The sequence below is a fragment of the Mycobacterium timonense genome (assembly GCF_025821985.1).
Classification (GTDB): Bacteria; Actinomycetota; Actinomycetes; order Mycobacteriales; family Mycobacteriaceae; genus Mycobacterium; species Mycobacterium avium.
Genome location: NZ_JACKSY010000013.1, coordinates 1 through 57,671, shown reverse-complemented (window position 1 = coordinate 57,671; position 57,671 = coordinate 1). Strand labels below are relative to the sequence as shown.

Here is a 57,671-nt window from a genome sequence, read left to right as displayed (position 1 = left end):
TCGACCGCCTGGTGGCGGGTGTGCGCCGCGCCCTGGACTTCTTCGGCGGAGCGTGAGCCGTGCGTCTGGAACAGATGTATCAGGACGTGATCCTCGATCACTACAAGCACCCGCAGCATCGCGGGTTGCGGGAACCGTTCGGCGCCGAGGTGTTTCACGTCAACCCGGTCTGCGGTGACGAGGTCACCCTGCGGGTGACGCTGTCCGACGACGGCGAGACCGTCGCCGACGTCTCCTATGACGGCCAGGGCTGCTCGATCAGCCAGGCGGCCACCTCGGTGCTCACCGAGCAGGTGATCGGCCGCAGCGTCGAGGAGGCGCTCGACACCATCGGTGCGTTCGCCGAGATGGTGTCCTCGCGCGGCGCTGTCGAGGGCGACGAGGACGTGCTCGGCGACGGGATCGCGTTCGCCGGAGTGGCCAAATACCCGGCCCGGGTGAAATGCGCGCTGCTGGGCTGGATGGCGTGCAAAGACGCGCTGGCCCAAGCCTATTCGAGAAGAGAGGTGACCGATGAGCGAAACCACCGCGCCGGATGACGAACTGCTCGCCGACGTCGAGGAGGCGATGCGCGACGTCGTCGACCCCGAACTAGGCATCAACGTCGTCGACCTGGGGCTCGTCTACGGGCTCAACGTCGAGGAGGGCGACGAGGGAACGGTCGCCCTGATCGACATGACGCTGACGTCGGCGGCCTGCCCGCTGACCGACGTCATCGAGGACCAGTCGCGCAGCGCGCTGGTGGGCGCCGGCCTGGTCGACGACCTGCGGATCAACTGGGTGTGGAACCCGCCGTGGGGCCCGGACAAGATCACCGACGAGGGCCGCGAGCAGCTGCGCGCGCTCGGCTTCACCGTCTAGAACCGTCTAAAGCAGCCCGCCTGAACAGCCGCTAAAGGTGCAGCGGCAGGTGTGGCAGGTGCAGGTGGTGGTGCGGATGCCCCATCGGCGGGCAGGTCTCGAGGCTGATCATCGTCGCGTGCAGCACCCCGCCGTCTTGAGTTCCATTGGCCCCCAAGCACTTTCCATTCGTGATCGCCTGGGCGTCCGACGGCGTCTGCTTCTGGTATGACGTCGAGTCGGCGACGGTCACGTTGGTGGGGCCGCCGGGGCGCAGGCCGGTGACGGCGATGGTGTTGCCGTCCACCGAGGCGACCGTGCCGAAGAACCCGGTCGGCGGCGGGCATTTGCCGTCCGCGGCCGGGGTCACCGTCACCGACTGCGCGGTGATCGCGCCGGGCGGCGGCGCGCTCTGCGGGGTGGCGCGCACGTTCACGCAGCTGCCGGGCGTCACGTCGGCCAGCTTCGCCGGGCCGACCTGAACCACCCGCGTCTGCGGGGTGTAGTCCACGGTGGCCGAGCCGGTGCGGGTCCGCAGCGCGATGGTGCCGTCCGAATTCGACTGGACCATGCCCTCGACGTAGTCCCTGCCCGCCGGCGGCGGCGCCGGTGACGCGGGGGGCGCCGCGCTGGGTGCCGGCGGCGGGACGGCGGTGACGGCCGGCGGGGCGCTGCTGCTCGACGAGTCGTGCGAGGGCCCGCACATGGCCACCCCGAACACGATGAGGGCGATCACCGCGCCGATCGCGATCTGCGTCCGCCGCGGCTTCAACGAAAGGGCAGGCACAGACTCTTCTCCGATCGCGCGGTTCGCCGTCGTCAGCAAGTACCCCCGCCGGCCGCGGTTCTCACGCCGCGGCCGGCAGAAGTGACGGCAGTCTCAGGCGGGGCCGGCCGGGCTCATCCGCCGTGGCCGGGCTGCTTGGGCTTGCCGCACTTGCCGTCGACGGCCTGACGTAGCTGAATGCTGGTCGCCTGCAGTGCGCCGCCGCTGTCGTTGGTTCCGCGCGCGGACAGGCATTTGCCGGGCGTGATCGCGTCGGTGTTGGCCGACGACTGCTTGGTGTATTTGGTCTTGTCGTCGACCGTCACGGTGGTCTGGGTGGTGTTGCCGCTGGGGTCGGTGCCGGTGACGTTGATGGTGTTACCGGAGACCGAGGCCACCGAGCCGCGGACCAGGGCCGGCTTGGCGGGCGCCTGCGACGGCGGCAGCGACGGGGCCGGGCTGCTGGATCCGCCCGGGGTGGGCTGGTGCGGCTTCGGGCAGGCGCCGTTGACGGACTGGCTGATCTTGACCGATGCGGCGGTGACCGGCTGGCCGGGCGCCGAGCCCTCGGTCGGCTTGACGCTGACGCAGCTGCCCGGGGTGACGTCGGGCAGCCCGGCCGGGACCGCCTCGGTGATCTTGGTGGTGGAGGTGAAGTTCACCGCGGCGGTGCCGTTGTCTTCCTTGGTGACCTGGATGGAGTTGCCCGCCACCGACGCGATCAGGCCGCTGACCTTCGCTTCGGCGTTCGGGGCGGCGGAGGTGCTGGTCGAGGTGACCGTGGAGGTCGAGGTGGACGTCGAGGTGGGGCTGGACTTGTTCGACGTGCCGCAGGCGGACAGGGACACCGCGGTGGCTCCCGCCACGGCGAACACCGCGACGCGGGCGAGCCCGTGACAGCTGGCAGACATCAAGGTTTCTCCAATCGCCGGTTTAACACCAACGTCATGGTTTACCCGCTGAAACTGTGCCTAACCTGTGGGTTCGCCGCCGGAGCTGCTCAGAACGCCGCTTCGGGCAGCTTCATGATCTCGTCGTCGATGGCTTCGATGATGCCGCGCAGCCCGCTCAGCCGCGGCAGCATGTTCTTGGCGAAGAACGCCGCGGTCGCGATCTTGCCCCGGTAGAACGCCTCGTCGTCGCCGCCGGCGCCGGCCGCCAGCGCGCGCTGTGCGACGTCGGCGTGCACCAGCAACCGCCACCCGATCAGCAGATCGCCGACCGCGAGCAGATAGCGCACAGAGGCCAGCCCCACCTTGTAGATGTCGGTCGGCTGCTCGGCCGCCGACATCAGGTAGCCGGTCAGCGCACCCGTCATCGCCGTGACGTCGTCGAAGGCGGTCTGCAGCAGCTCGGCGATCGGCCGCAGCGCCTCGTCGCAGTCGTCGACGGTCGCGGTGATCTGAGCCGTCACGAACTGCAGGGCCTGGCCGCGGTCGCGCACGATCTTGCGGAAGAAGAAGTCGAGCGCCTGGATGGCGGTGGTGCCCTCGTACAGCGAGTCGATCTTGGAGTCGCGGATGTACTGCTCGAGCGGGTAGTCCTGCAAGAAGCCCGAACCGCCCAGCGTCTGCAGCGACTCGGTCAGCACCTCGTAGGCCCGCTCCGAGCTCACCCCTTTCACGATCGGCAGCAGCAGATCGTCGACCCGGTGCGCCATGTCGTGATCGGCACCCGAAACACGTTGCGCCACTTGATCATCCTGATGTGCGGCGGCGTACATGTAGAGCGCGCGCAGGCCCTCGGCATACGCCTTCTGGGTCATCAGGCTGCGACGCACGTCGGGGTGGTGGATGATGGTGACCCGCGGCGCGGTCTTGTCGGCCATCTGCGTCAAGTCCGCGCCCTGCACCCGCTCCTTGGCGAACGCCAGCGCGTTGAGGTAGCCGGTGGACAGCGTGCCGGCGGCCTTGACCCCGATCGTCATCCGCGCCTGCTCGATCACGGTGAACATCTGCGCGATACCGCGGTGCACGTCGCCGACCAGGTAGCCGACGGCGGGCACATCCGTTGCGCCGAAAGTCAATTCGCAGGTGGGGGAGGACTTGATGCCCATCTTGTGTTCCACGCCGGTGACGAAAACCCCGTTGCGCGGCCCCAATTCGAACGTCTCCGGGTCGAACAGGTACTTGGGCACGTAGAACAGGCTCAGCCCCTTGGTGCCCGGGCCGGCGCCCTCGGGGCGCGCCAGCACCAGGTGGAAGATGTTCTCGGCGGTGTCGCCCACATCCCCGCCGGAGATGAAACGCTTGACGCCCTCGATGTGCCAGGTGCCGTCGGGTTGTTCGATGGCCTTGGCCCGGCCGGCGCCGACGTCGGAGCCGGCGTCGGGTTCGGTGAGCACCATGGTGGCCGCCCAGCCGCGCTCCACACCCTCGGCGGCCCAGCGCCGCTGCTGCTCGTTGCCCTCTAAGTACAACGCCTGGGACATGAACGGGCCCAGGCAGAAGAAGTTCGCCGACGGGTTGGCGCAGATCAGCATCTCGTTGACCGCCCACGCCAGCGGCGGCGGGGCGGGCATCCCGCCGATCTCCTCGGCCATGCCCAGCCGCCACCAGCCGGCCTCCTTGAGCGCGGCCACCGTCTTGGCCAGCTCCTCGGGCACGGTGATGGCGTGCTCGGCCGGGTCGAACACCGGCGGGTTGCGGTCGGCGAAGGCGAAGGTCTCGGCCACCGGGCCTTCGGCCAGGCGCGCGGCCTCGGCCAGAATGGTGCGTGCCGTCTCCTCGTCGAGGTCGCCGTAGCCTCCGCTGCCCAGCACGGCGCCGACATCGAGGACCTCGAACAGGTTGAACTCGAGATCACGAACGTTAGCGATGTAGTGGCCCAACGTGATTCCCTCACTGCTCGTTGCGGGCGGCGGAGCGTCAGGCTCAGTCTGTCGGACGCGAGAAAACGTACGCAACCGTAACCAGGCCGGCGCCGCTCAGGTCCGGGAACATCGGGTGGCCGCCGCGCGTTGGGAGCAAATGTGACAACAGTCGATCTCACCGCCGAGAAATTCAACGAAACCATCGAGGGCAACGACATCGTGCTCGTCGACTTCTGGGCGTCCTGGTGCGGCCCCTGCCGCCAGTTCGGGCCCACTTTCCAGGCGTCGTCAGAGAAACACCCCGACATCGTGCACGCCAAGGTCGACACCGAGGCCGAACAGCAGCTGGCCGCGGCCGCCCAGATCCGGTCCATTCCCACGCTGATGGCCTTCAAGAAGGGCAAACTGCTGTTCAACCAGCCCGGCGCGCTGCCGCCCGCCGCTCTGGAAGACCTGGTGCAGCAGGTCCGCGCATTCGACGTGGACGCGGCCATCGCCGAGCAAGGCGAATAACCCGACGCGCTACCGTGCACGGGTGAGTTTGGTACTGGTAGACCACCCGCGGCCCGGCGTCGCGCTGATCACCCTCAATCGCCCCGAGCGGATGAACTCCATGGCGTTCGACGTCATGGTCCCGCTCAAGGAGGCCCTGCAGAAGGTCACCTACGACAACGCGGTGCGGGTGGTCGTGCTGACCGGGGCCGGCCGCGGCTTCTCCTCGGGCGCCGACCACAAGTCCGCGGGCACGGTGCCCCACGTCGAGGGGCTGACCCGGCCCACTTATGCGCTGCGGTCCATGGAGATCCTCGACGAGGTCATCCTGGCGCTGCGCCGGCTGCATCAACCGGTGATCGCCGCGGTCAACGGCCCGGCCATCGGCGGCGGCCTGTGCCTGGCGCTGGCCGCCGACATCCGGGTGGCCTCCACCAGCGCCTACTTCCGCGCCGCGGGCATCAACAACGGGCTCACCGCCAGCGAGCTGGGCCTGTCCTACCTGCTGCCGCGGGCGATCGGGTCGTCGCGGGCCTTCGAGATCATGCTGACCGGCCGCGACGTCACCGCCGAAGAGGCCGAGCGGATCGGCCTGGTGTCCTGCCAGGTGCCCGAGGAGCAACTGCTGGACACCTGCTACGCCATCGCCGCGCGGATCGCGGCGTTCTCCCGGCCGGGAATCGAGTTGACCAAGCGCACGCTGTGGAGTGGACTGGACGCCGGTAGCCTGGAAGGGCACATGCAAGCCGAGGGCTTGGGACAGCTTTTCGTCCGCCTGCTCACCGCCAACTTCGAGGAAGCGGTTGCCGCGCGCGCGGAACGACGGCCGCCGGTGTTCACCGACGACAAATAGTTTTTCAGTTCAGGAGAGCGATCGTGATCACGGCCACGGACCTCGAGGTCCGCGCGGGCGCGCGCATCCTGCTCTCACCCGACGGGCCCGACCTACGCGTGCAGCCCGGCGACCGGATCGGGTTGGTCGGCCGCAACGGCGCCGGCAAGACCACCACCCTGCGCATCCTGGCGGGGGAGACCGAGCCGTACGCCGGGACGATCGCCCGCAGCGGCGAAATCGGTTATCTGCCACAGGATCCCAAAGAGGGCGACCTGGACGTGCTGGCCCGCGACCGGGTGCTGTCGGCGCGCGGGCTGGACGTGTTGCTCACCGACCTGGAAAAGCAGCAGGCGTTGATGGCCGAGGTCGCCGACGACGACGCCCGCGACCGCGCGATCCGCCGGTACGGCCAGCTCGAGGAGCGTTTCGTGGCCCTGGGCGGCTACGGCGCCGAGAGCGAGGCCAGCCGCATCTGCGCCAGCCTCGGCCTGCCGGAACGGGTGCTGACGCAGCAGCTGCGCACCCTGTCCGGCGGGCAGCGCCGCCGGGTGGAGCTGGCCCGCATCCTGTTCGCCGCCGCTGAGGGTGGGGCCACCGGTTCTGGTTCGGCGACCACGCTGCTGCTCGACGAGCCGACCAACCACCTGGACGCCGATTCGATCGGCTGGCTGCGCGACTTCCTGCGGGCCCACACCGGCGGGCTGGTGATCATCAGCCACAACGTCGAGCTGCTCGCCGACGTCGTCAACCGGGTCTGGTTTTTGGACGCGGTGCGCGGCGAGGTCGACGTCTACAACATGAGCTGGCAGAAGTACCTCGACGCGCGGGCCACCGACGAACAGCGCCGCCGCCGGGAACGCGCCAACGCCGAACGCAAGGCCGCCGCGCTGCGCACCCAGGCCGCCAAGCTGGGCGCCAAGGCCACCAAAGCCGTTGCGGCACAGAACATGTTGCGTCGCGCCGACCGGATGATGGCCGCGCTCGACGAGGAGCGCGTCGCCGACAAGGTGGCCCGCATCAAGTTCCCCACGCCGGCGGCCTGCGGGCGCACCCCGCTGACCGCCACCGGGCTGAGCAAGTCCTACGGGTCGCTGGAGGTGTTCAGCGGGGTGGACCTGGCCATCGACCGCGGCTCCCGGGTGGTGGTGCTGGGCCTCAACGGCGCCGGCAAGACCACCCTGCTGCGCCTGCTGGCCGGCGCCGAGACGCCCGACACCGGACGGATCGAGCCCGGACACGGTTTGCGGATCGGCTATTTCGCGCAGGAACACGACACGCTGGACAACGATGCGACCGTCTGGCAGAACATCCGCCACGCCGCACCGGATTCCGGCGAGCAGGACCTGCGCGGCCTGCTGGGGGCGTTCATGTTCAGCGGGCCCCAACTCGACCAACCGGCCGGCACGCTGTCCGGCGGCGAGAAGACCCGGCTGGCGCTGGCCGGTCTGGTCGCGTCGACCGCCAACGTGTTGCTGCTCGACGAGCCGACCAACAACCTCGATCCCGCCTCGCGCGAGCAGGTGCTCGACGCGCTGCGCAGCTACACCGGCGCTGTGGTGCTGGTGACGCACGACCCGGGCGCCGCCGAGGCCCTCGACCCGCAGCGGGTGGTGCTGTTGCCCGACGGCACCGAGGACTACTGGTCCGACGAATACCGCGATCTCATCGAGCTCGCCTGATCTGACGGCACGCCGCCGCAGGCGATTCGGCGAAATCCGCCCGCACCCGGCGACGGCTTTCTACTCTAGGGGCTTGCGATGTGTCCGGGCGTCGGAGGAGCCATGAGAAGAACAGTGCAGCGGTCGGCCAACTCGCGCGACCAGTTGTTGGACGAGCTACGTCACGCCTACGAAAGCGGCGCCAGCATCCGCAGTCTGGTCGCGCGGACCGGCCGGTCCTACGGGTCGATTCACAGCATGCTGCGCGAGTCGGGGACCACGATGCGCAGCCGCGGCGGGCCCAACCGCACGGCCAAGGCGGCGCGCGCCTAGCCCGGCCGGGAGTCGTTGCGCCGCACCGAGTTTTCCACCAGGTCCAGCACCGCGGACAGCCGCTGCGGATCCTCGCCGGACGCCAACCGGGCCACCAGCCCGTCGAGCACCAACTCCAGGTAGCACTGCAGCACATCGCCGGGCACGTCGTCGCGCACCCGGTGCGCCTCGGTCTGCCGACGCAGCCGGTCGGTGGTCGCGGCCGCCAGTTCGGCGGAGCGTTCCGCCCAGCCGCGGCTGAACGCCGGATCGTTGCGCAGCTTGCGGGCGATCTCCAATCTGGTGGCCAGCCAGTCGAACTGGTCGGGCGCGGCCAGCATGTCGCGCATCACCTGGATCAGCCCGGCCCGCGACGCCACCTCGGCCATCCGCTCGGCGTCCTCGTGGGCGAGGGCGAAAAACAGCGCGTCCTTGTCCCGGAAGTGGTGGAAGATCGCGCCGCGCGACATCCCGATGGCCTGCTCCAGCCGGCGCACCGTGGCCTTGTCGTAGCCGAATTCGGCGAAGCAGCGGCGGGCGCCGTCGAGGATCTGGCGGCGCCGGGCCGCCAGATGGTCCTCGCTGACTTTTGGCATCTAGCTGGGCATCCGGCAGGGAGTCGTCGGCCGGGTCAGCCGGACTTGAGCATGTTGCGCAGCACGTACTGCAGGATGCCGCCGTTGCGGTAGTAGTCCGCCTCACCGGGGGTGTCGATGCGCACCACCGCATCGAATTCGACTGCGTCCGAACCGTTTTTGCTCGCCTTGACGTGCACCGTCTTCGGTGTCTTGCCCTTGTTGAGCTCTTCGATGCCGGTGATGTCGAACACCTCGGTGCCGTCCAGCCCCAGGTCCTTGGCCGATTTGCCGTCCGGGAACTGCAGCGGGATCACACCCATCCCGATCAGATTGGAGCGGTGGATCCGTTCGAACGACTCGGCGATCACCGCGCGTACGCCCAGCAGCCGGGTGCCCTTGGCCGCCCAGTCTCGCGACGAGCCGGACCCGTATTCCTTGCCGCCCAGCACCACCAGCGGAATGTTCTGTGCCGCATAGTTTTGCGCCGCGTCGTAGATGAACGCCTGCGGACCGCCGTCCTGGGTGAAGTCGCGGGTGTAGCCGCCGGCCACGTCGTCGAGCAGCAGGTTGCGCAGCCGGATGTTGGCGAACGTGCCGCGGATCATCACCTCATGGTTGCCGCGCCGCGAGCCGAAGGAGTTGTAATCCTTGCGGTCCACGCCGTGCTCGTCGAGGTACTGCGCCGCCGGGGTGCCCGGCTTGATGCTGCCGGCGGGGGAGATGTGGTCGGTGGTCACCGAGTCGCCCAGCAGCGCCAGCACCCGCGCGCCGGAGATGTCGGCGACCGGCTCGGGCTCGGCCGGCATGCCCTCGAAGTACGGCGGCTTGCGCACGTACGTCGAATCCGGGCTCCACTCAAAGGTATTGCCGCTCGGGGTGGGCAGGTTGCGCCAGCGCTCGTCACCCTTGAAGACGTCGGCGTAGTTCTTGGTGAACATCTCGGAGTTGATCGCCGATGCGATGGTGTCCGAGACGTCCTTCTGCGACGGCCAGATGTCCTTCAGGTAGACGTCGTTGCCGTCCTTGTCCTTGCCCAGCGGCTGCTTTTCGAAGTCGAAGTCCATGGTGCCGGCCAGCGCGTAGGCCACCACCAGCGGCGGCGATGCCAGGTAGTTCATCTTCACGTCCGGGTTGATGCGGCCCTCGAAGTTGCGGTTACCCGAGAGCACCGCGGTCACCGACAGGTCGTTGTCGTTGATGGCCTTCGAGATCTCCTCGGGCAGCGGACCGGAGTTGCCGATGCAGGTGGTGCAGCCGTAGCCGACCAGATAGAAGCCGAGCTTCTCCAAATACGGCCACAGGCCGGCCTTGTCGTAGTAGTCGTGGACCACCTGCGAGCCCGGCGCCATCGTGGTCTTCACCCACGGCTTGGAGGCCAGCCCCTTCTCAACGGCGTTGCGCGCCAATAGCGCCGCGCCCAGCATCACCTCGGGGTTGGAGGTGTTGGTGCACGACGTGACCGCGGCGATCACCACCGCGCCGTGGTCGAGCACGAACTCGCCCAGCTCGTCGGAGCGGACCGTCACCGGGTTGCTCGGGCGGCCGTTGGCGTGCGCGGCGGCCGACTGCACCGCGGGCAGGTCGTCGGCGTGGCCGTTGGACGGCGCCCCCGGGTCGCTGGCCGGGAACGTCTCGTCGACCACCTCGTCCAGCTTCGAGTAGCCCTGCTGCCCGTCGCCGTCGCCGACGTAGCTGGGGATCTGCTCGCGGAAGACGGACTTGGCCTGCGACAACGCAATTCGGTCCTGGGGGCGCTTGGGCCCGGCGATCGAGGGCACCACCTGGGACAGGTCGAGCTCCAGGTACTCCGAGAAGGCCGGCTCGTGGGCGGGGTCGTGCCACAGGCCCTGCTCTTTGGCGTAGGTCTCGACCAGCGCCACCTGCTCGGCGTTGCGGCCGGTGAACTTCAGGTAGTCGATGGTTTCCTGGTCGATCGGGAAAATCGCTGCGGTGGAACCGAATTCGGGGCTCATGTTGCCCAGGGTGGCGCGGTTGGCCAGCGGCACCTCGGCCACCCCCTCGCCGTAGAACTCGACGAACTTGCCGACCACGCCGTGCTTGCGCAGCATCTCGGTGACGGTCAGCACCACGTCGGTGGCCGTCACGCCGGGCTGGATCTCACCGGTCAGCTTGAAGCCGACCACCCGCGGGATCAGCATCGACACCGGCTGGCCGAGCATCGCGGCCTCGGCCTCGATGCCGCCGACGCCCCAGCCCAGCACGCCCAGGCCGTTGACCATCGTGGTGTGCGAGTCGGTGCCCACGCAGGTGTCCGGATAGGCCACCCCGTCGCGCTCCATCACCACCCGGGCCAGGTACTCGATGTTCACCTGGTGCACGATCCCGGTGCCCGGCGGCACCACCTTGAAGTCGGAGAAGGCGCCCTGCCCCCAGCGCAGGAACTGGTAGCGCTCGCCGTTGCGCTGGTATTCGATCTCGACGTTGCGCTCGAACGCGTCGGCCGTGCCGAACAGGTCGGCGATCACCGAGTGGTCGATCACCAGGTCGGCCGGCGCGAGCGGGTTGACCTTCTCCGGGTTGCCGCCCAGGTCGGCGATCGCCTCCCGCATGGTGGCCAGGTCGACGATGCACGGCACCCCGGTGAAGTCCTGCATCACCACCCGGGCGGGCGTGTACTGGATTTCAATGCTGGGCTCCGCCTTGGGATCCCAGTTCGCGATGGCCTCGATGTGGTCTTTGGTGATGTTGCTGCCGTCCTCGTTGCGCAGCAGGTTCTCGGCCAGCACCTTGAGGCTGTAGGGAAGCTTCTCGGTATTGGGGACGGCGTCGAGGCGATAGATCTGGTAACTCTTGTCGCCGACCTTGAGGGTGTTGCGGGCTCCGAACGAGTTCACAGAATCAGTCACTTCAACTCCCAAGGATTTAGTTCTTCCGCCGACGGGCCGTGTCGGCGACGGTGCCAACTTTAACAGTACGCTTGTCCTGCATTACGTCGGCGGTCCTGATCTCAGTCTTATCGCCGTTCCCGCCGGTTTAAACCCCCGTTCGGCCCCGAATGCCCGCCGAGCGTCACACTAGAGTGACCGCCGGGGCCGAGCGTCACGCCAGCGTGACCGCCGCAGCAGGAGGGACGACGATGACCGGGCACGATTCTGCGCCACCGCTCTACATTCCGGTGGACGTCGACATGACGATGGTCAAGGCTGCGGTCGCGGCCACCGGGGTCAGCGCGCCGCCGGCCGCCATGCCCGGCCTGCTCGAGGTGGTCAACCAGGCCCGCGCCGAGGGCATTAACCTCAAAATCGTGCTGCTGGACCACAATCCGCCCAACGACACCCCGCTGCGCGACATCTCGACGGTGGTCGGCGCGGACTACCACGACGCCACGGTGCTGACCCTCAGCCCCAATTACGTCGGCAGCTACAGCACCCAGTTCCCGCGCGTCACCCTCGAGGCGGGCGAGGACATCGCCAAGACCGGCAACCCGGTGGTCTCGGCGCAGCACTTTCTGCACGAGCTCGACACGCCCGAGTTCCCCTGGACCGGGCTGACCATCTTCCTGTTGATCGCGGTCTTCGCGGCGGCCGTCGGCACCCGCGTGCTGCAGGTCCGCAGCAGGCGCGCAGCAACGCCGCCCGATGCGGCCGGCGCCGACACCGTGACGCCGACAAACACCGCGTAGCACGCCCGTCCGGCTTCGGGCCGCAACCGGCCCGCCGCGCCGCGGCAAACCCGGCAGATAACCGTTCGGTCACATTAAACGCACGTAGAGAGTGCGATTTCGGTGGAGCGTTTGCGCGCCCAATTGTGTGACGTACGGTGCAAATGATGCTGGTGTTGTCTTTGGTGCCTAACGATTATTCCGTGGTCGGCGCCACCCGTTGCGTTGAGCCGTAGGAGACCTGAGTCGAATGAGACGCACACGCTGGGGGTCTTCCGCGCGGCCGGCCGCGAGGCTGGTTCGGCCCGTCGTGCCGTCGGTGTTGAGCGTGGCCCTGCTGATCTGCACCCCGGGCCTGGCGCAGGCTGATCCCGCCGCCGACAACCTGGCCGCCCTGATCGCCAACGTCGCCAAGGCCAACCAGCGCCTGCAGAACCTCAGCGCCGAAATCCAGACCGAGCAGGAAAGCGTCAACAAGGCGCTGGTCGACGTGGAGACCGCCCGGGACAACGCGGCCGCCGCCCAGCACGACCTGGAGGCCAGCCAGCAAGCGGTCAAGGACGCCAACGCCGCCATCGCCGGCGCGCAGCGCCGCTTCGACACGTTTGCCGCGGCGGCCTACATGAACGGCCCGTCGAACAGCTACCTGACCGCACGCAACCCCGACGACATCATCGCCACCGAGGCCGCCGCCAAGACCCTGACCGCCAGCTCGCAGACGGTGATGGCCAAGCTGCAGCAGGCCCGCACCGAGCAGGTCAACAGGGAGTCGGCGGCGCGGCTGGCCAAGCAGAACGCCGACAAGGCCGCCGCCGACGCCAAGGCCAGCCAGGACGCCGCGGTGGCCGCACTGACCAACTCCCGGCAGAAGTTCGACGAGCAGCGCGAACAGATGATCCGGCTGGCCACCGAGCGGGACCAGGCCCAGGCCAAGCTGGAGGCGGCCAAACGTCAGCTGTCCACCCCGGGCTCGGGCGACCGCTGGGAGACGGGATCGGCGGGCGCGCCGGCGCCGTCCGCGGGCCGGCAATGGGACGGCGCCTGGGACCCCACCCTGCCGATGATCCCGAGCGCCAACGTTCCCGGCGACCCGATCGCAGTGATCAACCAGGTGCTGGGCATCTCGGCCACCTCGACCCAGGTCACCGCCGGTCTCGGCCGTAACTTCCTGCAGCAGCTCGGCATCCTCAAGCCCGACGACACCGGCATCACCAACGCGGCGCCCGGCGGGGTCGGGGCGCGCATCCCGCGGGTGTATGGGCGCCAGGCGACGGAGTACGTGATCCGTCGCGGCATGTCGCAGATCGGGGTGCCCTACTCCTGGGGCGGCGGCAACGCGGCCGGCCCCAGCAAGGGCATCGACTCCGGCGCCAACATCGTCGGCTTCGACTGTTCGGGGCTGGTGCTGTATTCGTTCGCCGGGGTGGGCATCAAGCTGCCGCACTACTCGGGCTCGCAGTACAACCTGGGCCGCAAGATCCCGTCCTCGCAGATGCGCCGCGGCGACGTCATCTTCTACGGCCCGGGCGGCTCCCAGCACGTGACCATCTACCTCGGCGACGGCCAGATGCTCGAGGCGCCCGACATCGGGTTGAAGGTCCGCGTCGCCCCCGTCCGCACCAGCGGCATGACGCCCTACGTGGTCCGTTACATCGAGTGGTGAGCAAGTGAGCAGTGAACGAGGAGCCATGCGCCGCAACCGGTTTCGTCTCATCGTCTTCGCCTGGATCACCGCGATGGTGACCGGGCTGATGTTTTCTGTAGCACCGACGCCGGCCGCGCTGGCCGACCCCGGCGAGTGGGATCCCACCCTGCCGGCCCAGATCAGTGCCGGCGCCCCGGGCGATCCGCTCGCCGTCGCCAACGCCTCGCTGCAGGCCACCGCGCAGGCCACCCAGACCACGCTGAACCTGGGCAAGCAATTCCTCGGCGGGCTCGGCATCAACCTGGGCGGCAACGACGCGCCCGCGGCCGCGGCCACCCCGTCCAACCCGGGCGGCAAGATCCCGCGGGTCTACGGCCGGCAGGCCATCGAGTACGTGATCAAGCGGATGGGATCACAGATGGGGGTGCCGTACTCGTGGGGCGGCGGCTCGCTGGACGGTCCCAGCAAGGGCGTCGGCGACGGCGCCAACATCACCGGGTTCGACTGCTCGGGGCTGATGCGCTACGGCTTCGCCGGGGTCGGCGTGCTGATCCCGCGGTTCTCCGGCGACCAGTACAACGCCGGGCGTCACATCCCGCAGGACCAGGCCCGCCGCGGCGACCTCATCTTCTACGGCCCGGGCGGTTCCCAGCACGTCACCATGTACCTGGGCAACGGGCAGATGCTCGAGGCGTCCGGCAGCGCCGGCAAGGTCACCGTCAGCCCGGTGCGCAAGCCCGGCATGACGCCGTTCCTGACTAGGATCATCGAGTACTGATCGCGGGCCGGCCCGGCCATCGGCTGGGCGAGCGTCGACGGAATTCGGCGGGCCTGGAATAGTTGGACGAGGGCACGTCGCTGCCCGGCAGTCGTGTCCGATTGAGCTCTGGAGGGTTATCGATGACAGCAGCAGGTGGGCCGCCGCCAGGCGCCGGCGGTTACTCGGGCCCGGGCGGGCAGTCCGGCCCGGGCGCGCACGAAGCGCCGACCGGCGGAGCCGGCGCCGGCAATGGCCTGGCCGCCGAGGTGCAGACCCTGGAACGGGCCATCTTCGAGGTCAAACGCATCATCGTGGGCCAGGATCAGCTCGTCGAGCGGATGCTGGTCGGCCTGCTGTCCAAGGGGCACGTGCTGCTCGAGGGTGTGCCCGGCGTCGCCAAGACGCTGGCTGTCGAGACCTTCGCGAAGGTGGTGGGCGGGACGTTCGCGCGCATCCAGTTCACCCCCGACCTGGTGCCCACCGACATCATCGGTACCCGCATCTACCGGCAGGGCAAGGAGGAGTTCGACACCGAGCTGGGCCCCGTGGTGGTCAACTTCCTGCTCGCCGACGAGATCAACCGCGCGCCCGCCAAGGTGCAGTCGGCGCTGCTGGAGGTCATGCAGGAACGCCACGTGTCGATCGGCGGTAAGACGTTCCCGCTGCCCAATCCGTTCCTGGTGATGGCGACGCAGAACCCGATCGAGCACGAGGGCGTCTACCCGCTGCCCGAGGCCCAGCGCGACCGCTTCCTGTTCAAGATCAATGTCGGCTACCCGTCGCCGGAGGAGGAGCGCGAGATCATCTACCGGATGGGCGTGCGCCCGCCGGAGCCCAAGCAGATCCTCAACACCGGCGACCTGGTCCGGCTGCAGGACATCGCGGCCAACGTCTTCGTCCACCACGCGCTGGTCGACTACGTGGTGCGGGTGGTCACCGCCACCCGGCACCCCGAACAGCTGGGCATGAACGACGTCAAGACGTGGATCTCGTTCGGCGCCTCGCCGCGCGCCTCGCTGGGCATCATCGCCGGGGCGCGGTCGCTGGCGCTGGTGCGCGGCCGCGACTACGTGATTCCGCAGGACGTCGTGGACGTCATTCCGGACGTGCTGCGGCACCGGCTGGTGCTCACCTACGACGCGTTGGCCGACGAGATCTCGCCGGAGATCGTCATCAACCGGGTGCTGCAGACGGTCGCCCTGCCTCAAGTGAATGCCGTTCCGCAGCAAGGGCATTCGGTGCCCCCGGTGATGCAGCCTGCCGGTGCGGCCAGCGGTCGGTGACCGACCCCAAGAGGCCGGTGCTGCATCCGCCCTCGATGCAGCGCGGGCAGATCGATGACCCGAAGCTGTCGGCGGCGCTGCGCACGCTCGAGCTCACCGTCAAACGCAAGCTCGACGGGGTGCTGCACGGCGACCACCTGGGCCTGATCCCGGGGCCGGGATCCGAGCCGGGGGAGTCGCGCGAGTACCAGCCCGGCGATGACGTGCGGCGGATGGACTGGGCCGTCACCGCGCGCACCACGCATCCGCACGTGCGGCAGATGATCGCCGACCGCGAGCTGGAGACCTGGCTGGTGGTCGACATGTCGGCCAGCCTGGACTTCGGCACCACGGTGTGCGAGAAACGCGACCTGGCGGTGGCGGCCGCGGCCGCGATCACCTTCCTCAACAACGGCGGCGGCAACCGGCTCGGCGCGCTGATTGCCAACGGCGCCACCATGACTCGGGTGCCGGCCCGATCCGGGCGCCAGCACGAGCAGACGCTGCTGCGCACCATCGCGACCACGCCGCGGGCGCCGGTCGGGGTGCGCGGCGATCTGGCGACGGCCATCGACGCGCTGCGCCGTCCGGAACGCCGGCGCGGCATGGCGGTGATCATCAGCGACTTCCTCGGTCCGATCAACTGGCAGCGGCCGCTGCGGGCGATCGCGGCCCGGCACGAGGTGCTGGCCATCGAGGTGCTCGACCCGCGGGACGTCGAACTGCCCGACATCGGCGACGTGGTGCTGCAGGACGCCGAGACGGGCGTGACCCGCGAGTTCACCATCGACGCCCAGCTGCGCGACGACTTCGCCAAGGCCGCCGCGGCGCACCGGGCCGACGTGGCGCGCACCATCCGGAGCTGCGGGGCGCCGATCCTGACGCTGCGCACCGACCGCGACTGGATCGCCGACATCGTGCGGTTCGTGGAATCCCGCCGGCGCGGGGCATTGGCGGGGCGGCAGTGACTCGAATATGAGCCTGCCGTTCCTCGGCCCAATGTCGTTGTCGGGCTTCGAACATTCGTGGTTCTTCCTGTTCCTGCTGGTGGTCGCCGGGCTGGCGGCGCTGTACATCCTGATGCAGTTGGCCCGGCAGCGGCGGATGCTGCGGTTCGCCAACATGGAGCTGCTGGAAAGCGTCGCGCCCAAGCGGCCGTCCACGTGGCGGCATCTGCCGGCGATCCTGCTGGTGGCCTCGCTGGTGCTGTTCACCATCGCGATGGCGGGCCCGACGAACGACGTCCGGATTCCGCGCAACCGCGCGGTCGTAATGCTGGTGATCGACGTGTCGCAGTCGATGCGGGCCACCGACGTCGCGCCCAACCGGATGGCTGCCGCCCAGGAGGCGGCCAAGCAGTTCGCCGACGAGCTGACCCCCGGTATCAACCTGGGGCTGATCGCCTATGCCGGAACCGCGACGGTGCTGGTGTCGCCGACGACCAACCGGGAGGCCACCAAGAACGCGTTGGACAAGCTGCAGTTCGCCGACCGCACCGCCACCGGCGAGGGCATCTTCACCGCCCTGCAGGCGATCGCGACGGTGGGCGCGGTGATCGGCGGCGGCGACAAGCCGCCGCCGGCGCGCATCGTGTTGTTCTCCGACGGCAAGGAGACGATGCCGACCAATCCGGACAACCCGAAGGGCGCCTTCACCGCCGCGCGCACCGCCAAGGATCAGGGCGTGCCGATCTCGACCATCTCGTTCGGCACCCCGTACGGGTTCGTGGAGATCAACGACCAGCGCCAGCCGGTGCCGGTCGATGACGAGACGTTGAAGAAGGTGGCCCAGCTCTCCGGCGGAAACGCTTACAACGCAGCGTCATTGCAGGAGCTGAAGTCGGTGTACGCGACGCTGCAGCAGCAGATCGGCTACGAGACCATCAAGGGCGACGCGAGCGTGGGCTGGGTGCGGCTGGGTGCGCTGGTGCTGGCGCTGGCCGCGCTGACCGCGCTGCTCATCAACCGCCGCCTGCCCACCTAGGTGGGGCGCGCCCGCCGGGCGCGCCCTCTTCGCCGCGCTCGCCGGGCGCGCCCTCTTCGCCGCGCTCGTAACGCCACGGCGGAATCTCGGCCGGATTTCCGCCGTGGCGTTACGAGCGGCGTCGCCGGGCGTCGCGCACCCGGCGGATGATCTCGTCGGGACGGTCCTCGGCGATGACCCGTACGACGATCCACCCGTACCGCTCGAGCATCTCGAGCCGGCGGATGTCTTTGACGTACTGATAGCGGCTCGCCCGATGCTGGTCGCCGTCATACTCCGCGGCGACCTTGATCTCTTCCCATCCCATGTCCAAATACGCCTCGGCCCAACCCCATTCGTTGCGCACCGCGATCTGCGTCTGCGGCCGCGGGAACCCGGCGTCGATCAGCAACACCCGCAGCCAGCTCTCTTTGGGCGACTGGGCGCCGCCGTCGACCAGTGCCAATGCCGCTCTGGCCGCCTTGATGTCATGCCGACCGCGGTAGCGGTCCACGAGCAGCTCGACGTCCGCCATCTTCAGCTCCGTCGCCTGCACCAGGGCGTCGATGGCGGCGACCGCCACGCCCCTGGGATGGCGGCGCGCCAGGTCAAGCGCGGTGCGCGCCGGCGTGGTGACCGCCATGCCGTCGACGACGGTGATCTCGTCGCACTCGATGCGCTCCTCCCAAACCCGCACCCCGCGGGCGTGACGGCGATTGGTGTCGATGATCTCGGCCGGCCGCGCCGTGTCGATCCACTTCGAACCGTGCAGCGCGGCGGCCGAGAAACCCGCCAGCACGCCGCGCCGGCGCGACCGCAGCCATGCCGCCTTCGCCCGCACCACCGCCGTCAACTCGGCGTCGCGAGCGACATACACGTCCCGGTGCAGCGCGACGTACCGGGTGCGCAACTCGTGGCGAGACAGCAACCGCGCGGCCAGGGCTTCGCTGCCCAGGAAGGGGTCCGTCATGGCGAAAGTGTGCTGCGCCACACCGACACCGTGGCGCGCTCGTAACGCCACGGCGCAAACTCGCCCGGATTTCCGCCCTGGCGTTACGAGCGGGGCCAGCCGGTTTCCGGGCCGATCAGCCGAGGCGATAGGTTGACGGGGTGACTGACACGGCCACCGAGAACACCACCGAAAGTGCCGCCGACTTCGGCAGACCGGCATTCGTTTCCCGCTCCGTCCTGGTGACCGGAGGAAACCGGGGCATCGGTCTGGCGATCGCCCAGCGGCTGGCCGCCGACGGCCACAAGGTGGCCGTCACGCACCGCGGATCCGGGGCGCCCGACGGGCTGTTCGGTGTCGAGTGCGACGTCACCGACAACGACGCCGTCGACCGCGCCTTCACAGAGGTGGAGGAGCACCAGGGGCCGGTCGAGGTGCTGGTGTCCAACGCCGGTATCTCCAAGGACGCATTCCTGATCCGGATGACGGAGGAGCGGTTCACCGAGGTCATCAACGCCAACCTGACCGGGGCGTTCCGGGTGACCCAGCGCGCGGCGCGCAGCATGCAGAAAAAGCGGTTCGGCCGCATCATCTACATCGGCTCGGTGTCCGGCATGTGGGGCATCGGCAACCAGTCCAACTACGCGGCCGCCAAGGCGGGCCTGATCGGGATGGCCCGCTCGATCTCCCGCGAACTGTCCAAGGCGGGTGTGACCGCCAACGTCGTCGCGCCCGGTTACATTGACACCGAGATGACCCGCGCGCTGGACGAGCGGATCCAGGCGGGCGCACTGGAGTTCATCCCGGCCAAGCGGGTCGGCACCGCCGCGGAGGTCGCCGGGGCCGTCAGCTTCCTGGCCTCCGAGGACGCCAGTTACATCGCCGGCGCGGTGATCCCCGTCGACGGCGGTATGGGCATGGGCCACTGATTCCAACCAGCACACAAGGACATTAAGGACGGACATGGCAGGACTGCTCGACGGCAAACGGATCTTGGTCACCGGGATCATCACCGACTCGTCGATCGCGTTTCACATCGCCAAGGTGGCCCAGGAGGCCGGGGCGCAGTTGGTGCTGACCGGCTTCGACCGGCTGCGGCTGATCCAGCGCATCGTCGACCGGCTGCCGGAGAAGGCCCCGTTGATCGAGCTCGACGTGCAGAACGAGGAGCACCTGAACACCCTGGCCCAGCGGGTGACCGCCGAGATCGGCGAGGGCAACAAGCTCGACGGGGTGGTGCACTCGATCGGCTTCATGCCGCAGACCGGCATGGGCATCAACCCGTTCTTCGACGCGCCGTACGAGGATGTCGCCAAAGGCATTCACATCTCGGCGTATTCGTACGCCTCGCTGGCCAAGGCGCTGCTGCCGATCATGAACCCCGGCGGGTCGATCGTGGGCATGGACTTCGACCCCAGCCGGGCGATGCCGGCCTACAACTGGATGACGGTCGCGAAGAGCGCGCTGGAGTCGGTCAACCGGTTCGTGGCGCGCGAGGCCGGGCCGCACGGCGTGCGATCGAATCTCGTTGCGGCGGGCCCGATCCGCACGCTGGCGATGGCCGGGATCGTCGGCGGCGTGCTCGGCGACCAGGCGGCCGAGCAGATCCGGCTGCTGGAGGAGGGCTGGGATCAGCGGGCCCCGATCGGCTGGAACATGAAGGACCCCACCCCGGTGGCCAAGACGGTGTGCGCGCTGCTGTCCGACTGGCTGCCGGCCACCACCGGCACCATCATCTACGCCGACGGCGGCGCCAGCACCCAATTGCTGTAGACGGCAATGGATTTCGACGCCGTCCTGCTGCTGTCCTTCGGCGGGCCGGAAGGGCCCGAGCAGGTTCGGCCGTTCTTGGAGAACGTCACCCGGGGCCGCGGCGTGCCGCCGGAACGTCTCGACCGCGTCGCCGAACACTACCTGCATTTCGGCGGGGTGTCACCGATCAACGGCATCAACCGCGCGCTGATCGAGCAGCTGCGGGCCGCCCAGGACCTGCCCGTCTACTTCGGCAACCGCAACTGGGAGCCCTACGTCGAAGACACGGTGAAGGTCATGCGCGACAACGGGATTCGGCGCGCCGCGGTGTTCACCACCTCCGCCTGGAGCGGCTACTCCAGCTGCACGCAGTACGTCGAGGACATCGCCCGGGCGCGCACCGCGGCCGGGCCGGGCGCGCCCGAACTGGTCAAGCTGCGGCCGTATTTCGACCATCCGCTGTTCGTGGAGATGTTCGCCGGCGCGATCGCCGACGCGGCGGCGAAGGTACCCGCGGGGGCGCGTCTGGTGTTCACCGCGCATTCGGTCCCGGTGGCCGCGGACGAGCGCCTGGGGCCGCGACTGTACAGCCGCCAAGTCGCTTATGCCGCAAGGCTTGTGGCGGCCGCCGCCGGGTACGCCGAGCACGACCTGGTGTGGCAGTCGCGTTCCGGGCCACCCCAGGTCCGCTGGCTCGAACCCGACGTCGCCGACCATCTGCGCGCCCTGGCCGAATCCGGCACCCGGGCCGTCATCGTCTGCCCGATCGGGTTCGTGGCCGACCACATCGAGGTGGTGTGGGACCTCGACGAGGAGCTGCGCGCGCAGGCCGAGTCGGCGGGGATGCTGATGGCGCGCGCGTCGACGCCCAACGCCCAGCCGCGTTTCGCGCGGTTGGCGGCCGACCTGATCGACGAATTGCGTTGCGGCCGAACGCCCGCCCGGGTGACCGGCCCCGACCCGGTGCCCGGTTGTCTGGCCAGCGTCAACGGTGCACCGTGCCGGCCGCCGCACTGCGCGGCCCAAGCTACCGGCTAGAACCTAATCGCCCCAGGCGGAATGCAGGATCGCGGTGACCGCCGCCATCCGCGCCGAACGCACCACCGCGGTGAGCGGCCGCAGCGCATCGCCGGCGATGCGCGCCTCCGACGACGATTGTGTGCCAAGCGGTTCCAGGCCGGCGGCGATCGGCGCGGCGAATCGGTCCGGCGAATCCGACCGGCTCAGCCCGGCGCTCACCGCGATGATGGCGTCGACGTGCGCGGCGTTCTCCAGCACCCGCAACGCGCGCGACGGCGCGTGATCCGGAATGCGGTGCTGCCGTGCCGATTCCAGCAACTGCTCGACCAGCCCCCGTGGGTCGTCGACGTCGGACGCGGCCGAGCCGAGGCCGATGGCGCCCAGCGTCTCGGCGGCCGAGCGCACCGCGGAGCGCAACGTGTACTCGGCGTCGCCGAGCTCGTGATGGTCCAGCACCGGCGCCCCGGGCAGCGAATACACCGTCCAGCTCAGCGCGCACAATTCGGTCAGCGCGTAGTCCTGGGACCCATCGTCGTCGTCGGCGTAACAGAATTCGGGGACCAGCCCGACGGCGGCGCCGGGCTGGTGCGGATTGCTGACGATCACCGCCTCGCCGGCGGCCAGCGCGTCCTGCTCGAACTGGGTGCCGGGGGCCAGCCCGCGCACATCGCCCGGTACCGGCAAAACCACGTTGATCGTCCCGCGCATCAGTCCGGAGCCCACCGGCACGCCGATCGCGGCGCGCAGCGTCTGCAGCAGCGTGACCGTCCCGGCGTCGTGCACGTCGGGCCACGGCAGCCCGGTGTGGCCCGCGGCGACGGCATCATACGCGGTCACCGATTGCTTTGGCGCCCAAACGGATAACGCGTCGAGGACGTCGTCGGGCGCGGCCTTGCCGGCGAGCCAGGCATTGGCCCACAGGGACAGCGAAACACTGGGACACCACACGAGAAGGCAGTGTAGTTGTTTTGCCCCGGGAAGGCCGATCACGCGTATTCTTGCCGCATGCACGCCGCGGTGCTTTGGCTAATATTCGCGCTGGTGCTGGCCGGTGCGGAGGCCCTTACCGGCCATCTGTTCCTGGTGATGCTCGGCGGGGGCGCGCTGGCCGCGGCGCTGACCAGTTGGCTGACCGATTTCCCGGTGTGGCTGAACGGGACGGTGTTCCTGGTCGTCTCGGTGCTGCTGCTGGTGGTGGTGCGCCCGCCGCTGCGGCGCCGGCTGACCCCGGCCGCGGTGCCGCAGCTGGGCATCGAGGCGCTGGAGGGCAAAACCGCGCTGGTGCTCGAGCGGGTCGCCCGCGACCGCGGCCAGGTGAAGCTGGACGGCCAGGTGTGGACGGCGCGTCCGCTCGACGAGAACGACGTCTATGAACCCGGTGAGCCGGTCACCGTCATGCAGATCGACGGCGCCACCGCAGTGGTCTTCAAGAGCAGTCTTTAGCGAAAAGGGCTGCAAGAGAAAGGAATTCCAATGCAAGGTGCGGTTGCTGGTTTGGTGCTGCTGGCCGTTCTGGTGATCTTCGCCATCGTGGTGGTGGCCAAGTCGGTCGCGCTGATACCCCAGGCGGAGGCCGCGGTGATCGAGCGCCTGGGTCGGTACAGCCGTACGGTCAGCGGGCAGCTGACGCTGCTGGTGCCGTTCATCGACCGGATCCGGGCCCGGGTGGATCTGCGGGAGCGGGTGGTGTCGTTCCCGCCCCAGCCGGTGATCACCGAGGACAACCTGACGCTGAACATCGACACCGTCGTCTACTTCCAGGTCACCGTTCCCCAGGCGGCCGTCTACGAGATCAGCAACTACATCGTCGGCGTCGAACAGCTCACCACCACAACGCTGCGCAACGTGGTCGGCGGCATGACGCTGGAGCAGACGCTGACCTCCCGCGACCAGATCAACGGGCAGCTGCGCGGCGTGCTGGACGAGGCCACCGGCCGGTGGGGCCTGCGGGTGGCGCGGGTGGAGCTGCGCAGCATCGACCCGCCGCCGTCGATCCAGGCGTCGATGGAAAAGCAGATGAAGGCCGACCGCGAGAAGCGGGCGATGATCCTGACCGCCGAGGGCATGCGCGAGTCGGCGATCAAGGAGGCCGAGGGCCAGAAGCAGGCGCAGATCCTGGCCGCCGAGGGCGCCAAGCAGGCCGCGATCCTGGCGGCCGAGGCCGACCGGCAGTCCCGGATGCTGCGCGCCCAGGGTGAGCGGGCCGCGGCCTACCTGCAGGCGCAGGGCCAGGCCAAGGCCATCGAGAAGACGTTCGCCGCGATCAAGGCCGGCCGCCCGACCCCGGAGATGCTGGCCTACCAGTACCTGCAGACGCTGCCGGAGATGGCGCGCGGCGACGCCAACAAGGTGTGGGTGGTGCCCAGCGACTTCAGCGCGGCGCTGCAGGGATTCACCAAGCTGCTGGGCACGCCGGGCCAGGACGGGGTGTTCCGGTTCCAGCCGTCGCCGGTCGAGGACGTGCCCAAGCACAGCGCCGACGACGACGCCGACGTCGCGGACTGGTTCTCCACCGAGACCGATCCGGCGATCGCGCAGGCGGTGGCCAAGGCCGAGGCGATCGCCCGCCAGCCGGCGGACGGCCCGACGGGGGAGCTGACCCAATAGCCTCCCTAGGATTGCCGCATGAGTGCGTTGACTTCACCGAAGACCTACGCGGCGCTGGGCGTGTTCCACGCCGTCGACGCGGTCGCGTGCGGCGTCCAGGTCGCCCCGATCCGCAAAACTCTTGACAACCTGGGTGTTCCGGACAACATCCGGCCGGTGCTGCCGGTCGTGAAGGCGGCCGCGGCGGTCGGTTTGCTGTCGGTCACCCGCTTTCCCGGGCTGGCCCGGCTGACGACGGCGATGCTGACGCTGTACTTCGTGCTCGCGGTCGGCGCGCACGTGCGGGTGCGCGACAAGGTCGTCAACGGTCTTCCGGCCGCGCTGTTTGTGGGGTTGTTCGCCGCGATGACGGTGCGGGGGCCCGACGAGAGCTAATCGAGGCGCAACTCGACCATCGGCAGCGGGGTGCCGGTGTCAGTGATCGGCACGCCGAGCGTCTCTTCCAGCACGGGCCGCATCCGCTGCCACGCCCGCGGGTGACGGGTGCGGTAGGCCGCCAGGGCGCGGTCGGCCTCGGCTTGGTCGAGGACGCGCGCGGTGGCGGCCCGGGGCGGATGGCTGCCGGCGTACACCCGGACCCGTGGATTGGCCCGAATGTTGCGGAACCACTGGGCTTTTGGGCCGAAGCCCGAGGCGACGACGTAGGCGTCGGGCGACGGGTGGTCGACGACCTCCAACGCAGCGTAGCGCGGCGCCCCGGACTTTCGGCCGACGTGTTCGAGCAGCAGGATGCGTGATCCGAACACCGCGCCCCCGCGAGCGCGGTAGATCCAGATCGGTGCCCGCATCAGCCGGCGCGACCGCAGCAGCCGCGCGGCGATGCTGGCGGAAAGCGACGAGGATCGGGCGGCCGACACGCCTCCCATCTTGCCCTCAGGGGCGCGGCGAGGGCGGCGGCGGCGTCGGGAACGCCTCGCCCGGTGGTGGCGGCGGGAAGCCGTGCGGGGGTCCCGGCGGCCCGTGCAGCGGCGGGGGCGGCATCGGGGGTGCGGCCCACATCGGCGGCGGCCCGGGCGGCGGCGGCGGGCCGGGCGGTCCGACGCTGATGATCCAGGCGAAGGCGATGGCCGCCACGGTGCCGATCGCGCCGAGCAGCGCGCCCGCCACGCCGGCGCCGATCACCACGCCGGTGGAGTGGCGTCGCTCGGGCGGTTGGTGCGCGGCCGGCGGCGGCGCGGGTGTTGTGGTGTTGATGTCGTCGTTCGTGGTCATGGTCGCGACGGTAGTAGCCGCAGCTGAAGTGGATCTGAAGGAACGGCTGTCCGCTGAGCCTCAGGCGCCACTTGCGTTTCCCGAGGAGAGAAGCGGTGTTGTGCCCGCCTCACAGCGACAACGCGTTTCCGCAGGTCAGACGTCCTAACGAGGTTGTCGCTGTGAGGCGGGCACTTGACACACCCCCACTTCTTGGTGCCAACGGGGCGGATGTTGGTGCCGACGGGGCAGGATTGGTGCCAACGGGGCGGGATGCGACGCCGGCGCACCGGCGCCTTCAGGTTGGTTTCAGCACCGGCGCCGACAATGGTGGCCATGACGGATTGTCTCCGCGGGGCGGGCGGCCAATTCACCGTCGGCACCCCGCGGGTGCTGGTCGTCGAGGACTCCGAGACCATCCGCGAGATGGTCAGCGAGGCGCTCACCGAGGTCGGCTACCACACCGAGGCCCGCCGCGACGGCGAGCGACTCGAAGAGCTGCTCGACGGCATCCGGCCCGACCTGGTGGTGCTCGACGTGATGCTGCCCGGACGCGACGGGTTCGCGCTGATCGACGTGATCCGCGACTGGGGCGACATCGGCATCGTGCTGATCACCGCCCGCGACGGCCTGCCGGACCGGCTGCGGGGCCTGGACGGCGGCGCCGACGACTACGTCATCAAGCCCTTCGAGCTGGCCGAGCTGGTGTCGCGGGTGGGCGCGGTGCTGCGCCGGCGGGGACGGCTGCCGCAGGTGATCCAGGTCGGCGACGTCACGCTGGACCCCGGCGCCGGAGTCGCCGCGCGCGGCGGTCACCGGCTGGACCTGACCGCCACCGAGCTGCGCGTGCTGACATTTCTGGTGGAGCAGCGCGGCCGGATCGTCAGCGCCGGCCAGATCCTCAACGGGGTGTGGGGTTACGACGCCTACGACCCCAACCTGGTGCAGGTTCACGTCAGCGGGCTGCGGCGCAAGCTCGAGGCGCACGGCCCGCGGATCCTGCACACCGTCCGCGGCATCGGCTACCGCCTGCAACCCGAACGGTCATGACGCCGACGCCGTCGCTGCAACGCCGGGTGACGCTGGTGGTGCTGGCGCTGTTGACCGTGCTGCTGGTGGTGCTCGGCGTCACCATCGACGTCACGATGGGCGTGCTCGCCCGCCGCAACCTGCACGACCGGCTGCTCGCCGCGACGTCGCGGGCCGACGCGCTAAGCGCCGCGCACACCGCCCCCGACCTGCTCGCCGCCGAGCTCAACGGCGGCGGGATCCGCGCGCTCGTCGTCACCGCGGACGGCCAGGCCTACGGGGACCGCGCGATCAGCCCCGACCTGGCCGAGGGGCCGGTCGAACCGCCCCCGCCGTACCCGCCGCCGTTACCGCCGCCTTATCCGCCGCCGGCCTACCCGCCGCCGTACCCACCGCCCTATCCGCCCCCGCCCGGCCCGCCGCCGGATACGACTGCGACGGCCGTCGTGCACCCGTTGCCCGACGGCGCGCGGCTGATCCTGGTCGCCGACACCACGCAAACCACCCAGGTCACCCGGCAACTGCGCGGTCTGATGATCGCCGCCGGCATCGTGACCCTGCTCATCGCGGCGCTGCTGTTGATCGCGGTCAGCCGGGCGGCCCTGCGCCCGCTGGACCGGCTCACCGCGCTGGCCAACGCCATCACCACCGGGGACCGCGGCCGCCGGTTGCGCCCGCACCGCGCCGACACCGAACTAGGCCGCGCCGCAAGCGCTTTCGACACGATGCTGGACGCTCTGGAGATGTCGGAACGCCGGGCCCAACAGGCCGCCGAGGCCGCCCAGCGCGCCGAGACGGCGACCCGGCGCTTCCTCGTCGACGCCGCCCACGAGCTGCGCACCCCGATCGCCGGCATGCAGGTCGCCGCGGAGCAACTCGCGCACGGCGCCTCCGAACACCCCGACGACGGGCAATACCGTCGGGCGGGCCTGCTGCTCTCCGACGCGCGCCGCGCCGGGCGACTCGTCAACGACATGCTGGACCTGAGCCGCATCGACGCCGGGCTTCCGCTGGAACTGCACGACGTCGACGTTGCCGCCGTGCTGCGCGACGAAGCCGACCGGGCGGCCCTGCTGGCACCCCAAATCGGCGTGCGCCGCACGGGACTCACCGCGCTGAACGTCCGGGCCGACGCCACCCGGCTGTCGCAGATCGTGTCCAACCTGCTCGACAACGCCCGCCGCTACACCCCGGCCGGCGGCGCTATCAAGATCGACCTGCGCGCCGGCGACGGCGCCGCCGAGATCACCGTCACCGACACCGGCCCGGGCATCCCGGACGACGAGCGGGAGCACATTTTCGACCGGCTGGTGCGCCTGGATGCCGGCCGCGCCCGCGATCACGGCGGCGCCGGGCTGGGCCTGGCCATCGCTCGGGCGCTGGCCCGCGCGCACGGCGGCGACCTGGTGTGCCTGCCGCATCAGGGCGGCGCCCGGTTCCGGCTCACGTTGCCGCGGGCGACCACACAGTGAACGGTGGCCGCCTCGAATACTCGAGGCGGCCACCCGTCGACGCATCACCAGCCCGGCGGTGGCAGAGGCCCGCCCGGCCCGCCCGGCGGCGGGCCCAGCGGTCCACCCGGCGGCGGGGGCGGTCCACCCGGCGGCGGGGGCGGTCCACCCGGGCCGCCCGGCCCCGGCCCCCACGGCTGCCCCGGGCCCGGCGGCGGTGGCGGGGGATCCGCGCTCGCCACCGCGGCGCCGAAGCCCGCCGCGGCCACCCCGAGCGCTCCCGCGATCAACGAACCAGCGATCGCTTGTCTCAGTCTCACTATGTCCCTCCATCCTCGATCGGTGCAGCGCGAAAACGGCGGTCCCGCACCGTATTACCAGTCACCAGCAGACGGTAGGACGCCAGCCTGAAGCCAAGCTGAAGACGAACGAATCAGCGCGGAGCCGACGGTGCCGTCACCATGGTCAGCTGCCATGTGTCCAGCCACGGTCGCACCAGCTCGGCGACCGAGAATTTGGCCCGGGCCGCGCACCCGGCCTTGCGGGTGTAGGGGTCACCGCCGCGGATGAGGATGCCGACGGCGCTGACGGTGCCGTCGTTCTCGTACCGGTACACCGGCCCGCCCGAATCGCCGCACTGGCCGCCGGCCAGGAATTTCACCTTGCTGCCGGTAATCTCGACGATCTGCCCGCAGGCGTCCGCGCCCGAGCCCATGCCGAACTTGCACAGCTGTTGTCCCACTTGCAGATTGGCGGCGATACCGGACACCGGCACCGACGCCGCAATCGCCGGCGACTGCGGCACGTTGTCGCCGTCCAGGATGATCAAACCGATGTCGTGCTGTTCGTCGTGCACACCCTCGCTGATCGTCTGGCTGAACGTGCCCAGCGTCGCGTAGGGCAGCACGCCGCCCAGGTTCATCGTCACCTTGCTCGGCTCGCCGGGACGGTTGCAGTGGCCGGCGGTGAGAATGCCGGCCTGGCCGCTGCTGGTGCGCACCAAAAACCCTGCGGTGCAACCCATTCCACCGGAACCGTCGGTGTAGTCGACATAGATCCCTGCGCCCGGGCCGATGGCGCTGGCCGCGGGCAGGTCGATCGGCGCCAGCACGGGCGGCGGGGTGGGCTGCTGCGCCGGCGTGGCCGCCCTCGGCAGCAGGCACACCGCGGCCACCAGCGCGGTGATGCTGCACACCGCCGCCAGGGTGAGCAAGGTGGTGTGGGTGCGCGGACGCGGCGGCAGCACATCGGTGGCAGGGAAAGCGCCCGTCGCCGGCTTGCGCCGCCGTTCGGCGCGGCCGGGCAGAAAACCCAACACGGCCAGCACCGCGAGCACCAGCGCGCCGAGCGGCAGCGCAACGGTACGAGCGGGTGAGTATGGCGTCCCCCAGCTGGCGAGCTCCAGCGCGTCCACGCTCACCATTAGATCGATCTTTGCCGCATCGCGCGGCGCTCTCAGCGAAGTCGCTCAGCGAAATTCGGTGTCAGCCGATGGTGGCCGGCTCGGGGGAGGGCTCGTCGTCGCGGTGCCGGTGTGCGCGGCGGTGGTGCCGGCGGAAGTGGCGGATCTCGATGACCAGCCCGGTCAGCCCGAGCGCGCTGGTGAGCGCCGACACCAGGTACAGCAGCGACGAGGGGTGACCGGCCAGCGCGTCGCCGAGGATCACCACCGCGGCGGTGCCGGGCAGCAACCCGGCCAGGGTGGCCAGCCCATAGGGCAGCACCCGCACACTCGACGCACCCGCGGCGTAGTTCAGCGCCGAGAACGGGACCGCCGGGATCAGCCGCAGCGACACGATCGCCAGCCAGCCCCGCTGCCGCAGCCGCTCTTCCACGGTGTCCATCGACCGGTGCCGCACCAGCCGGGTCAACCGCCAGCCGGCCGCGCGCACCAACAGCATCGCGATCATCGCGCTCGCGGTGCTGGCGGCCACCGCGATGGCCACCCCCAGCAGCGGGCCGAACAGCAGCCCGGCCGCCAGGGTGAACGCGGTGCGCGGCACGGGCACCACCGTCACCACGATGTGCGCGAGCAGAAACGCCAGCGGGAACCACGGCCCGACGGACTGCGCCCAGTCGCGCATCTGCACCGGCGAGGGCAGCGGGATCAGCGACGCCAGCACCACCAGTGCTGTGATGCCCGCCACTGTCCAGGCGATCCGCGACCGGGACACACCGCGCGCGGCCGCGCCGATCGCGCAGCCGAGATCGCGCAGTGTTTCGGTGATTTTGCTGGTGGCGGAACCCGTCACGCCTTCCAAGATTACGGGGCGCAGGTGAATCCAGCGTTTCCCGCGGCTGGCGTTTCCCTCCGAATCCGGACCGCGCGGGCCGGCCGGCGGTTTTCAGCGCGGAGCCCCGATCAATTAGCCTCGGTAGTCAAGTGGTATCCCCAAAGCTGTTGCCCAAATGCTGGGAAAAGGGAGCAATCGGTGTCCATTGATGTACCCGAACTCGCCGACCTGGAACAGGTTCGCGGGCGTTGGCGCAGTGCGGTTGCCGGAGTGCTGGCCAAAAGCACCCGGAAGGACCCCGAGCAGTTGGGGGACGCGCCGGAGCGGCTGCTGGAAACCCCGACGTACGACGGGATCGCGATCCGCGCGCTCTACACCGCGCTCGACGAGCTGCCCGAACCGCCGCTGCCAGGCGAGTGGCCGTTCGTGCGCGGCGGCGACGCGCTGCGCGACGTCAGGTCCGGCTGGAAGGTCGCCGAGGCGTTCCCGGCCACCCCGGTGCCCGGCGTCGCGGCCAAGGACATCAACTCCGCGGTGCTCGACGCGCTGGGCAACGGCGCCGGCGCCGTGCTGCTGCGGATCGGCGAGTCGGGCGTGGCGCCCGACCAGGTGGCCGACAGCCTGCAGGGCGTCTACCTGAGCATGGCGCCGCTGATCCTGGAGGCCGGCGCCGACTACCCGGGGGCCAGCGACGCGGTGCTGGGCCTGGCCGACGAGATCGAACCCGACCAGCGCGCCACGGTGTCGATCGACCTGGCCGGCGACCCGCTGACCGCGGGGCTGAGCGGGCGCCCCGCCCCGGAGCTCAAGGACGTGGTCGCCGTCGCCAAGCGGGCCGCCGGTCACACCGGGGTCCGCGCGATCACCGTCGACGGGCCCGCCTTCCACAACCTGGGCGCCAACGCGTCATGGGAGCTGGGCGCCTCGATCGCGGCCGGGGTCAATTACCTGCGGGTGCTCACCGAATCGGGGTTGACGATCGCTGCGGCGTTGCGCCAGATCAGCTTCCGGTTCGCCGCCGATGACGACCAGTTCATGACCATCGCCAAGTTCCGCGCGGCGCGTACGGTGTGGGCGCGGGTGGCCGAGGTGGTCGGCGAGCCGGACGCCGGTGCGGCCGTGGTGCACGCCGAGACGTCGCTGCCGATGATGACTCAGCGGGATCCCTGGGTGAACATGCTGCGCTGCACGCTGGCCGCGTTCGGGGCGGGCGTCGGCGGCGCCGACTCGCTGCTGGTGTTCCCGTTCGATGTGGCCATCGACGGTGGATTCCCGGGCACCGCAACGAGTTTCGCCCGCCGCATCGCCCGCAACACCCAGCTGCTGCTGCTCGAGGAGTCGCACGTGGGCCGGGTCCTGGACCCGGCCGCGGGATCCTGGTTCGTGGAGGACCTCACCCAGCGGCTGGCCGAGCGGGCCTGGCAGCACTTCCAGGCCATCGAGGCGCGCGGGGGATTCGCCGAGGCCCGCGATTTCATCGCCGGCCAGATCGCCGAGATCGCCGCCCGCCGCCGCGACGACATCGCGCATCGGCGGACCGCGATCACCGGCGTCAACGAATTCCCCAACCTCGCCGAACCGGCGCTGCCGCACAGCGATTCGTCGTATTCGCCGCTCGCGGCGGGCAAGCTGATCCGGTACGCCACCGACTTCGAGGCGCTGCGCGACCGCTCCGACGCCTACCTGGCCCGCACCGGCTCGCGCCCGCAGGTGTTGTTGCTGCCGCTGGGGCCGTTGGCCGAGAACAACATTCGCGCGACGTTCGCGTCGAACCTGCTGGCTTCCGGGGGCATCGAGGCGGTCAACCCAGGAACCGTCGACGCCGCCGGCGTCGCTAAGGCCGTCAAAGAAGCGGGATCGCCGGCGGTGGCGGTCATCTGCGGCACCGACAAGCGCTACCAGGACGAGGCGTCGGGCGTCGTGCAGGCAGCGCGCGGCGCCGGCGTCTCCCGGGTCTATCTGGCCGGGCCGGAGAAAGCCGTGACGGACGCCGAGCACCGGCCGGACCAATTCCTGACCGCGAAAATCAATGCGGTCGAAGCACTGTCGGATCTGCTCACAAGGCTGGGGGCGTAGTTACCATGACGACCACTGCACCTGCTGTCGGCAGCTTCGCCGACGTGCCACTGCGCAGCGAGCGGCCTGTCGCGCCGGCCACCGAGGTTGCCGTCGAAAAACACGTCGCGGCGATCGCGGCCGCGCACCTGTACACGCCCGACCAACTGCACTGGCACACACCGGAAGACATCGCCGTCAAACCGGTCTACATCGGCGCCGACCGGGCCGCCGTCGAGGCCGACGGGTACCCGCTGCACACCTTCCCCGGCGAGCCGCCGTTCGTGCGCGGCCCCTACCCGACGATGTACGTCAACCAGCCGTGGACCATTCGGCAGTACGCCGGGTTCTCCACCGCCGCGGAGTCCAACGCCTTTTACCGGCGCAACCTGGCGGCGGGGCAGAAGGGTCTGTCGGTGGCCTTCGACCTGGCCACGCACCGCGGCTACGACTCGGATCATCCGCGCGTGCAGGGCGATGTCGGAATGGCCGGTGTGGCAATCGATTCCATTCTCGACATGCGGCAGCTGTTCGACGGCATCGACCTGTCGACGGTGAGCGTGTCGATGACCATGAACGGCGCGGTGCTGCCGATCCTGGCGTTGTACGTGGTGGCCGCCGAGGAGCAGGGGGTGTCGCCGGAGAAGCTGGCCGGCACCATCCAGAACGACATCCTCAAAGAGTTCATGGTGCGCAACACCTACATCTATCCGCCCAAGCCGTCGATGCGGATCATTTCCGACATCTTCGCCTACACCAGCGCGAAGATGCCCAAGTTCAACTCCATCTCGATTTCCGGCTACCACATCCAAGAAGCCGGGGCCACAGCCGATTTGGAGCTGGCTTACACGCTGGCCGACGGGGTGGACTACATCAAGGCCGGCCTGGACGCCGAGCTGGACATCGACAAGTTCGCGCCGCGGCTGTCCTTCTTCTGGGGCATCGGGATGAACTTCTTCATGGAGGTCGCCAAGCTGCGCGCGGGCCGGCTGCTGTGGAGCGAGCTGGTTTCCCAGTTCAACCCGAAGAACCCCAAATCGCTGTCGCTGCGCACACATTCGCAGACCTCGGGCTGGTCGCTGACAGCGCAGGACGCGTTCAACAACGTCGCCCGCACCTGCATCGAGGCGATGGCCGCCACCCAGGGGCACACCCAGTCGCTGCACACCAACGCGCTCGACGAGGCGCTGGCGCTGCCCACCGACTTCTCGGCCCGCATCGCCCGCAACACCCAGCTGGTGTTGCAGCAGGAGTCGGGCACCACCCGGCCCATCGACCCGTGGGGCGGGTCCTACTACGTGGAGTGGCTGACCCACCACCTGGCCCGCAAGGCCCGCGCGCACATCGCCGAGGTGGCCGAGCACGGCGGCATGGCCCAGGCCATCAGCGACGGCATCCCCAAGCTGCGCATCGAGGAGGCGGCCGCGCGCACCCAGGCCCGCATCGACTCGGGCATCCAGCCGGTGATCGGGGTGAACAAGTACCAGGTCGAGGAGGACCAGGAGGTCGAGGTCCTCAAGGTGGAGAACAGCCGGGTGCGCGCCGAGCAGCTGGCCAAGCTCAAGGAACTGCGGGACAGCCGCGACCAGTCGGCCGTCGACGCCGCGCTGGCCGAGCTGTCCCGCGCGGCGGCGGCACAGGGCCGCGCCGGTGAGGACGGGCTGGGTAATAATCTGCTGGCGCTGGCGATCAACGCCGCCCGGGCCAAGGCCACGGTCGGGGAGATCTCCGACGCGCTGGAAAAGGTATACGGGCGCCATCAGGCGGAGATCCGCACCATCGCCGGCGTCTACCGTGACGAAGCCGGAAAGGCCACCAACATCGCCACCGCTACGGAACTGGTCGAGAAGTTCGCCGAGGCCGACGGCCGCCGGCCCCGGATCCTGGTGGCCAAGATGGGCCAGGACGGCCACGACCGCGGCCAGAAGGTGATCGCGACGGCCTTCGCCGACATCGGCTTCGACGTCGACGTCGGCTCGCTGTTCTCCACCCCCGAGGAGGTGGCCCGCCAGGCCGCCGACAACGACGTGCACGTGGTCGGAGTGTCCTCGCTGGCCGCCGGCCACCTGACCCTGGTGCCGGCGCTGCGCGACGCGCTCAAAGAGGTGGGGCGGCCCGACATCATGATCGTGGTCGGCGGGGTCATCCCGCCCGGCGACTTCGACGAGCTGTACGCCGCCGGGGCCGCCGCCATCTTCCCGCCCGGGACGGTAATCGCCGACGCCGCAATCGGTTTGCTGCACAAGCTGGCCGAGCGGCTCGGGTATGACCTCGGCTGATGGCCGCGATTCCTGCCGCTCTCGTAACGCTACGGCGAAGAATGGCACCGATTTTCGCCATGGCGTTACAGGCGGCGGTCCCATGAGCGGGCGGACGGTGACCGAGCTGGCCGAGGCGATCCGCAGCGGTGACCGCGCGGCGCTGCCGCGGGCCATCACGCTGTTGGAGTCCACCCGCGCCGACCATCAGGAGCAGGCCCAGCAGCTGTTGTTGGAGCTGACGCCGGATGCCGGCGACGCGCATCGAGTCGGCATCACCGGCATCCCCGGGGTGGGCAAGTCCACCAGCATCGAGGCGCTCGGCATGCACCTGATCGGGCTCGGCCACAAGGTGGCGGTGCTGGCCGTCGACCCGTCGTCGACCCGCACCGGTGGCTCCATCCTGGGCGACAAGACCCGGATGGCCCGGCTGGCCAATCATCCGGACGCCTACATCCGGCCGTCGCCGACGTCGGGCACGCTGGGCGGCGTGGCCAAGGCCACCCGCGAAACGGTGGTCCTGCTCGAGGCCGCCGGTTTCGACGTGATCCTGATCGAGACCGTCGGCGTCGGCCAGTCCGAGGTGACGGTGGCCAACATGGTCGACACGTTCGTGCTGCTGACCCTGGCCCGCGGCGGCGATCAGCTGCAGGGCATCAAGAAGGGCGTGCTGGAGCTGGCCGACATCGTCGTGGTGAACAAGGCCGACGGCGAGCACCTGGCCGAGGCGCGGTCCGCCGCGCGTGAACTGTCCGGCGCGATCCGGCTGATCCACCCTCGCGAAACCCTTTGGCGCCCACCGGTTCTCACGATGAGCGCGGCGCAGGGCACCGGCCTGCCGGAACTGTGGGAGACCATCGAACGGCACCGTCAGGTGCTCAGCAAGGCCGGCGAGTTCGAGGCGCGGCGCCGGTCGCAGCTGGTGGACTGGACCTGGCAGATGGTGCGCGACACGGTGCTGGACCGGCTGCTGTCCAACCCGGCGGTCCGCACGATGCGCGCCGATGTCGAGCGACGGGTCAAGGCGGGGGAGCTCACCCCGGCGCTGGCGGCCCAGGAAATCCTGGCGGCCGCGTCGCGCTAACGGATAGGTAAATAATCCGGATTTCGCTCCTGCCGGGTGTGTAATCCAAGTAGATTCGGAAGTGTGACGGTGGATGCCCGAGTCGATCGCCGCGCGGTCCGTGTCCACGATGACCTTGACGCAGGTCACCGTGTGTCCGGCGCGGCGGACTCACACTTCGGTTGCGTCGTTCGCAGTTTCGCCAGCATGTTCCCGGCCCGCCGGTTCGGCGGTGGGGCGCTGGCCGTCTATGTCGACGGCCAGCCCGTGGTGGACGTCTGGACGGGGTGGGCCGACCGGGCCGGTCAGCGGCCGTGGTCGGAGAACACCGCGCCGATGGTGTTCTCGGCCACCAAGGGAATGGCCGCCACGGTCATCCACCGGCTGGTCGATCGCGGGCTGATCGACTACGAAGCCCCGGTCGCCGAGTACTGGCCCGCGTTCGCGGCCAACGGCAAGGCCAACATGACGGTGCGCCAGGTGATGCGCCACCAGGCCGGCCTGTCCGGGCTGCGCGGCGCCACCAAGGAGGAGCTGCTCGATCACCTCGTGATGGAGGAGCGGCTGGCCGCGGCGGCGCCCGGACGGCTGCTGGGCAAATCGGCCTACCACGCGCTGACGTTCGGCTGGCTGATGTCGGGCCTGGGCCGGGCCGTCACCGGTAAGGGGATGCGCACGCTGATCCGGGAGGAGCTCGCCGAGCCGCTGGGCACCGACGGGCTGTACCTGGGCCGCCCGCCGGCCGGGGCGCCGACGCGGGTCGCCGAGATCGTCGCGCCGCAGAACCTGGTGGGCAGCTCGATCGTCAACTACGTTTCCCGCAAGGTCGCCAACCAGCTTTCCGGCGGATTCCGGGCCATGTACTTCCCGGGCATGATCGCCGCCGTGCAGGGCGACACCCCGCTGCTGGACGCCGAGATCCCGGCGGCCAACGGGGTGGCGACGGCCCGTGGTCTGGCGCGGATGTACGGCGCCATCGCCAACGGCGGCGAGGTCGACGGCATCCGGTTCCTCTCCCGCGACCTGGTGGCGGGCCTGACGGGTGAGCGGAGCCTGCGGCCGGACCGAAACCTGTACGTGCCGTTGGCTTTTCATCTGGGCTATCACAGTGTGCCGATCGGTGGTGTGATGCCCGGGTTCGGCCACGTCGGGATGGGCGGTTCGCTCGGGTGGGCCGACCCGGCCTCCGGGGTGGCCTTCTCGCTGGTGCACAACCGGCTGCTGACGCCCCTGGTGATGACGGACCATGCGGCGTTCGTCGGGATCTACGCGTTGATCCGCCGGGCGGCCGAGCAGGTGCGCAAGCACGGGTTCCGGCCGGTCACCGAATTCGGCGCGCCGTTTCGCGAGCCGGGAGCCGTCGCCGGCTGAGGCGCCGTCACGGGAATGGCCGGTATTGAACACGGCGCTTAAATCGGCAATCCCTTTCGCAGGAACGCCGCTGCGCAGTAGTTCGCACGCAATGTACTCTGTGTGGGTGTTTGCTCCGACCATTCCCGCGCATTCCCGCGCTGTCGCCGGAGAATACCGGGCCGGTCAAACTCGGTGCGGCCAGCCGAGGGTGCGGGAATCGCGCCGGTGAGCGCCGACCCGAACGTTTCCGATCCCACTACCATCGCTGCGCGGGGGCCTGCCCGGCGACGGGTCCCGGGCCCGACACTCGCCCAGGTTTTCGACACCCGGATCAACGCGCTGAACGTGTGGCGATTGGTGCTGGCCTCCGGCGTCATCCTGCAACACTCCTGGCCGCTGACCGGCCGGAAGGTGCACCCACCGTATGACCAACTGTTCACCCAGGTCTGGGTGGACGGGTTCTTCGCGATCTCGGGATTCCTCATCGCGGCGAGCTGGGTGCGCAATCCGCGGCTGCGCGAGTATGTCGCGGCGCGGGCGCTGCGCATTCTGCCCGGGTTGTGGGTCTGCCTGGTGGTGATCGCGTTCGTCATCGCCCCGATCGGGGTGGCGATCCAAGGAGGCTCGGCCGCGAAGCTGCTGATGTCGCGCGCGCCCATCGAGTACGTGCTCCACAACGCGGTCCTGCACGTCTTTTACGCCGGCATCGACGGAACGCCGCGCCACGTGCCTTTCCCGGGCGTGTGGGACGGCGTGCTGTGGACCCTGATCTTCGAAATCTTCTGCTACATCGCCATTGCCGTCGCCGGGGTGGCCGGACTGCTCAAACGCCGGTGGCCGGCGGTGGTGGTATTCATCCTTCTGGTGGTCTTCTCGGCACTGGTGGCCTACCCGGTCGAGGTGCAGACCGTCTTCCAGATGATCGGGCGGTTCGCCCTGGTGTTCGCGGCGGGAACACTGTTGCATCAGTTCCAGGACAAGATTCCCGCCCGCTGGTCACTGGTGGCGCTCAGCGCGGTGATCGTTTTGGCGGCCGGCCTGCTGATGCCCAATTACCGGGTGCTGGCCGCGATTCCGCTGGCCTACGCCGTCGTGGTCTCCGGAGCGCTGATCCACCACGAGCGGTTGAGGTTGCGCACCGACCTGTCCTACGGCGTCTACATCTACGCGTGGCCCATGCAGCAGCTGCTGGCCATCTGCGGGCTCAGCTTCTTGCCTCCCGTCGTGTTCGCCGTCGTCGCCGTTGTCGTCACCCTTCCGCTGGCCGCACTGAGCTGGTTCCTGGTGGAAAAGCGCGCCCTGTCGCTCAAATCTCGCATCAAGCGCCGAGCGCGCGGGTGGGGCGCCGTGGTCTCCGGTGGCTCACGCATTTCCACACCAGGCTCATAGGAAAGTCATAGCCGCGGCTTTTGCGCAATAGCAAAACCCTCACTGTCACCTTTAGCCAGAGAGCTTGGAAAAGCCCGGATTGACGCTTTCCGATCCGCCCATTGCGCGTTGCCGGAGACCGGTAATTCAACACCGCGCGAGAACTCGCAATGTCATGGATAATGGCGGGAACCCGGGGGCCGTCAGATGCGCAACTGAAAGGGTGTGGGTCCCCGATGAGAGCTGCCCGGACGAGTCAACCCGCCGACGGCCCCGACCTCCCGCGGCACCCCACCCGCCTCCCGGGCGACGTTCGTCCCGTCGCGTTGTTCGTGCTGGGCATGGCGCGGTCGGGGACCTCGGCACTGACCCGCGTGCTGTCGCTGTGCGGCAGCACGCTTCCGGCCGGGATGTGCGGCGCCGACGGCAACAATCCGCGCGGCTATTGGGAACCGCGCACGGCCATCATGCTCAACGAAACGATCCTGCGCCGCCACGACAGCAACTGGTACGACCCGACGCTGCGGCTGCAGCAGGAGGCCGCCTTCGGCGCCGCCGAGCGCGCCGCCTGCATCGCGGAGATCACGGCGTATCTGTCCACGCTGCCGGCGGCGCCGCTGGTGGTGATCAAGGAACCGCGGATCACGGCGCTGTCCGACCTGTGGTTCGAGGCGGCGCGCCGAGTCGGGTTCGACGTGGCGGCAGTGATCGCCGTGCGCCACCCGCAGGAGGTGATCGCGTCGGCGGCCAAATACGTGTCGACCTCGCCGGAGCTCTCGAGTGCACTGTGGCTCAAATACAACCTGCTGGCCGAGCGGCACACCCGCGGGGTGCCGCGGGTGTTCGTGGACTACGCGAACCTGCTCGACGACTGGCACCGGGAGATGAAGCGGATCGCCGGCGCGCTGGAGATCGAGCTGGACACCGCAGAAGAGGGCGCCATCGAGGAGTTCCTCACCGCGGATTTGCGACGCCAGCGACACTGCGGGCCGGTGACGGACCTGTTCGGCGCGGACTGGATGTCGGCGGTCTATGCGGCGCTGCGCGGCGCCGCGCACGACGACCCGCTGGACACGGCCACGCTGGATCGGGTTTTCGAGTCGTACCGGGCGAGTGAGCGCGACTTTCGCACCGCCTTCACGGATTTTCAGGCCCGGACCAACAGCGTCGTTCGCCGGGTGTTCCGGCCGTTCCTGGTGAAGTGGATTCTCGAGGTTGCCGCGGTGCTGCACCGGCGCAGGGGAGCCTGGGCCTAACGCGCCAAGGCCCGGCCGCCGAGATCGTTTGTTACGGTAACGACGCCGCGGTGAGCGCCTTTGCACCATTCCATGCAATGAGACCGACCAAAGGTTAAGTAAGCAAAACGGATTCGTGAAAATGCTGTCCCGCCTCATCCGCTGCGGCTATAGTCTTTAGCGGGCGCAATGATCCGATCATTCTCAGCCAGGGGGGCAGAGTTGCCGGTCACAAGTCAAGCCTGACTCGGTCCGAGAGGCACGAACGAAATCGTCGCCTCTTTTGCCAAAGCTGTTGATACGGCTGAGTTTTAGTTCCCTGACGTCGTAGTCTGCGCGACGGTGTCGATTCCGGCTGGATTGCCGAGTGCCGGCTGGCCCGCGGCCTGGCCGAATCGGAAAACCGTGGATGGCAACCGAACTCCGAAAGTCGCTCAGACGCAGGACAAGTGAAAGGTTTGGAGTTGCGATGAGATTGGCCCGGACGATCAAGCCCGCCGAAACCGCCGCCAATTCCTCCGGTCCGCTCGCTGATCTCGCCGGCCCTCCGAACCGCCCGGTTGCCCTGTTCGTGTTGGGGCCGCAACGGTCCGGAACGTCGGCGCTCACCCGGGTGCTGTCGCTGTGCGGCGGGACCCTGCCCACCGCGCTGCTGGGCGCCGACGCCAACAACCCGCTCGGCTATTGGGAGCCGCGAGCGGCCATCTCGCTCAACGAGGCGATCCTGCGTCGCCTCGGGACCAACTGGTACGACCCGTCGTTTCGTTTTCTGGATGAGCAGGCAGCCGACGAGTCGGCGAACACGGCCTGTATCAACAAAATCGCGGCCTATCTGTCCACGCTGCCGGCCGCGCCGCTGGTGGTGATCAAGGAACCGCGCATCACCACGCTGTCCGACCTGTGGTTCCAGGCGGCGCGGCGGGCCGGGTTCGATGTCGCGGCGGTGATCGCGGTTCGTCATCCGCAGGAAGTCATCTGCTCGATCGCGAAGTCCTGGCGAGTCTCGCCGGCACTCGCCAGCGCCCTGTGGCTGAAGTGCAACATCCTGGCCGAACGAAACACGCGGGGCATGCCGCGCGTGTTCGTCGACTACGCAAACCTTCTCGACGACTGGCGCCGGGAGACGAAGCGGATCTCCGCCGAGCTGCCGGTCGAGCTGCACACCCAGGACGAGGACGCCATCGAGAAGTTCCTCACCCCCGGCCTGCATCGGCAGCGGCACAGCGGGTCGGTGACAAATCGTTTCGGCGCCGACTGGATTTCCACGGTCTATGCGGCGCTGCGCGACGCCGCGCACGACGAGCCCGTCGACACCGCAACGCTGGACCGCGTTTTCGATTCCTACCGGGCCAGCGAGCGTGATTTCCGCAAGGCGCACGAGGACTTTCACGGCTTATCCAACAGCATGCTCTTCCGGGTTTTCCGGCCGGCCGTCGCACGGCCGGTGATGGAAATCTTCGCGATGCTCCACCGGAACCGCGGCACCTGGGCCTAGGCGGCGGTTGGCGGAATCGTCTGATGCGGGGAAAGGTCCCCGATATGATCGACCGGACCGCGATACCAGACGCCGGTCGCTGAATTTTCTCGCTACGCCCGAAAGGCAGGCCTCGATTCGTGTCAGCGTCCGTGCTCATCACCGGCGGGGCAGGGTTCATCGGGTCGGCGCTGTCACGTCGTCTCGTCGAGGCCGGATACGACGTCGCCCTGATGGACGTGCTGCATCCGCAGGTGCACGGCGGCGACCGGCCCGTCGAGTTGGCGCCCTCGGTGCGGTTGTTCACCGGGGACGTCACCCACGCGCCCGACTTCGACGCGGTGCTGCGGTTGTTCCGGCCCACCCAGATCGTCCACCTGGCGGCCGAGACGGGCACCGCGCAGTCGCTGTCCGAGGCCACCCGGCACGGCTCGGTGAACGTCGTGGGAACCACTCAGCTGCTGGACGCGCTGAGCCGCTCAGGCCTGGTTCCCGAGCAGCTGGTGCTGGCGTCCTCCCGCGCGGTCTACGGCGAGGGCGCGTGGCAGTCGGGCGCGGAGGTCTTCTATCCGCAACCCCGCAGCCATGCCCAGCTGGTCGCTGGCCGCTGGGACCCGCAAGGACCCGCGGGTGAGCAGGCGGTGCCGCTGCCGAGCCGAGCCGACCGCACCGAGCCCCGGCCCACCAACGTCTACGCGGCGACCAAGCTCGCCCAGGAGCACCTGCTGGCCGCCTGGACCGCCGCGCACGACACCAACCTCAGCGTGCTGCGCCTGCAGAACGTCTACGGCCCCGGCCAGTCGCTGACCAATTCCTACACCGGCATCGTCGCGTTGTTCGCCCGGCTGGCCCGGCAGGGGCAGGCGCTGGAGGTCTACGAAGACGGCCGGATCGTCCGCGATTTCGTCTACATCGACGACGTCGTCGACGCGCTGTTCGCGGCGGTGCAGCGACCGGCCAGCCCGCAGCGCCGGCTGGACGTCGGGTCCGGCCGGGCCACCACCATCCAGGAGCTGGCCAACACGATCGCCGCCATGTGCGAGGCGCCCGAACCAGTGGTCGTCGGAAAATTCCGGGACGGCGACGTCCGCGCGGCGAGTTGCGACATCGAGCCGGCAACCAGCCAGCTCGGCTGGCACCCCAAGTGGACACTCGAGGACGGTCTGCGCGCCCTGCTCGAATGGATCGGCAACCGGCCGTAAGCCGCCGGCGGCTCGGCCGGAAATCCGGCGACTGAGCACAAATCGGGCGATTCCCCGAAATTTTCGCAACCTTCAAATACCGGCAAAAAGACGCATTCGCCCACCGGTAACGCCGCGCGTAAAGCCTCGTGAACAGCGCGGATCCGTCCGAGCCCGTTGTCTTTGAGAACTCGGGCCTATTGATATGGCCCGCAACCGAGTAATTTACTGAATCGTTCGGCGAGGTTTCATACACGGGCTACGACGCGGCAAGAGGTGAAGCGGTGGGCATTGTCGACCGACGGACAATGGTTCCAACGAAGCTTCACCGGGCGCCGGATCGCACCCGCATTCACTGGCTATGGAAAGCGGTGCTGCTCGGCGGCGCGCTCCTGCTGGCCGCCGCCTGTTACTTCTGGCCGGTCCTGGCCGTCGGGATCGGCGCAATCCTGTTGCTGCTGCTCTGCGCGCGCATTCCCGGCAGGGATCGGGACCGCTACATTCCCAATTTGTATGCCCGGGACACCAGAATCTATGACGACCAATATCGCGAATTCATCCGTCGGACCCTCGCGGAATTACGGCGCCGCAGAATTGGCGGCCACACCCTGTTATGGGAAGCATCGCAATTGCCGCAGCCCGGCGCGGAGAATTCCGAGGAGCTTCTGTTAGATCTGGGCGTCTGGATCGGCTGGTCGACCAGGCTGATATTCGATACGTGCCATCGCACGGTGTACGGGTTCGACACCTTTTCCGGACTGGTCGAAGATTGGCGACTCGAGGACCGGATCGTCAAGCGTGGGGCCTTTTCCCTCTCGGAACCGTTCGCGCAGCGCTTCATCCGGGATACCGGCGTGACGATCAACGACGACGGCGTCCCGGCCGCGCTCGGGCGCGACGTGAGATTCATCAAGGGCAGCACCTATGACACGTTGGCGCCGTTCCTGGCGGACCGGCCGGCGGCCCCCATCAGGCTCTTCCACATGGACCTGGACACCTACGAAAGCTGCCTGCACGCGCTGGAGACCTGCAAGGATCACTTCGTCGTCGGATCCATCCTCGTGTTCGACGAATATCTCGTCACCAACGGTGAAATGCGGGCCTTCTACGACTTCCAGAAGCGTTACGAATTGGAATGGCAATACCGGGCCTGGGGCCTCGAGATGATCGAAATGAACGTCGAGATGGTCACCTCACGATGGAAGCGCTGGCTGTATTCCATTGCCGCGATCCCCGGGTATTTGCTCCTCGGGGACGGCCGCTTCCTTTGGGCGTGCTTCCGTGAGCCGTTCTGGAGATTCTGGTTGAACGCCCCCGCCGAGGACATCTTCTTCATACTCGGCGCGGCCGGGTCACGAAAATCGGTGAGCATCGAGATCACCGGCTTGGGCAAACTCGCCGTGCCGCACTAATGGTGCATGCGCGCGTGGCAGGTGTCCGCCCGGCGCCCGGACGGCGAACGGTCGGGGACAGCGGCCCAGGTTACGCGGATTTCCAGCATATGATGGTTGCTACTGCCCGGTAGGGCACGGATGGGGGCAGCCCCGGTGGCTGCGGGGGCAGGTCAAGGAGGCCGGTCAGGCGAGCTTGTAGCGCGAATGCGGAAAACGCATCGACGGCTTCGGCGATCCCGAGGCCATCACCGACACTTCATCTGAACCAGGGGGCAGCCTTGACCGTGACTGATCGTGACATGCGATCTCCATTCCTCGATACCCGTTCCGCCTACCTCGACCTGCTGCGGCGCAACCTCACCCGGTATGGCAGCGACGAGTTGGTGCCGGTGGGCTGGAACTATCTGGGCCGTCCGCTTTTCAGCACCCGCAAACTGATGCTGGTGCGCAAGCGCCCGTTCAATGCGCACGCCCGCGACCTCGGCCTGGATTGGCCGGCCGACGCCTTGACGATGATCGGCATGCAGCGGCTGACCAGTTTGCAGCACTGCGTCGAAACCATCCTCAAAGACGACATTCCCGGCGATCTGGTCGAGTGCGGAGTGTGGCGCGGTGGGGCGTCGATTCTGATGCGTGCCGTGCTGTCGGCCTACGGCGACGAGAAGCGCTGCGTGTGGCTGTGCGATTCGTTCGAGGGCGTGCCGCCGCCGGACACCGCGCATTACCAGGCGGACAAGGGCATCAAGCTGCATCGCGCCGCCGGGATACTGGCCGTACCCGAGGCGCAGGTCCGGGCGAATTTCGAGCGCTACGGTCTGCTCGACGACCGGGTCCGCTTCGTTCCCGGGTGGTTCAAGGACACCCTGCAGGATGCGCCGATCGAACGGATCGCCGTGCTGCGCCTCGACGGCGACCTGTATGAATCGACGATCCAGGCCCTGGACGCGCTCTACCCGCGGCTCTCGGCGGGCGGCATCTGCATCATCGACGACTACCACGCCATCGACGCCTGCCGGCAGGCGGTGACCGACTACCGTTCCGAACACGGCGTGACCGCGCCGATCGAGGAGATCGACGGCACCGGCGTGCTGTGGCGCAAGTCCTGAGGGCAACCTTTATCGGGGCCGCGTCGGCGCAGAACCGTAAACCGGTGCTGTGCGGATTCGTCGATACCTAGAGTGGTCGGTGCATCACCGTCGAGGACGCAACCGAAGGGCTTGGATTCGCGATGAAATGTGTGCTGGCCAGCTACGGGACGCGCGGGGACATCGAGCCATCCGTGGTGGTCGCCCGCGAACTGCAGCGCCGGGGCCACGACATGATCATGGCCGTGCCGCCCGACTCGGTGAGCTTCACCGAGGCGGCCGGGTTGACGGCCGTCCCCTACGGGCTGGACTCGCAGGCCTGGCTCGACGTGTACCGCAACTTCTGGACGTCGTTCTTCCGGGGGTTCTGGAAGATGGGGGAGATGCGCGGCATGTGGCGCGAGATGTGGGATCTCAGCGACCAGTGCTGGGCGCAGATGAACACCACGCTGCTGTCGCTGGCCGACGGAGCCGACCTGCTGTTCGCCGGGCAGAGCTACCAGGAGCCCGCCGCCAACGTCGCCGAGTATTACGACCTTCCGCTGGCCACCCTGCACCACGTGCCGATGCGGCCCAACGGCCAGGTTGTTTCGGTGCTGCCGGCGCCGCTGGCCCGCTCGGCGATGACGGCGTTCGACTGGTTCTGCTGGCGGCTGAACAAGAAGGTCGAGGACGCCCAGCGCCGCGAGCTGGGCCTGCCCAAGGCGACCGGACCGTCGCCGCGGCGGATCGCCGAGCGCGGCTCGCTGGAAATCCAGGCCTACGACGAGGTCTGCTTCCCCGGCCTGGCCGAGGAATGGGCGAAATGGGATGGCCAACGGCCCTTCGTCGGCACGCTGACGATGGAGTTGACCACCGAGGCCGACGACGAGGTGATGTCCTGGATCGGCGGCGGAACGCCGCCGATCTGCTTCGGCTTCGGCAGCATGCCCGTCGAGTCGCCGGCCGGCACGGTCGACATGATCGGCACGGCCTGCGCCCAGCTGGGCGAGCGCGCGCTGCTGTGCGCCGGCCGCAGTGACTTCAGCGGCGTCCCGGTGCCCGATCACGTCAAGGTGGTGGGCCCGGTGAACTACGCCACCATTTTCCCGGCCTGCCGCGCGGTCGTGCACCACGGCGGCTCGGGCACCACGGCCGCGAGCCTGCGCGCCGGCGTGCCCACCTTGATCCTGTCCATGGACGCCAACCAGACCATCTGGGGCGCGCAACTCAAACGGCTGAAAGTCGGTGCCACGCGGCGTTTTTCGGCAACCGACCGCGATTCGCTGGTGCAGGATCTGCGCAAGATCCTGGCACCGGATTACGCTCGGCGCGCCCGCGAGATCGCCGCCCGAATGACCAGGCCCGCCGACAGCGTCATGAAGGCCGCGGATGTCGTGGAGGACTTCGTTAACTCCCGCAGCCGCACCGGTCGCAGCTAACCGGCGCACGGCCGCTGCGCTGGGCAAACGGCCGCGATTGCTACCCCGCAGGTGCCCGCACATCCGCCGGTTGACTTCCCGTTTTCCAAGACACCCGATCGATCGTCTGGCACACTGACGTAGGATCAGGCGACGACGCTTGGGTACAGCCACACCGCCCAAGGGTCGTCTTGTTTCTACGGTCGGGGGGAAGGCCGATGAGGTTGGCTCTGTCGCACTCGGCTCCGATGCGCCGTGATCTTCCCGCTGGGTGGGGTGTTGCCAAATCCGTTGCGAAACAACTACAACCAATGACTTCGACCGGGCCCCGGGGCCGACGGCGGGCCGCAGATCACCGAGAGGAAACGCCGCCGCCAAAGTTGCCCATGCTGTCGGAGATTGATTAAGGTAATAATCGCGATGAAATTTGCTGTGGCAAGTTATGGGACGCGTGGCGATATCGAGCCTTGCCTCGCCATCGGTCGTGAACTGATGCGCAGGGGGCATTCGGTACGCATGGCCGTCCCGCCCAATCTGGTCGATTTAGCCGAAGCCGCCGGACTGTCCGCGATCGCGTATGGGCCGGATATGCACGACTTTTGGAGCGACGAGTTCATCCGGGACTTCTTCAAAAACTTCCTGCGCGGCCCGGTCACATTGATCCGCGAAGCCTGGGAACCGGTATTGAAGAACTGGCAGGAAATGAGCTCGGCGTTGATGTCGGTGGGCGCCGGAGCTGATTTGCTGTTCACCGGCCAGCTTTACCAGGACCTGGCCATCAATGTCGCCGACTATTACGGCATTCCGATGGCCACGCTGCACTACATTCCGATGCGCCCCAACGGCCAGCTGCTGCCGCGGGTGCCGGGACCGCTGGTCCGCACCGGGATGGCGGTCTACGACTGGATGTGCTGGCGGATGAACAAGAAGGCCGAGGACAGGCAGCGCCGCGAACTCGGCCTACCGACCGCCACGGTGGCCTCACCGCGCCGGATCGCCGAGCGCGGGTCGCTGGAAATCCAGGCCTACGACGAGGTTTGCTTTCCCGGGTTGGCCGAGGAGTGGGCGAAATGGGGCGGGCAGCGGCCGTTCGTGGGCTCGCTGACCATGGAGCTGCCCACCGACTTCGATGACGAGGTGTTGTCCTGGATCGGCCAGGGAACGCCGCCGATCTGCTTCGGTTTCGGCAGCATGCCGGTGGCCGAATCCCCGGCCGACACGGTCGAGATGATCGGCGCGGCATGTGCGGAACTGGGGGAGCGGGCGTTGATCTGCTCGGGCTGGAGTGACTTCAGCAATGTCCCGCACCCCGACCACGTCAAGGTGGTCGGCGTGGTCAACTACACCAAGATCTTCCCGGCCTGCCGCGCGGTCGTGCACCACGGCGGCTCGGGCACCACCGCCGCCGGCCTGCGGGCGGGAATTCCCAGCCTGATCCTGTGGACCGCCGGTGATCAGCCGCTGTGGGGGTCGCACATCAAGCGGCTGAAGGTGGGCACCTCGCGTCGGTTCTCGGCCACCACGCCCGAAACGTTGGTGGCCGACCTGCGGAAGATCCTGGCGCCCGAATACCTCACCCGCGCGCGCGAACTGTCCTCGCGGATGAGCAAGCCCGCCGAGAGCGCGGGCCGGGCGGTCGACCTGTTGGAGGAATTCGCTCGCTCGGGCCGCTGCATTCCGCGGGCCGAAGCGCAGCGAAGTCGCTGAGAACCGTTGACCGATACCGTGCGAAACGCATTGACGGCGTCGAAGGGCGTCTAGGCTCTCTACCGGTAATACAGGCTTGCGGAGTTAGGGGCAGTTTTGGCCGTGACCGATCACGACACGCGGTTTGCATACCTCGACCTGCTCCGGCGTGATCTGACCAGGTATGGCAGCGACGAGTTGGTGCCGGTCGGGTTGTACCGGCTGGGGCGCCCGCTGTTCAGCACCCGCAACTTGATGTTGGTGCGCAAGCGCCCGTTCAACAAGCAGGCCCGAGACCTGGGCCTGGACTGGCCGGCGGACGCGCTGACCATGATCGGCATGAAGCGGCTGACCAGCTTGCAGCACTGTGTGGAAACGGTTCTGGAAGAAGACGTTCCGGGCGATCTGGTCGAGTGCGGCGTGTGGCGTGGCGGGGCGTCGATCTTGATGCGTGCCGTGCTGGCGGCTTACGGCGACGAGAAGCGCTGCGTGTGGCTGTGCGATTCCTTCGCCGGAGTGCCGCCGCCGGACACCGTCAACTACAAGGCGGACAAGGGGATTAGGCTGCACCGCCACGCGCGCATCCTGGGTGTGCCACTGGAGAACGTCAAGGCGAATTTCGAGCGCTACGGGCTGCTCGACGACCAGGTGCGTTTCGTGCCCGGCTGGTTCAAGGACACGCTGAAAGACGCCCCGATCGATCGCATCTCGGTGTTGCGGCTCGACGGCGATCTGTACGAATCCACCATCCAGGCGCTCGACGCGCTGTACCCGCGACTGTCCCCCGGCGGCTTCTGCATCGTCGACGACTACCACGCCATCAAGGCGTGCGCGCAGGCCGTGACGGACTACCGCACCCAGCACGGTGTCACCGCGGAGATCGTAGAGATCGACGGCACCGGCGTGCTGTGGCGCAAGCCCTGAGAGATCGCTGAAACCCTCGGTGTACGAAACGATTTGCCCTCCGGTCGGGGACGGGCGCAAGAGCGTCACGTCGAACCCTTCGCGTATTTTGCGGACCGGATGCACGCCGATGTTATGGTTGCCGCCGTGGCTACAGGGCTGACCCCCGGCACGCGCCTGCGGATGTGGTGGGTGCGCACCGAATACTGGCTGGCGCGCACGCTGCTGCCGGACGTCTACGCCAACGATGCGCTGATCACGTTCAACAACTTTCATGCATTCCTGGACGATCCCGAATTCCAGCGCGCCTACCGGCGCGGCGCCCGCTCGCTGGGCAAGGAGGACTGGTACCAGTGGCCGTGGCGGGTGCACGTGGGGCTATGGGCGGCGGCCAGCGCCAGCCTGCTCGACGGCGACTTCGTCGAGTGCGGCGTCAGTTACGGCTTCTTGAGCAGCGCCATCATGGAGTACCTGGACTGGGACCGGCTGGGCAAGACGTTCTACCTGCTGGACACCTTCGCCGGCATCGACCCGCGGTTCGTCACCGACAACGAACGCGCGGCCGGGGCGCTGGAGATCAGCAAGGGGCATCTGCGCAACGGCATGTATGCCAACGGAGTCGACGGTGTCCGCGCCAATTTCGCGGAATGGAAAAACCACCGCATCATCGTGGGCGCGGTCCCCGAGACCCTCGATCAGGTCGATGCGCCCTCGGTGGCCTACCTGCACATCGACATGAACTGCGCTCCGCCCGAAGTCGCCGCGCTGCGCTTCTTCTGGCCGCGCCTCACTCCCGGCGCCTTCGTGCTGCTCGACGACTATGCGAACCGGGGACGCGACGAACAGCGCCGCGCCATGGACGAGGTCGCCGCCGAATTCGGTGTGAAGATCTGCACATTGCCCACCGGGCAGGGCCTGCTCATCAAGCCGGCCCGCTGAACGACGCGCCGGATACACCAAACAGGCCGTCTCTCAAGGGTTTCACGGTCATGCGCACGGGTAGGCGTGCGCTATGGCTTTGGCAATGATCACCGGCGCGTCGAGCGGAATCGGACTCGAACTCGCGGAACTGTTCGCCCAGCGCGGTTATGACCTGGTGGTGGCCGCCGAAAACGACGGCATCTACCCGGCGTCGGACAGCTTGTCCCGCTGGGGTGTCGACGTGCGGCCGGTACAGGTCGATCTGCGCACTCCCGAGGGCGTCGAGAAGCTCTATCGCGAGGCCACCGAGGGTGATCGCGGGTTGGACGCGGCCGCGCTGAACGCGGGCGTGGGCGGCGGGGGCAGTTTCGTCGAGGGCGAGCTGGCGCACGATCTGTCCATCATCGACCTGAACGTGCGCTCGACCGTGCACCTGGCCAAGCTGGTGCTGCGCAACATGACCCGGCGCAACACCGGCAAGGTCCTGTTCACGTCGTCGCTGGCGTCGATGGCGCCCGGGCCGTTCGAGGCGGTGTATCACGCCTCCAAGTCGTTCGTTCAGTCGTTCGCCGGGGCGCTGCGGGACGAATTGCGCGATACCGGAATCACCGTCACCTCGCTGATGCCGGGCACCATCGAGACCAACTTCTTCAGCCGCGCGGGCATGGATCAGACCCGGGCGGGCCAGAAGCCGAAGGACGACCCGGCCGAGGTGGCCAGGCAGGGGTTCGAGGCGATGATGCGGGGCCACCGCAAGGTCGTCGGGGGCTCACTGACCACCAAGACGGTCGGGGTGGCGCTGCGGTTCCTCCCCGACTCGTGGAAAGCGGCTGCCAGCCGGGTGAATTCCACACCGGCGGGCCGGCGGTAATCGCGCTCAGCCCAAGGTTTTCCGGCGGGCGGCTTCTTCTAGGAGATCGGAGGTGGTCTCGATGCTTTCGGCGGGCTTGGTCATCCGGGCGGCCAAGTCGCGCGCCCTGGTCGCATAGTCGGGCGCCAGGATGGTGCGCAGGTCGGCCACCAGGGTCTCGGACGTGGTGGCCGAAAAACGCCGGGCCGTACCCACTTTCAGGCGTTTGATCTGCGCTGCCCAATAGGGTTGATCGGCCGAGCTCCACAGGGCCAGGGTCGGGATGCCCGCTCGCAGGCTCGCCGCGGTGGTGCCCGAGCCGCCGTGGTGAACGACGGCCCGGCAGGCTGGGAAGACCGACGCGTAGTTCACCGGCCCGACCACCTTGACGTGGTCGAAACGCGGTACTCCGCGCACGTCGGTGCCCCCGAAGCAGATCAGCGCCCGCTCTCCCAGCCGCGCACAGGCGGCGCCGATCATTTCGACTGTGGCAGTGGGAGATTCGAGCGGAATGCTTCCTGAGCCGAAGCAAATCGGCGGGGTTCCCGCGGCGATCCACGACGCGACGTCGTCGTCGGATTCCGTGGGCAGCTCCATCGTCAGCGCGCCGACGAACGGGCGCCGGTCGCCCCAGTGCGCCCATTCGGCGGCCAGGCCGGGGAAACACACCTCGTCATAGGCCTGGATTTCCAGCCAGCCGCGCTCGGCGATCCGTCGCTGCGAACGTCGCGTCGCCTTGGGCAGCCCGAGTTGGCGGCGCTGCGCGTTGTCGACCTTCTTTGTCGAACGCCAGAACAGCCACTCGATGGCCGTCATCGTCGAGCGCACCAACGGTGACGGCATGTTGGGGACCAGCTGCCCGTTGGCGCGCATCGGGAAGTGGTGCAGCGATGCCAACGGAATGTCGTAGTACTCAGCCACATTGGCGGCGGCCTGTTCAAAGTTCAGGCCGGTGCTCAGCAGGTCCGCCCCCTCGGCCACCGATTTGAGCGTGGCACTCGCCTCGGCCCAGTACTTGATGATCGGATCCCACACCTTGAGGACCAGCCTGATCGGGTTGCGGAAGAAGTCTCGCCACATGTTGCGCAGGAATTCCTCGTCGAGGAACTCCTGCACCTTGGGGCCGTAGGGCACCGCCGCCAGCCCGGTCGACTCGACGAAGCCGACCAGCTCGGGGGGGACGGCCAGGCGAACGTCGTGGCCCCGGCGCAGCAGCTCACGGCCGACTGCGGCGGAAGGCTCGATATCGCCGCGAGTTCCGTAACTGGCCAGGGCAAATCTCACGACACATCCTGCCTTCCGGGTGGTTCTGCCTGTCGGCGACGCCGGGGCCATTATCGCCGGTTCGCCGCGCCGGCCGTCAGCGGATCGCCATTGTGCTGGTCAGGCTCGCGCGCCGACGCGCGCCGGGCACAGCTAGGGCGCCAATTCGATGAGGCCGAGCCGTTTGGACACCTCGACGGCCCCCACCACGTGCGGCTCGGCGCAGATGTCCTGCCATGCCTTGCCCATCCCGGGGTTGAAGTCGATGTCATCGAACAGCACCCACCCACCCGGCGCCATTCGGGGCTTCAGCAGTTGCCACTGTCGCGCGACGAAGTCGTAGCTGTGGATTCCGTCGACCAACGCCATGTCGATCGGTGCGGGGATGTCGTCAACATGGTCCTCGAAGGCGCCCCGCGTCAGGGTGCAGCGATCGGTGACGGATTTGATGTTCCGTTCGGCGATGTCGGCCCAGGAGGGGTTGATCTCGAACGAATACAGCCAGCCCCGCCGCAGCTCCGACGACAGGTACATCCCGGACACCCCGAACGCCGACCCGAACTCGACGACGATCCCGGGGTCGCGCCAGCGCACCAGGTAGGCGTACAAGTCGCCCTGCCACGAGGCCGCCCGGACCTGTTTGGGTTTCCGGGCCGCGCCGGGCTGACCATACGCTTCGGCCAGGGGCAGGGCGCCGAGCTTGTCGGTTCCCCGTGCCGATGATTCGATCCCCGATTTGCGCGCCGCCGGCGGCAACCGGCGCGGAAGGCCCGCGATGCGCCCGCCGCGTTTGACCCACTTCAGCTCCAATGGCTTTCGCAGCGATATCACGAGGCGAGCCCCAACTCACGGGCCAAATCCGCGTACTCGACCCCCAGCCGCGTTTTCAGCCGCGCGACGGCGGTGCGCTTCCTGGCGCGGATGTTCGACGCGTTTGCGATCGTGTCCAACACCCGGTCGGCGACGGCGCCGCCGCGCACCTGATCGGTGCGAATCAGTGCCGGTTCGTCGTCGATGGCGAGCGCGAAGTCGCGGCATTTTGGTTGGTATTCAAGCGAAACGACGGGTGTATCGGACAGTGATGCCAGAACGCTGGCGTGCAGGCGGGTGACGATGGCGGACGAACAGCGGGCCAGTTCCTGCGTCGCGGCGCCGGGATCGGGCGGAAGCACGATCGGTGCGTGCGGAACGTCTCTCAGCGCGGTCTCGGTCCAGCGTCGGTCTGCCGGATTCATCAGAATGCCGACGAAGCGGTAGCCGTGCGATGCCAGTTGCTTGACGGCGCCGGCGACCTCGTCCGCCAGCCGCTTCGGGTCGTGTCCCCAAAGGTCGTCGCCGAAGCCGAGATTCACACCGATCAGGTCGTCTTCGGCGGTGACGTCGGGCCGGGGGAGTAGCAGCGCCGGATCGCCGGATACCTCGACGTCCAGCCCGATGTCGGCGAGCAGTTCGGCGCTGCGTGGCCCGCGCACCGACACGGTGCGAAATTTGGAAAGTATCGGTGCCCAACGTTTCAGCTCGCCGTTGCCCGACCCGCTGTTGCGGCCCCCGAATACCGGGTCTTCCACGCCGACGCCGATCGCGTAACTTCCGTTGTCTTTGGTGAGCGCCAACCCCCGATTGACCAAGAGCCGCCACTGGCTCCTGCCGACCAGCGTGCCGCCACCCACGAGCTGCCTGCTGCGCCGCAGCGACCGGTTCAAACCCATTGCCGCCGTGGCGGTTGCGTAGATCAGCTGGTGTGGGAGGCGCGGCAGATCGAGAAAGGTGGCGCCACGCAATTGGCTCCGGACCGCGTCATAGATCGCATCGTCGCCAAGGTTGCCCAGCCCATGCCAGCCCAGGTACGCCACGGTCGGCTCGCCGGTGACACCCATTCTCAGGCGCTCAGTGGCTCGTCGATTCGGCGCTCGGCATCGCTGTTCGGTGCAGTGGCATTGCGAGAAAGCTTGCGCCGCAACCGTTTCACCCGTCCGCCGAGCGTCTTGGTGCAGCGGTTGCGCAGCGCCAGCGCGGCGATCCGCGGGTACTTGGCGGTGGTCTGCGTCAGGACTTGCTGGCCCTCGGGGTCCGGGACCTGCTTGGCGATCGCCCCCAGCACCCAGTCGGCGTTTTTGGCCACGATGGATTCGTGCACGGGGTCGCCGGAGACGACGTCGAGCATGGCGTCCAATGTCGCCGCATGCCCGGGACCCTGCATCCGCCAGAAGGTGGCCGGATCGGTGATCGACTTGTACCACATGCCGCGCGGGTGGCGGCGATAGACCGCCATCGTCTCCGGCAGCATGGCGATGGCGCCTTCGGCGGCATGCCGGACGTGCAGGTACCAGTCCAGGGGCATGACATCGGCCGGGATGTCGTCGTAGCGGGGGAGGCGGCGGTACATCACCGAGTTGGTCTGGATGAAGTTGCGCGAGATCAGCGTCTCGAAGCTGAGGTCACCCGCCCGAAAGGGCGGCGGAAACTTGGGCAGGAAGATCTCTTCGAACTTGCGATACAGGGTGTGGACGAGTTTCTCGTCCTCCGCGCACTCGTGGGTCCAGACCACCTGCACCGGGTGGAAACACACCGTGGTGTCGGGATCTTCGTCCAGCAACGCCACTTGTTTGGTCAGTTTCAACGGGTCGACCCAGTAGTCGTCGCCCTCGCACAGCGCGATGTACTCGCCACGCGCGGCGGACAGGGCACCGGTGAGGTTGGCGTTGAGGCCGACGTTTCTCGACCGCAGGATGGGCCGGAAGAGGTTCGGATGGCGGTCGGCGTAGTCCTGGATGATTCGGGGTGTGGCATCGGTCGAGGCATCGTCGGCGACGATGACCTCCATCGGAAAGTCGACCCGCTGGGCGAGGAAGCCGTCCAACGTGTCGCGGACATAGGCCTGCTGGTTGTGGGTGGTTGACACCACGCTGACCTTGGGTGCGTCCGCTGCCCTGGTTGTGGCGGTCATTGCGAGCCTCTCCTCCGCGCGCCGGTTGCCTCCACGCGGTAGAGAAATATCCTGTCATCGACTTGCGAACACTGCATTTCGAGAGAGATACCGTTCCCCCAGAGCGGTTGCGTACCGGACGACCCGGTGGGCGCGCCCACGGCACGGTTACTGACACTTTCGACAATTATAGCGACCGCGGAACCTGAGTTCCCTGTCGGGGCTGGCGGCAAGCGTGATGCTCCCCGAGCCGGCGGGTGCACGGCAAATGGTGCGGGCCGCATATCAGCGTTGATGTCGTCGCCGGCACCCGGCGACGTCTCACGCGGCAAATTTCTCCAGCAAGTTGGCGGTCGTGGCGATGCTCTCGGCAGGCTTGGTCATACGCGCGGCTATCGCCCGGGCGCGAATGGCGTACTCGGGGCTCAGGATCTGACGCAGGTCGGTGACCAACGAATCCTGCGTGGCGCTCGGGAAGTGCCGCGCCAAGCCAACTTTCAGTCGTTGGACCTGGTTGGCCCAGATCTTTTGGTCGCTCAGACTCCACAGGCTCAGGGTCGGGACTCCGGCGCGCAGACCTGCCGCCGTGGTACCCGAACCTGGCACCAGAGACAGGGCTAGCCATCAAGAATGAAATCGGTTCTGACGGTACGCGCCTAATTTGGCGTCTTGGCGTGAGTCGGTGGTCAGACTCTGACGTACAGCTCCTCAACATATCCGGTGCGCATCCAGTGTGGGCTTCGGGATACGCACACCATTCCATCGAACTTCAGGTCGCGCACTCGGTGCTGGTTCGCCTCGTGGTTGATTGATAGGAACACGGTTGCGTTCGCTGCGACGTAATCCGCGTAGGCTTGCGCGACTTCCTTGTCCATCTCGGTCAAGCTATCGGCGTTAAGCACGATATCCACCGACCCTACGTCGCTCAGATTTCCGGGATTCAACAATCGCACGGCCCGGTCGTCGTTCCCCTCACCGGGCAACCTCACACGCTCCGGACCGAGGGCTTGCCCAAGAAACGCTGCTTGCGCTGCGGATGTCATAGGGATATCGACGATCGTGTAGGAGCACAATCCCATCTTGGAGGCATAGTAAGCGGTGCGTCCCATTCCAGCGCCGATTTCGAGAATACGGTTCCCCCAAATCCGAGACAAGTTGCAGAGCTGCCACGCTTGGTAGACAGCATGAATGGCACGGTATGCCGCGATCCCGCGTCGCGTTTTCAAGCCTAACTCATCGGGAAAAGGATTTGGGAAATCGACTGTAATCCCGATTTGTTGTTCGATGCCGTCAAGAATTTCGTCGGCATCGGTCGGTGGAAACTCGGCTTTCGGCCCGCATTCAGGATGGTAGAGGCGGAAAGTTCCGATGGACTCGGCCAGCCCGATCAGCTGACGCATGAGGTATTCGCGCTGCCTATTCGAAGATAACTGAGCACCTTTAACCCGATCTTTAAAAAGGCTGTCGAAGCCTAGGAAGAAGTTGGTTCTTCCAGGATCAAGTAGTATGTTTCTTAAGGCTTCACCACCGACAAGCAGAGCCTCGTGGACGTCGCGCTTCTGTTGGTTGATACCTACCCACATCGAATCACCGAGGTTTTCCGTAGCCCCAGACGAATACCAACGCGAGATCCGGTCGATAAGGTCATCGGAGATCCTGCTCTCACCGTGGGCTACGGCCAGTTCGTTTCTCCGCAGTCGGCGCTTATGAAGGTATCGGAGGCTGCTGATGTGGGCCTCGGCGATGGCTATTTTGGCGTTGTCCGCCAGCTGCTTAAAGTTTGGTATGGTCATTGCGGTCCCGTCATGATCGCGCGACAGAAGTCGTCGCAAGAAAGGCGACTCGTAGAAGATGAATTTTTGTGTAGTTAACCCTTGGCTCCTAATAGCACTTGTCTAAAATAGTTGGCAACCTACGTTGCCGCGCTGGGCGCAGGGCTATGGCGACCCAATGACCGGTTTCTTTAGCTGCCTAATGGCCCTGCTTACCAGTATTTTGAGTGCCAAGTACCTGAAATATGCTCCTAATAATCCTTTGGTATGGTATGCAAACCGCAGCTTCGCCTCGAGCTCGTCTTTATCATGGCTGGCGAGGACGGTTTCGGGATGGGTAAGTGGCAGACTTAGTTCCTCAGCTTTCAGTGATGAATAGATCTTGTCATACTTAGTATTAGTATGGGTCGCTTCGGCATCTAGGCCAATATTACGCACTAAGTTCCTGGCGGGAGTTATGCATAAGCCCGAATTCGCCCACATGCTATAAAACCATTGGTAATCCCAAGTATCGACATTGCCTTCATAAACGGCATACTGGAAGATCGACTCCCAATAGTAGCGTTCTCGGCGTGTCGAGAAATACTGGTCGAATAGTTTTCTGGCTCTAATTTCAGGCCAGTGGGTCATGTCGACGTCATACATTGACCAGGCCCGCCTCCAAGTAGCCCATCCCCACATCACATGTGGGTACCGGGAGAAGTAGTAGCTATCTGTTGTCGACGCATGTCCGAAGAGATGATTTTGCCCCGAGATCATCATGACTCGTTCGTCGCTCTCGTAGTGATCAAGCAGTTCGGCGCAGTAAGGGAAAAAGGATGTAGAGGCCACGCAGTCGTGCTCAAGTATTATGGCGCGGTCGACGAGCTCGAAGGCCCAGTTTATACCGGACGAAACCCGCCGGCGGATCCCGAGATTCGTCTCGGAGAAGTTCCTATGGACTTCGCAGTCCCAATCCACCTGGTCGATGATCGCTCGTGTGGCCGCGCACTTCTCAGCCTCGCCGGGCTCCTGCGGGCGGGGGCCGTCGGCAATCACAAGGAGCTTCTCTGGCTTGGCTGCTCTGATCATTTCGAAGGCGCGGCTAGCAGTGTCCGTCCTGTTGAAGATGATGAAGATGACTGGTGGCGTCGTTGTCACAGTCCTGTCCTTGCCACGGCTCTGCGGGAATCAACCGATCCAGGGTGGTTTCGCATACGAAGGCTAGTTCATAAAAGACTGTTGACCATATCGACGCCACCACGGGACCGTCAAGGTTTTGGAGTCGGGCGTGTTTGTTGTGCCTCGGGTTTGTCTTGATCAGGAGATCGATATTTCGTCATGGTGCGTAGTGGTGAAGGTTGTCGCAGTGCAGGTCGGGTCCAACGTTGTCACGTCATTGACGTGGATGGCCCCGTAGGCTTCCCAATTTCCTTTGAACACAGCGAATTTGGTGCAGCACGGATTCTGCCATTGTCTTGGTCAAGTCGAGGTGGCGTCGCGGTGCCGCCCGCAAATGGGAAGAGGCTCATGAGGCCGTTGCCTAGCACTTTGACTTGACGGCGCGGGACGGTGAAGCACGTCTTGCTGACGACGTTTCGGCTGGGGAACGTCCCGGGGCGTGGTGTAAATAGTGGCGGCGTGTCGGTGCTGATGTAGAGGGCCATCGCGTGAGTCTCTGTGGTGAAACGACCAAGGATCACTACCGAGAGGAACATCGCGATGGCC

At 67.9% G+C, this 57,671-nt stretch carries 53 protein-coding genes and 2 pseudogenes (1 of these 55 running past the window's edge); 36 read left to right on the top strand and 19 right to left on the bottom strand.

What is annotated here, in order from left to right:
• The 3 genes in view from H7I87_RS03600 to H7I87_RS03590 are tightly spaced (at most 18 nt apart) and all read left to right on the top strand, a layout consistent with a single transcriptional unit that may run on beyond the window.
• Positions 1-56, top strand: the 3' end of a protein-coding gene (locus H7I87_RS03600; protein ID WP_019732423.1) for a cysteine desulfurase. 1,192 nt of this gene lie to the left of the window's left edge; 56 of the gene's 1,248 nt are visible here — the last part of the coding sequence; its start codon lies beyond the left edge, outside the window; it ends in the stop codon at positions 54-56.
• Positions 57-74: 18 nt separating this feature from the next.
• Entirely contained in the window at positions 75-539 is a 465-nt protein-coding gene (sufU, locus tag H7I87_RS03595; protein WP_031344234.1) for a Fe-S cluster assembly sulfur transfer protein SufU, read from the top strand.
• Positions 514-861: a metal-sulfur cluster assembly factor gene (locus tag H7I87_RS03590; protein ID WP_003876084.1), complete on the top strand. Its 348-nt coding sequence runs from the start codon at positions 514-516 to the stop codon at positions 859-861. Before sufU ends, H7I87_RS03590 begins: the two co-directional genes overlap by 26 nt.
• A 31-nt stretch (positions 862-892) precedes the next feature.
• Here H7I87_RS03590 and H7I87_RS03585 read toward each other — a convergent pair whose 3' ends face one another.
• From H7I87_RS03585 to H7I87_RS03575, 3 genes are all read right to left on the bottom strand, one after another.
• On the bottom strand, positions 893-1,612 hold the full coding sequence (locus tag H7I87_RS03585) for a DUF5666 domain-containing protein (protein ID WP_031347728.1): 720 nt from the start codon (positions 1,610-1,612) through the stop codon (positions 893-895).
• Positions 1,613-1,740: 128 nt separating this feature from the next.
• Complete coding sequence (locus H7I87_RS03580) at positions 1,741-2,517, bottom strand: DUF5666 domain-containing protein (RefSeq protein WP_011725388.1); 777 nt, start codon at positions 2,515-2,517, stop codon at positions 1,741-1,743.
• Positions 2,518-2,606: 89 nt separating this feature from the next.
• On the bottom strand, positions 2,607-4,436 hold the full coding sequence (locus H7I87_RS03575) for an acyl-CoA dehydrogenase (protein ID WP_009977561.1): 1,830 nt from the start codon (positions 4,434-4,436) through the stop codon (positions 2,607-2,609).
• 141 nt (positions 4,437-4,577) lie between these two features.
• On the opposite strand from H7I87_RS03575, the gene trxA reads away from it, so the two are divergent.
• From trxA to H7I87_RS03555, 4 genes are all read left to right on the top strand, one after another.
• Positions 4,578-4,931 carry a thioredoxin gene (trxA, locus tag H7I87_RS03570; protein ID WP_003877663.1) on the top strand — a complete coding sequence of 118 codons (354 nt, stop codon included), beginning with the start codon at positions 4,578-4,580 and terminating at the stop codon, positions 4,929-4,931.
• A gap of 22 nt (positions 4,932-4,953) precedes the next feature.
• The gene (locus H7I87_RS03565) at positions 4,954-5,763 is read left to right on the top strand and encodes an enoyl-CoA hydratase (protein ID WP_009977560.1); all 810 of its coding nucleotides are present in this window, start codon (positions 4,954-4,956) and stop codon (positions 5,761-5,763) included.
• A gap of 23 nt (positions 5,764-5,786) precedes the next feature.
• Positions 5,787-7,424, top strand: a complete 1,638-nt coding sequence (locus tag H7I87_RS03560) for an ABC-F family ATP-binding cassette domain-containing protein (protein ID WP_003876090.1) — start codon at positions 5,787-5,789, stop codon at positions 7,422-7,424.
• A gap of 102 nt (positions 7,425-7,526) precedes the next feature.
• The gene (locus H7I87_RS03555) at positions 7,527-7,736 is read left to right on the top strand and encodes a helix-turn-helix domain-containing protein (protein WP_003876091.1); all 210 of its coding nucleotides are present in this window, start codon (positions 7,527-7,529) and stop codon (positions 7,734-7,736) included.
• Here H7I87_RS03555 and H7I87_RS03550 read toward each other — a convergent pair.
• Both H7I87_RS03550 and H7I87_RS03545 read right to left on the bottom strand, forming a co-directional pair.
• Positions 7,733-8,311, bottom strand: coding sequence for a TetR/AcrR family transcriptional regulator (locus H7I87_RS03550; protein WP_003876092.1), 579 nt, complete (start codon positions 8,309-8,311; stop codon positions 7,733-7,735). The two genes, H7I87_RS03555 and H7I87_RS03550, sit on opposite strands and share 4 nt — an antisense overlap.
• 35 nt (positions 8,312-8,346) lie before the next feature.
• Positions 8,347-11,160 carry an aconitate hydratase gene (locus H7I87_RS03545; protein WP_011725387.1) on the bottom strand — a complete coding sequence of 938 codons (2,814 nt, stop codon included), beginning with the start codon at positions 11,158-11,160 and terminating at the stop codon, positions 8,347-8,349.
• A gap of 230 nt (positions 11,161-11,390) precedes the next feature.
• Between H7I87_RS03545 and H7I87_RS03540 the strand changes: the two genes are divergently transcribed.
• From H7I87_RS03540 to H7I87_RS03515, 6 genes are all read left to right on the top strand, one after another.
• Positions 11,391-11,936 (top strand): Rv1476 family membrane protein, encoded by a 546-nt coding sequence (locus tag H7I87_RS03540; RefSeq protein WP_011725386.1) that lies wholly within the window; start codon positions 11,391-11,393, stop codon positions 11,934-11,936.
• Positions 11,937-12,165: 229 nt separating this feature from the next.
• Positions 12,166-13,578, top strand: a complete 1,413-nt coding sequence (gene ripA, locus H7I87_RS03535) for an NlpC/P60 family peptidoglycan endopeptidase RipA (protein ID WP_023861230.1) — start codon at positions 12,166-12,168, stop codon at positions 13,576-13,578.
• A gap of 25 nt (positions 13,579-13,603) precedes the next feature.
• On the top strand, positions 13,604-14,338 hold the full coding sequence (gene ripB / locus H7I87_RS03530) for an NlpC/P60 family peptidoglycan endopeptidase RipB (RefSeq protein ID WP_003876096.1): 735 nt from the start codon (positions 13,604-13,606) through the stop codon (positions 14,336-14,338).
• Between the two features lie 122 nt (positions 14,339-14,460).
• Positions 14,461-15,603, top strand: coding sequence for a chaperone MoxR1 (gene moxR1, locus H7I87_RS03525; protein WP_003876097.1), 1,143 nt, complete (start codon positions 14,461-14,463; stop codon positions 15,601-15,603).
• A complete protein-coding gene (locus tag H7I87_RS03520) occupies positions 15,600-16,550 on the top strand; it encodes a DUF58 domain-containing protein (RefSeq protein ID WP_063967091.1) in 951 nt (316 codons plus the stop codon). Before moxR1 ends, H7I87_RS03520 begins: the two co-directional genes overlap by 4 nt.
• A 7-nt stretch (positions 16,551-16,557) precedes the next feature.
• Positions 16,558-17,565, top strand: a complete 1,008-nt coding sequence (locus H7I87_RS03515; protein WP_003876099.1) for a VWA domain-containing protein — start codon at positions 16,558-16,560, stop codon at positions 17,563-17,565.
• Between the two features lie 109 nt (positions 17,566-17,674).
• Here the strand turns inward: H7I87_RS03515 and H7I87_RS03510 are convergent, their stop codons facing one another.
• Positions 17,675-18,514, bottom strand: coding sequence for a type IV toxin-antitoxin system AbiEi family antitoxin (locus H7I87_RS03510; protein WP_031345241.1), 840 nt, complete (start codon positions 18,512-18,514; stop codon positions 17,675-17,677).
• Positions 18,515-18,654: 140 nt separating this feature from the next.
• On the opposite strand from H7I87_RS03510, the gene fabG1 reads away from it, so the two are divergent.
• From fabG1 to H7I87_RS03495, 3 genes are read left to right on the top strand one after another with little or no spacing between them, the layout of a single operon-like run.
• Entirely contained in the window at positions 18,655-19,422 is a 768-nt protein-coding gene (gene fabG1, locus H7I87_RS03505) for a 3-oxoacyl-ACP reductase FabG1 (RefSeq protein WP_011725384.1), read from the top strand.
• Between the two features lie 34 nt (positions 19,423-19,456).
• Positions 19,457-20,266: an NADH-dependent enoyl-ACP reductase InhA gene (gene inhA, locus H7I87_RS03500; RefSeq protein ID WP_062890697.1), complete on the top strand. Its 810-nt coding sequence runs from the start codon at positions 19,457-19,459 to the stop codon at positions 20,264-20,266.
• A 6-nt stretch (positions 20,267-20,272) separates the two neighbouring features.
• Positions 20,273-21,283, top strand: coding sequence for a ferrochelatase (locus tag H7I87_RS03495; RefSeq protein ID WP_019731748.1), 1,011 nt, complete (start codon positions 20,273-20,275; stop codon positions 21,281-21,283).
• 3 nt (positions 21,284-21,286) lie between these two features.
• On the opposite strand, the gene H7I87_RS03490 is transcribed toward H7I87_RS03495, so the two are convergent.
• Positions 21,287-22,213, bottom strand: coding sequence for an Rv1486c family protein (locus tag H7I87_RS03490; protein WP_009977543.1), 927 nt, complete (start codon positions 22,211-22,213; stop codon positions 21,287-21,289).
• A gap of 57 nt (positions 22,214-22,270) precedes the next feature.
• Here H7I87_RS03490 and H7I87_RS03485 point away from each other — a divergent pair, with 57 nt between their 5' ends.
• From H7I87_RS03485 to H7I87_RS03475, 3 genes are read left to right on the top strand one after another with little or no spacing between them, the layout of a single operon-like run.
• Entirely contained in the window at positions 22,271-22,708 is a 438-nt protein-coding gene (locus H7I87_RS03485) for an NfeD family protein (RefSeq protein WP_019734119.1), read from the top strand.
• Positions 22,709-22,738: 30 nt separating this feature from the next.
• A complete protein-coding gene (locus tag H7I87_RS03480; RefSeq protein WP_003876107.1) occupies positions 22,739-23,872 on the top strand; it encodes an SPFH domain-containing protein in 1,134 nt (377 codons plus the stop codon).
• A gap of 18 nt (positions 23,873-23,890) precedes the next feature.
• Entirely contained in the window at positions 23,891-24,247 is a 357-nt protein-coding gene (locus H7I87_RS03475; protein ID WP_019734118.1) for a DoxX family protein, read from the top strand.
• On the opposite strand, the gene H7I87_RS03470 is transcribed toward H7I87_RS03475, so the two are convergent.
• Together H7I87_RS03470 and H7I87_RS03465 are read right to left on the bottom strand one after the other, a co-directional pair.
• The gene (locus H7I87_RS03470) at positions 24,244-24,738 is read right to left on the bottom strand and encodes a nitroreductase family deazaflavin-dependent oxidoreductase (protein ID WP_019734117.1); all 495 of its coding nucleotides are present in this window, start codon (positions 24,736-24,738) and stop codon (positions 24,244-24,246) included. The genes H7I87_RS03475 and H7I87_RS03470 overlap by 4 nt on opposite strands.
• Positions 24,739-24,745: 7 nt before the next feature.
• On the bottom strand, positions 24,746-25,084 hold the full coding sequence (locus H7I87_RS03465) for a hypothetical protein (protein ID WP_033718273.1): 339 nt from the start codon (positions 25,082-25,084) through the stop codon (positions 24,746-24,748).
• 306 nt (positions 25,085-25,390) lie between these two features.
• On the opposite strand from H7I87_RS03465, the gene H7I87_RS03460 reads away from it, so the two are divergent.
• A complete protein-coding gene (locus tag H7I87_RS03460; protein ID WP_019734443.1) occupies positions 25,391-26,113 on the top strand; it encodes a response regulator transcription factor in 723 nt (240 codons plus the stop codon).
• Positions 26,110-27,564: a HAMP domain-containing sensor histidine kinase gene (locus H7I87_RS03455; RefSeq protein WP_033727092.1), complete on the top strand. Its 1,455-nt coding sequence runs from the start codon at positions 26,110-26,112 to the stop codon at positions 27,562-27,564. The genes H7I87_RS03460 and H7I87_RS03455 overlap by 4 nt, the downstream gene beginning before the upstream one ends.
• Before the next feature lie 412 nt (positions 27,565-27,976).
• On the opposite strand, the gene H7I87_RS03450 is transcribed toward H7I87_RS03455, so the two are convergent.
• Together H7I87_RS03450 and H7I87_RS03445 are read right to left on the bottom strand one after the other, a co-directional pair.
• The gene (locus H7I87_RS03450) at positions 27,977-28,966 is read right to left on the bottom strand and encodes a chymotrypsin family serine protease (protein ID WP_062890870.1); all 990 of its coding nucleotides are present in this window, start codon (positions 28,964-28,966) and stop codon (positions 27,977-27,979) included.
• 61 nt (positions 28,967-29,027) lie between these two features.
• A complete protein-coding gene (locus H7I87_RS03445) occupies positions 29,028-29,795 on the bottom strand; it encodes a TVP38/TMEM64 family protein (RefSeq protein WP_019732383.1) in 768 nt (255 codons plus the stop codon).
• Between the two features lie 180 nt (positions 29,796-29,975).
• Here H7I87_RS03445 and mutA point away from each other — a divergent pair, with 180 nt between their 5' ends.
• The 15 genes and pseudogenes from mutA to H7I87_RS03370 all read left to right on the top strand — a co-directional run bounded on the left by mutA (position 29,976) and on the right by H7I87_RS03370 (position 50,024).
• On the top strand, positions 29,976-31,853 hold the full coding sequence (gene mutA / locus H7I87_RS03440) for a methylmalonyl-CoA mutase small subunit (RefSeq protein WP_019732384.1): 1,878 nt from the start codon (positions 29,976-29,978) through the stop codon (positions 31,851-31,853).
• Between the two features lie 5 nt (positions 31,854-31,858).
• Positions 31,859-34,111, top strand: coding sequence for a methylmalonyl-CoA mutase (scpA, locus tag H7I87_RS03435; protein ID WP_019732385.1), 2,253 nt, complete (start codon positions 31,859-31,861; stop codon positions 34,109-34,111).
• An 82-nt stretch (positions 34,112-34,193) separates the two neighbouring features.
• Positions 34,194-35,185: pseudogene (gene meaB / locus H7I87_RS03430) on the top strand (methylmalonyl Co-A mutase-associated GTPase MeaB).
• Positions 35,186-35,237: 52 nt separating this feature from the next.
• Complete coding sequence (gene lipL / locus H7I87_RS03425; RefSeq protein ID WP_009977515.1) at positions 35,238-36,524, top strand: esterase/beta-lactamase LipL; 1,287 nt, start codon at positions 35,238-35,240, stop codon at positions 36,522-36,524.
• Positions 36,525-36,698: 174 nt separating this feature from the next.
• A complete protein-coding gene (locus H7I87_RS03420; protein ID WP_042906466.1) occupies positions 36,699-37,895 on the top strand; it encodes an acyltransferase family protein in 1,197 nt (398 codons plus the stop codon).
• A 320-nt stretch (positions 37,896-38,215) separates the two neighbouring features.
• Positions 38,216-39,130 (top strand): sulfotransferase family protein, encoded by a 915-nt coding sequence (locus H7I87_RS03415; RefSeq protein WP_031347731.1) that lies wholly within the window; start codon positions 38,216-38,218, stop codon positions 39,128-39,130.
• Between the two features lie 448 nt (positions 39,131-39,578).
• Complete coding sequence (locus tag H7I87_RS03410; RefSeq protein WP_011725373.1) at positions 39,579-40,604, top strand: sulfotransferase family protein; 1,026 nt, start codon at positions 39,579-39,581, stop codon at positions 40,602-40,604.
• A 131-nt stretch (positions 40,605-40,735) separates the two neighbouring features.
• A complete protein-coding gene (locus H7I87_RS03405) occupies positions 40,736-41,785 on the top strand; it encodes an NAD-dependent epimerase/dehydratase family protein (protein ID WP_009977510.1) in 1,050 nt (349 codons plus the stop codon).
• A 263-nt stretch (positions 41,786-42,048) separates the two neighbouring features.
• Complete coding sequence (locus H7I87_RS03400; protein ID WP_011725372.1) at positions 42,049-43,176, top strand: class I SAM-dependent methyltransferase; 1,128 nt, start codon at positions 42,049-42,051, stop codon at positions 43,174-43,176.
• A 281-nt stretch (positions 43,177-43,457) separates the two neighbouring features.
• Positions 43,458-44,264: a TylF/MycF/NovP-related O-methyltransferase gene (locus H7I87_RS03395; protein ID WP_009977507.1), complete on the top strand. Its 807-nt coding sequence runs from the start codon at positions 43,458-43,460 to the stop codon at positions 44,262-44,264.
• Between the two features lie 122 nt (positions 44,265-44,386).
• Positions 44,387-45,664, top strand: a complete 1,278-nt coding sequence (locus H7I87_RS03390; protein ID WP_023863972.1) for a glycosyltransferase — start codon at positions 44,387-44,389, stop codon at positions 45,662-45,664.
• Positions 45,665-46,063: 399 nt separating this feature from the next.
• Entirely contained in the window at positions 46,064-47,350 is a 1,287-nt protein-coding gene (locus tag H7I87_RS03385; protein WP_080516362.1) for a glycosyltransferase, read from the top strand.
• Positions 47,351-47,446: 96 nt separating this feature from the next.
• On the top strand, positions 47,447-48,253 hold the full coding sequence (locus H7I87_RS03380) for a TylF/MycF/NovP-related O-methyltransferase (RefSeq protein WP_023862302.1): 807 nt from the start codon (positions 47,447-47,449) through the stop codon (positions 48,251-48,253).
• A gap of 114 nt (positions 48,254-48,367) precedes the next feature.
• Positions 48,368-49,171: a class I SAM-dependent methyltransferase gene (locus tag H7I87_RS03375; protein WP_023862303.1), complete on the top strand. Its 804-nt coding sequence runs from the start codon at positions 48,368-48,370 to the stop codon at positions 49,169-49,171.
• A gap of 73 nt (positions 49,172-49,244) precedes the next feature.
• Entirely contained in the window at positions 49,245-50,024 is a 780-nt protein-coding gene (locus tag H7I87_RS03370) for an SDR family NAD(P)-dependent oxidoreductase (protein ID WP_023864511.1), read from the top strand.
• 6 nt (positions 50,025-50,030) lie between these two features.
• Here the strand turns inward: H7I87_RS03370 and H7I87_RS03365 are convergent, their stop codons facing one another.
• The 8 genes and pseudogenes from H7I87_RS03365 to H7I87_RS03330 form a co-directional block, all read right to left on the bottom strand.
• Positions 50,031-51,287, bottom strand: coding sequence for a glycosyltransferase (locus H7I87_RS03365; protein ID WP_023864512.1), 1,257 nt, complete (start codon positions 51,285-51,287; stop codon positions 50,031-50,033).
• 132 nt (positions 51,288-51,419) lie between these two features.
• Positions 51,420-52,097 (bottom strand): class I SAM-dependent methyltransferase, encoded by a 678-nt coding sequence (locus H7I87_RS03360; RefSeq protein WP_099459086.1) that lies wholly within the window; start codon positions 52,095-52,097, stop codon positions 51,420-51,422.
• Complete coding sequence (locus H7I87_RS03355; RefSeq protein ID WP_023864513.1) at positions 52,094-53,143, bottom strand: polysaccharide pyruvyl transferase family protein; 1,050 nt, start codon at positions 53,141-53,143, stop codon at positions 52,094-52,096. The genes H7I87_RS03360 and H7I87_RS03355 overlap by 4 nt, the downstream gene beginning before the upstream one ends.
• A gap of 2 nt (positions 53,144-53,145) precedes the next feature.
• Entirely contained in the window at positions 53,146-54,213 is a 1,068-nt protein-coding gene (locus tag H7I87_RS03350) for a glycosyltransferase (protein ID WP_023864514.1), read from the bottom strand.
• 300 nt (positions 54,214-54,513) lie between these two features.
• A pseudogene (locus H7I87_RS03345) lies at positions 54,514-54,792 on the bottom strand (glycosyltransferase); the annotation flags it as partial.
• 86 nt (positions 54,793-54,878) lie between these two features.
• A complete protein-coding gene (locus tag H7I87_RS03340) occupies positions 54,879-55,985 on the bottom strand; it encodes a putative sugar O-methyltransferase (RefSeq protein ID WP_081245391.1) in 1,107 nt (368 codons plus the stop codon).
• Positions 55,986-56,129: 144 nt separating this feature from the next.
• Positions 56,130-57,104 (bottom strand): methyltransferase type 11, encoded by a 975-nt coding sequence (locus H7I87_RS03335; RefSeq protein ID WP_224111158.1) that lies wholly within the window; start codon positions 57,102-57,104, stop codon positions 56,130-56,132.
• A gap of 230 nt (positions 57,105-57,334) precedes the next feature.
• On the bottom strand, positions 57,335-57,671 hold a 337-nt coding region (locus H7I87_RS03330), incomplete at its 5' end, for a hypothetical protein (RefSeq protein ID WP_264002562.1).

What these genes read in the sequence shown, in the direction of transcription:
- sufU (WP_031344234.1), top strand. Translation starts at nt 75, where the DNA reads ATGTATCAGGACGTGATCCTCGATCACTACAAGCACCCGCAGCATCGC.
- H7I87_RS03340 (WP_081245391.1), bottom strand. Translation starts at nt 55,985, where the DNA reads ATGACCATACCAAACTTTAAGCAGCTGGCGGACAACGCCAAAATAGCC.
- H7I87_RS03370 (WP_023864511.1), top strand. Translation starts at nt 49,245, where the DNA reads ATGGCTTTGGCAATGATCACCGGCGCGTCGAGCGGAATCGGACTCGAA.
- H7I87_RS03385 (WP_080516362.1), top strand. Translation starts at nt 46,064, where the DNA reads ATGAAATTTGCTGTGGCAAGTTATGGGACGCGTGGCGATATCGAGCCT.
- H7I87_RS03390 (WP_023863972.1), top strand. Translation starts at nt 44,387, where the DNA reads ATGAAATGTGTGCTGGCCAGCTACGGGACGCGCGGGGACATCGAGCCA.
- H7I87_RS03555 (WP_003876091.1), top strand. Translation starts at nt 7,527, where the DNA reads ATGAGAAGAACAGTGCAGCGGTCGGCCAACTCGCGCGACCAGTTGTTG.
- H7I87_RS03450 (WP_062890870.1), bottom strand. Translation starts at nt 28,966, where the DNA reads ATGGTGAGCGTGGACGCGCTGGAGCTCGCCAGCTGGGGGACGCCATAC.
- H7I87_RS03580 (WP_011725388.1), bottom strand. Translation starts at nt 2,517, where the DNA reads ATGTCTGCCAGCTGTCACGGGCTCGCCCGCGTCGCGGTGTTCGCCGTG.
- moxR1 (WP_003876097.1), top strand. Translation starts at nt 14,461, where the DNA reads ATGACAGCAGCAGGTGGGCCGCCGCCAGGCGCCGGCGGTTACTCGGGC.
- H7I87_RS03375 (WP_023862303.1), top strand. Translation starts at nt 48,368, where the DNA reads ATGGTTGCCGCCGTGGCTACAGGGCTGACCCCCGGCACGCGCCTGCGG.
- H7I87_RS03410 (WP_011725373.1), top strand. Translation starts at nt 39,579, where the DNA reads ATGAGATTGGCCCGGACGATCAAGCCCGCCGAAACCGCCGCCAATTCC.
- H7I87_RS03550 (WP_003876092.1), bottom strand. Translation starts at nt 8,311, where the DNA reads ATGCCAAAAGTCAGCGAGGACCATCTGGCGGCCCGGCGCCGCCAGATC.
- H7I87_RS03470 (WP_019734117.1), bottom strand. Translation starts at nt 24,738, where the DNA reads ATGGGAGGCGTGTCGGCCGCCCGATCCTCGTCGCTTTCCGCCAGCATC.
- H7I87_RS03460 (WP_019734443.1), top strand. Translation starts at nt 25,391, where the DNA reads ATGGTGGCCATGACGGATTGTCTCCGCGGGGCGGGCGGCCAATTCACC.
- H7I87_RS03495 (WP_019731748.1), top strand. Translation starts at nt 20,273, where the DNA reads ATGGATTTCGACGCCGTCCTGCTGCTGTCCTTCGGCGGGCCGGAAGGG.
- H7I87_RS03465 (WP_033718273.1), bottom strand. Translation starts at nt 25,084, where the DNA reads ATGACCACGAACGACGACATCAACACCACAACACCCGCGCCGCCGCCG.
- H7I87_RS03350 (WP_023864514.1), bottom strand. Translation starts at nt 54,213, where the DNA reads ATGACCGCCACAACCAGGGCAGCGGACGCACCCAAGGTCAGCGTGGTG.
- H7I87_RS03355 (WP_023864513.1), bottom strand. Translation starts at nt 53,143, where the DNA reads ATGGGTGTCACCGGCGAGCCGACCGTGGCGTACCTGGGCTGGCATGGG.
- H7I87_RS03515 (WP_003876099.1), top strand. Translation starts at nt 16,558, where the DNA reads ATGAGCCTGCCGTTCCTCGGCCCAATGTCGTTGTCGGGCTTCGAACAT.
- H7I87_RS03590 (WP_003876084.1), top strand. Translation starts at nt 514, where the DNA reads ATGAGCGAAACCACCGCGCCGGATGACGAACTGCTCGCCGACGTCGAG.
- inhA (WP_062890697.1), top strand. Translation starts at nt 19,457, where the DNA reads ATGGCAGGACTGCTCGACGGCAAACGGATCTTGGTCACCGGGATCATC.
- H7I87_RS03415 (WP_031347731.1), top strand. Translation starts at nt 38,216, where the DNA reads ATGGCGCGGTCGGGGACCTCGGCACTGACCCGCGTGCTGTCGCTGTGC.
- H7I87_RS03540 (WP_011725386.1), top strand. Translation starts at nt 11,391, where the DNA reads ATGACCGGGCACGATTCTGCGCCACCGCTCTACATTCCGGTGGACGTC.
- H7I87_RS03455 (WP_033727092.1), top strand. Translation starts at nt 26,110, where the DNA reads ATGACGCCGACGCCGTCGCTGCAACGCCGGGTGACGCTGGTGGTGCTG.
- H7I87_RS03395 (WP_009977507.1), top strand. Translation starts at nt 43,458, where the DNA reads ATGCGATCTCCATTCCTCGATACCCGTTCCGCCTACCTCGACCTGCTG.
- ripB (WP_003876096.1), top strand. Translation starts at nt 13,604, where the DNA reads ATGCGCCGCAACCGGTTTCGTCTCATCGTCTTCGCCTGGATCACCGCG.
- H7I87_RS03480 (WP_003876107.1), top strand. Translation starts at nt 22,739, where the DNA reads ATGCAAGGTGCGGTTGCTGGTTTGGTGCTGCTGGCCGTTCTGGTGATC.
- H7I87_RS03510 (WP_031345241.1), bottom strand. Translation starts at nt 18,514, where the DNA reads ATGACGGACCCCTTCCTGGGCAGCGAAGCCCTGGCCGCGCGGTTGCTG.
- H7I87_RS03475 (WP_019734118.1), top strand. Translation starts at nt 23,891, where the DNA reads ATGAGTGCGTTGACTTCACCGAAGACCTACGCGGCGCTGGGCGTGTTC.
- ripA (WP_023861230.1), top strand. Translation starts at nt 12,166, where the DNA reads ATGAGACGCACACGCTGGGGGTCTTCCGCGCGGCCGGCCGCGAGGCTG.
- H7I87_RS03485 (WP_019734119.1), top strand. Translation starts at nt 22,271, where the DNA reads ATGCACGCCGCGGTGCTTTGGCTAATATTCGCGCTGGTGCTGGCCGGT.
- scpA (WP_019732385.1), top strand. Translation starts at nt 31,859, where the DNA reads ATGACGACCACTGCACCTGCTGTCGGCAGCTTCGCCGACGTGCCACTG.